The 57,096-nt window shown below is 55.6% G+C and carries 53 protein-coding genes (2 of these 53 only partly in view); 27 read left to right on the top strand and 26 right to left on the bottom strand.

Annotated elements, in window-relative coordinates; genetic code table 11:
- On the top strand, positions 1–1,423 hold the 3' portion of the coding sequence (gene tldD, locus G7090_RS21055) for a metalloprotease TldD (RefSeq protein ID WP_166184272.1). 23 nt of this gene lie to the left of the window's left edge; 1,423 of the gene's 1,446 nt are visible here — the last part of the coding sequence; its start codon lies off the left edge, out of view; its stop codon occupies positions 1,421–1,423.
- A gap of 37 nt (positions 1,424–1,460) precedes the next feature.
- Here the strand turns inward: tldD and aaeR are convergent, their stop codons facing one another.
- On the bottom strand, positions 1,461–2,384 hold the full coding sequence (gene aaeR / locus G7090_RS21050) for an HTH-type transcriptional activator AaeR (protein WP_106994867.1): 924 nt from the start codon (positions 2,382–2,384) through the stop codon (positions 1,461–1,463).
- Positions 2,385–2,561: 177 nt separating this feature from the next.
- Here aaeR and aaeX point away from each other — a divergent pair, with 177 nt between their 5' ends.
- The 5 genes from aaeX (at position 2,562) to G7090_RS21025 (ending at position 7,538) form a co-directional block, all read left to right on the top strand.
- Positions 2,562–2,765 carry a p-hydroxybenzoic acid efflux pump operon protein AaeX gene (gene aaeX / locus G7090_RS21045; RefSeq protein WP_032614553.1) on the top strand — a complete coding sequence of 68 codons (204 nt, stop codon included), beginning with the start codon at positions 2,562–2,564 and terminating at the stop codon, positions 2,763–2,765.
- A gap of 7 nt (positions 2,766–2,772) precedes the next feature.
- On the top strand, positions 2,773–3,705 hold the full coding sequence (gene aaeA, locus G7090_RS21040) for a p-hydroxybenzoic acid efflux pump subunit AaeA (RefSeq protein ID WP_106994897.1): 933 nt from the start codon (positions 2,773–2,775) through the stop codon (positions 3,703–3,705).
- A 5-nt stretch (positions 3,706–3,710) separates the two neighbouring features.
- Positions 3,711–5,678 (top strand): p-hydroxybenzoic acid efflux pump subunit AaeB, encoded by a 1,968-nt coding sequence (gene aaeB, locus G7090_RS21035; protein WP_106994866.1) that lies wholly within the window; start codon positions 3,711–3,713, stop codon positions 5,676–5,678.
- 87 nt (positions 5,679–5,765) lie between these two features.
- Positions 5,766–7,220 carry an NAD-dependent succinate-semialdehyde dehydrogenase gene (locus G7090_RS21030; protein ID WP_106994865.1) on the top strand — a complete coding sequence of 485 codons (1,455 nt, stop codon included), beginning with the start codon at positions 5,766–5,768 and terminating at the stop codon, positions 7,218–7,220.
- A gap of 45 nt (positions 7,221–7,265) precedes the next feature.
- A complete protein-coding gene (locus tag G7090_RS21025) occupies positions 7,266–7,538 on the top strand; it encodes a barstar family protein (RefSeq protein ID WP_166184270.1) in 273 nt (90 codons plus the stop codon).
- A 57-nt stretch (positions 7,539–7,595) separates the two neighbouring features.
- On the opposite strand, the gene yhcN (G7090_RS21020) is transcribed toward G7090_RS21025, so the two are convergent.
- The 3 genes from yhcN (G7090_RS21020) to argR form a co-directional block, all read right to left on the bottom strand.
- Positions 7,596–7,862, bottom strand: a complete 267-nt coding sequence (gene yhcN, locus G7090_RS21020; RefSeq protein ID WP_106994863.1) for a peroxide/acid stress response protein YhcN — start codon at positions 7,860–7,862, stop codon at positions 7,596–7,598.
- Between the two features lie 113 nt (positions 7,863–7,975).
- A complete protein-coding gene (yhcN, locus tag G7090_RS21015; protein WP_106994862.1) occupies positions 7,976–8,239 on the bottom strand; it encodes a peroxide/acid stress response protein YhcN in 264 nt (87 codons plus the stop codon).
- 376 nt (positions 8,240–8,615) lie between these two features.
- On the bottom strand, positions 8,616–9,086 hold the full coding sequence (gene argR, locus G7090_RS21010; RefSeq protein ID WP_032614540.1) for a transcriptional regulator ArgR: 471 nt from the start codon (positions 9,084–9,086) through the stop codon (positions 8,616–8,618).
- A 404-nt stretch (positions 9,087–9,490) separates the two neighbouring features.
- Between argR and mdh the strand changes: the two genes are divergently transcribed.
- The gene (gene mdh, locus G7090_RS21005) at positions 9,491–10,429 is read left to right on the top strand and encodes a malate dehydrogenase (protein ID WP_032614538.1); all 939 of its coding nucleotides are present in this window, start codon (positions 9,491–9,493) and stop codon (positions 10,427–10,429) included.
- A gap of 68 nt (positions 10,430–10,497) precedes the next feature.
- On the opposite strand, the gene degS is transcribed toward mdh, so the two are convergent.
- From degS to zapG, 3 genes are all read right to left on the bottom strand, one after another.
- Entirely contained in the window at positions 10,498–11,565 is a 1,068-nt protein-coding gene (degS, locus tag G7090_RS21000; protein WP_106994860.1) for an outer membrane-stress sensor serine endopeptidase DegS, read from the bottom strand.
- An 88-nt stretch (positions 11,566–11,653) separates the two neighbouring features.
- On the bottom strand, positions 11,654–13,018 hold the full coding sequence (gene degQ, locus G7090_RS20995) for a serine endoprotease DegQ (protein WP_106994859.1): 1,365 nt from the start codon (positions 13,016–13,018) through the stop codon (positions 11,654–11,656).
- 170 nt (positions 13,019–13,188) lie between these two features.
- The gene (gene zapG / locus G7090_RS20990; RefSeq protein ID WP_166184268.1) at positions 13,189–13,587 is read right to left on the bottom strand and encodes a Z-ring associated protein ZapG; all 399 of its coding nucleotides are present in this window, start codon (positions 13,585–13,587) and stop codon (positions 13,189–13,191) included.
- Positions 13,588–13,777: 190 nt separating this feature from the next.
- On the opposite strand from zapG, the gene zapE reads away from it, so the two are divergent.
- The 10 genes from zapE to G7090_RS20940 all read left to right on the top strand — a co-directional run bounded on the left by zapE (position 13,778) and on the right by G7090_RS20940 (position 23,204).
- On the top strand, positions 13,778–14,902 hold the full coding sequence (gene zapE, locus G7090_RS20985; protein WP_166184266.1) for a cell division protein ZapE: 1,125 nt from the start codon (positions 13,778–13,780) through the stop codon (positions 14,900–14,902).
- Between the two features lie 338 nt (positions 14,903–15,240).
- A complete protein-coding gene (gene rplM / locus G7090_RS20980) occupies positions 15,241–15,669 on the top strand; it encodes a 50S ribosomal protein L13 (protein WP_024551131.1) in 429 nt (142 codons plus the stop codon).
- Between the two features lie 15 nt (positions 15,670–15,684).
- Entirely contained in the window at positions 15,685–16,077 is a 393-nt protein-coding gene (gene rpsI / locus G7090_RS20975; RefSeq protein ID WP_003025138.1) for a 30S ribosomal protein S9, read from the top strand.
- Positions 16,078–16,389: 312 nt separating this feature from the next.
- Positions 16,390–17,028, top strand: a complete 639-nt coding sequence (sspA, locus tag G7090_RS20970) for a stringent starvation protein SspA (protein ID WP_059307097.1) — start codon at positions 16,390–16,392, stop codon at positions 17,026–17,028.
- Between the two features lie 5 nt (positions 17,029–17,033).
- Positions 17,034–17,519, top strand: coding sequence for a ClpXP protease specificity-enhancing factor (sspB, locus tag G7090_RS20965; RefSeq protein ID WP_106994896.1), 486 nt, complete (start codon positions 17,034–17,036; stop codon positions 17,517–17,519).
- A gap of 484 nt (positions 17,520–18,003) precedes the next feature.
- Positions 18,004–18,717 carry a DUF1120 domain-containing protein gene (locus tag G7090_RS20960; protein ID WP_166184263.1) on the top strand — a complete coding sequence of 238 codons (714 nt, stop codon included), beginning with the start codon at positions 18,004–18,006 and terminating at the stop codon, positions 18,715–18,717.
- A gap of 194 nt (positions 18,718–18,911) precedes the next feature.
- On the top strand, positions 18,912–19,583 hold the full coding sequence (locus tag G7090_RS20955) for a fimbria/pilus chaperone family protein (protein ID WP_166184261.1): 672 nt from the start codon (positions 18,912–18,914) through the stop codon (positions 19,581–19,583).
- A 20-nt stretch (positions 19,584–19,603) separates the two neighbouring features.
- Positions 19,604–21,979, top strand: coding sequence for a fimbrial biogenesis usher protein (locus tag G7090_RS20950; protein ID WP_166184259.1), 2,376 nt, complete (start codon positions 19,604–19,606; stop codon positions 21,977–21,979).
- A complete protein-coding gene (locus G7090_RS20945; protein ID WP_166184257.1) occupies positions 21,976–22,506 on the top strand; it encodes a hypothetical protein in 531 nt (176 codons plus the stop codon). The genes G7090_RS20950 and G7090_RS20945 overlap by 4 nt, the downstream gene beginning before the upstream one ends.
- The gene (locus G7090_RS20940) at positions 22,503–23,204 is read left to right on the top strand and encodes a DUF1120 domain-containing protein (protein WP_242685347.1); all 702 of its coding nucleotides are present in this window, start codon (positions 22,503–22,505) and stop codon (positions 23,202–23,204) included. The genes G7090_RS20945 and G7090_RS20940 overlap by 4 nt, the downstream gene beginning before the upstream one ends.
- 37 nt (positions 23,205–23,241) lie before the next feature.
- On the opposite strand, the gene G7090_RS20935 is transcribed toward G7090_RS20940, so the two are convergent.
- Both G7090_RS20935 and gltB read right to left on the bottom strand, forming a co-directional pair.
- Positions 23,242–24,660 carry a glutamate synthase small subunit gene (locus G7090_RS20935; RefSeq protein ID WP_106994854.1) on the bottom strand — a complete coding sequence of 473 codons (1,419 nt, stop codon included), beginning with the start codon at positions 24,658–24,660 and terminating at the stop codon, positions 23,242–23,244.
- A 9-nt stretch (positions 24,661–24,669) separates the two neighbouring features.
- Positions 24,670–29,130: a glutamate synthase large subunit gene (gene gltB / locus G7090_RS20930; protein ID WP_166184255.1), complete on the bottom strand. Its 4,461-nt coding sequence runs from the start codon at positions 29,128–29,130 to the stop codon at positions 24,670–24,672.
- A 683-nt stretch (positions 29,131–29,813) separates the two neighbouring features.
- On the opposite strand from gltB, the gene G7090_RS20925 reads away from it, so the two are divergent.
- On the top strand, positions 29,814–30,755 hold the full coding sequence (locus G7090_RS20925) for a TIGR01212 family radical SAM protein (RefSeq protein WP_166185491.1): 942 nt from the start codon (positions 29,814–29,816) through the stop codon (positions 30,753–30,755).
- Here the strand turns inward: G7090_RS20925 and G7090_RS20920 are convergent.
- Positions 30,735–32,237, bottom strand: coding sequence for a helicase HerA-like C-terminal domain-containing protein (locus G7090_RS20920; RefSeq protein WP_166184253.1), 1,503 nt, complete (start codon positions 32,235–32,237; stop codon positions 30,735–30,737). The genes G7090_RS20925 and G7090_RS20920 overlap by 21 nt on opposite strands.
- Positions 32,238–32,374: 137 nt before the next feature.
- Between G7090_RS20920 and G7090_RS20915 the strand changes: the two genes are divergently transcribed.
- Complete coding sequence (locus G7090_RS20915; protein ID WP_166184251.1) at positions 32,375–34,012, top strand: dihydroxyacetone kinase subunit DhaK; 1,638 nt, start codon at positions 32,375–32,377, stop codon at positions 34,010–34,012.
- 158 nt (positions 34,013–34,170) lie between these two features.
- Here the strand turns inward: G7090_RS20915 and G7090_RS20910 are convergent, their stop codons facing one another.
- The 5 genes from G7090_RS20910 to pepA all read right to left on the bottom strand — a co-directional run bounded on the left by G7090_RS20910 (position 34,171) and on the right by pepA (position 40,719).
- A complete protein-coding gene (locus tag G7090_RS20910) occupies positions 34,171–35,190 on the bottom strand; it encodes an NAD(P)-dependent alcohol dehydrogenase (protein ID WP_166184249.1) in 1,020 nt (339 codons plus the stop codon).
- 82 nt (positions 35,191–35,272) lie between these two features.
- On the bottom strand, positions 35,273–35,788 hold the full coding sequence (locus G7090_RS20905) for a GNAT family N-acetyltransferase (protein ID WP_371811735.1): 516 nt from the start codon (positions 35,786–35,788) through the stop codon (positions 35,273–35,275).
- Positions 35,788–38,643: a valine--tRNA ligase gene (locus tag G7090_RS20900; RefSeq protein ID WP_166184244.1), complete on the bottom strand. Its 2,856-nt coding sequence runs from the start codon at positions 38,641–38,643 to the stop codon at positions 35,788–35,790. Before G7090_RS20900 ends, G7090_RS20905 begins: the two co-directional genes overlap by 1 nt.
- Positions 38,643–39,086, bottom strand: a complete 444-nt coding sequence (gene holC / locus G7090_RS20895; protein ID WP_106994847.1) for a DNA polymerase III subunit chi — start codon at positions 39,084–39,086, stop codon at positions 38,643–38,645. Before holC ends, G7090_RS20900 begins: the two co-directional genes overlap by 1 nt.
- A 121-nt stretch (positions 39,087–39,207) precedes the next feature.
- Positions 39,208–40,719 (bottom strand): leucyl aminopeptidase, encoded by a 1,512-nt coding sequence (gene pepA, locus G7090_RS20890; protein WP_106994846.1) that lies wholly within the window; start codon positions 40,717–40,719, stop codon positions 39,208–39,210.
- 266 nt (positions 40,720–40,985) lie between these two features.
- Between pepA and lptF the strand changes: the two genes are divergently transcribed.
- The 5 genes from lptF to mtgA all read left to right on the top strand — a co-directional run bounded on the left by lptF (position 40,986) and on the right by mtgA (position 47,241).
- Positions 40,986–42,086 carry an LPS export ABC transporter permease LptF gene (lptF, locus tag G7090_RS20885; protein WP_106994845.1) on the top strand — a complete coding sequence of 367 codons (1,101 nt, stop codon included), beginning with the start codon at positions 40,986–40,988 and terminating at the stop codon, positions 42,084–42,086.
- A complete protein-coding gene (gene lptG / locus G7090_RS20880; protein WP_166184242.1) occupies positions 42,086–43,168 on the top strand; it encodes an LPS export ABC transporter permease LptG in 1,083 nt (360 codons plus the stop codon). The genes lptF and lptG overlap by 1 nt, the downstream gene beginning before the upstream one ends.
- A 134-nt stretch (positions 43,169–43,302) precedes the next feature.
- Positions 43,303–45,636, top strand: a complete 2,334-nt coding sequence (gene arcB, locus G7090_RS20875) for an aerobic respiration two-component sensor histidine kinase ArcB (protein ID WP_166184240.1) — start codon at positions 43,303–43,305, stop codon at positions 45,634–45,636.
- Positions 45,637–45,865: 229 nt separating this feature from the next.
- Positions 45,866–46,519 (top strand): isoprenoid biosynthesis glyoxalase ElbB, encoded by a 654-nt coding sequence (gene elbB, locus G7090_RS20870; RefSeq protein WP_166184238.1) that lies wholly within the window; start codon positions 45,866–45,868, stop codon positions 46,517–46,519.
- Positions 46,516–47,241, top strand: coding sequence for a monofunctional biosynthetic peptidoglycan transglycosylase (gene mtgA / locus G7090_RS20865; protein ID WP_371811733.1), 726 nt, complete (start codon positions 46,516–46,518; stop codon positions 47,239–47,241). The genes elbB and mtgA overlap by 4 nt, the downstream gene beginning before the upstream one ends.
- On the opposite strand, the gene npr is transcribed toward mtgA, so the two are convergent.
- The 11 genes from npr to G7090_RS20810 form a co-directional block, all read right to left on the bottom strand.
- Complete coding sequence (gene npr, locus G7090_RS20860) at positions 47,238–47,510, bottom strand: PTS phosphocarrier protein NPr (RefSeq protein WP_047058971.1); 273 nt, start codon at positions 47,508–47,510, stop codon at positions 47,238–47,240. The two genes, mtgA and npr, sit on opposite strands and share 4 nt — an antisense overlap.
- Complete coding sequence (rapZ, locus tag G7090_RS20855; RefSeq protein ID WP_106994840.1) at positions 47,507–48,361, bottom strand: RNase adapter RapZ; 855 nt, start codon at positions 48,359–48,361, stop codon at positions 47,507–47,509. Before rapZ ends, npr begins: the two co-directional genes overlap by 4 nt.
- Before the next feature lie 45 nt (positions 48,362–48,406).
- A complete protein-coding gene (gene ptsN, locus G7090_RS20850) occupies positions 48,407–48,898 on the bottom strand; it encodes a PTS IIA-like nitrogen regulatory protein PtsN (protein WP_039031625.1) in 492 nt (163 codons plus the stop codon).
- Positions 48,899–48,980: 82 nt separating this feature from the next.
- Positions 48,981–49,268 carry a ribosome hibernation promoting factor gene (gene hpf / locus G7090_RS20845; protein WP_106994839.1) on the bottom strand — a complete coding sequence of 96 codons (288 nt, stop codon included), beginning with the start codon at positions 49,266–49,268 and terminating at the stop codon, positions 48,981–48,983.
- 22 nt (positions 49,269–49,290) lie between these two features.
- A complete protein-coding gene (rpoN, locus tag G7090_RS20840) occupies positions 49,291–50,724 on the bottom strand; it encodes an RNA polymerase factor sigma-54 (protein ID WP_106994838.1) in 1,434 nt (477 codons plus the stop codon).
- A 47-nt stretch (positions 50,725–50,771) separates the two neighbouring features.
- The gene (gene lptB / locus G7090_RS20835; RefSeq protein WP_106994837.1) at positions 50,772–51,497 is read right to left on the bottom strand and encodes an LPS export ABC transporter ATP-binding protein; all 726 of its coding nucleotides are present in this window, start codon (positions 51,495–51,497) and stop codon (positions 50,772–50,774) included.
- A 6-nt stretch (positions 51,498–51,503) separates the two neighbouring features.
- Positions 51,504–52,058 (bottom strand): lipopolysaccharide ABC transporter substrate-binding protein LptA, encoded by a 555-nt coding sequence (lptA, locus tag G7090_RS20830; RefSeq protein WP_106994836.1) that lies wholly within the window; start codon positions 52,056–52,058, stop codon positions 51,504–51,506.
- On the bottom strand, positions 52,027–52,602 hold the full coding sequence (gene lptC, locus G7090_RS20825) for an LPS export ABC transporter periplasmic protein LptC (protein ID WP_106994835.1): 576 nt from the start codon (positions 52,600–52,602) through the stop codon (positions 52,027–52,029). Before lptC ends, lptA begins: the two co-directional genes overlap by 32 nt.
- Complete coding sequence (gene kdsC, locus G7090_RS20820) at positions 52,599–53,165, bottom strand: 3-deoxy-manno-octulosonate-8-phosphatase KdsC (protein ID WP_106994894.1); 567 nt, start codon at positions 53,163–53,165, stop codon at positions 52,599–52,601. The genes lptC and kdsC overlap by 4 nt, the downstream gene beginning before the upstream one ends.
- Positions 53,166–53,179: 14 nt before the next feature.
- Positions 53,180–54,166: an arabinose-5-phosphate isomerase KdsD gene (gene kdsD, locus G7090_RS20815; protein ID WP_166184236.1), complete on the bottom strand. Its 987-nt coding sequence runs from the start codon at positions 54,164–54,166 to the stop codon at positions 53,180–53,182.
- A 13-nt stretch (positions 54,167–54,179) separates the two neighbouring features.
- Positions 54,180–55,157, bottom strand: a complete 978-nt coding sequence (locus G7090_RS20810; protein ID WP_166184233.1) for a calcium/sodium antiporter — start codon at positions 55,155–55,157, stop codon at positions 54,180–54,182.
- Between the two features lie 229 nt (positions 55,158–55,386).
- Between G7090_RS20810 and mlaF the strand changes: the two genes are divergently transcribed.
- The 3 genes in view from mlaF to mlaD are tightly spaced (at most 7 nt apart) and all read left to right on the top strand, a layout consistent with a single transcriptional unit that may run on beyond the window.
- The gene (mlaF, locus tag G7090_RS20805) at positions 55,387–56,199 is read left to right on the top strand and encodes a phospholipid ABC transporter ATP-binding protein MlaF (RefSeq protein ID WP_106994832.1); all 813 of its coding nucleotides are present in this window, start codon (positions 55,387–55,389) and stop codon (positions 56,197–56,199) included.
- Between the two features lie 7 nt (positions 56,200–56,206).
- The gene (gene mlaE, locus G7090_RS20800) at positions 56,207–56,989 is read left to right on the top strand and encodes a lipid asymmetry maintenance ABC transporter permease subunit MlaE (RefSeq protein WP_106994831.1); all 783 of its coding nucleotides are present in this window, start codon (positions 56,207–56,209) and stop codon (positions 56,987–56,989) included.
- A 4-nt stretch (positions 56,990–56,993) separates the two neighbouring features.
- Positions 56,994–57,096: the beginning of an outer membrane lipid asymmetry maintenance protein MlaD gene (gene mlaD, locus G7090_RS20795; protein ID WP_106994830.1), read on the top strand. 458 nt of this gene lie beyond the right edge of the window; only the first 103 of its 561 coding nucleotides appear in the window; it begins with the start codon at positions 56,994–56,996; the stop codon falls past the right edge of the window.

Below are 57,096 nucleotides of genomic sequence, written 5' to 3'. Positions count from 1 at the left end.
ACATCTGCTGGCAGCGAACGGCCTGAGCCATCAGGACCTGTTTTCCATTCTTGGTCAACTGACCGAACGTCGTCTCGACTACGGCGATCTCTACTTTCAGTCGAGCTATCACGAATCCTGGGTTTTAGAAGACAGCATCATCAAAGATGGCTCGTATAACATCGACCAGGGCGTTGGTGTCCGCGCCGTTAGCGGTGAGAAAACCGGTTTTGCTTATGCGGATCAGATTAGCCTGACTGCCCTGCAGCAGAGCGCGCAGGCGGCACGTACTATCGTGCGCGACAGCGGTGATGGTCGCGTCAAAACCCTGGGCGAAGTGCAGCACTCTGCGCTCTACACCAGCGTCGATCCGCTGCAAAGCATGAGCCGCGAAGAGAAGCTGGATATCCTGCGCCGGGTGGACAAAGTAGCCCGTGCGGAAGATAAGCGCGTGCAGGAAGTCTCTGCCAGCCTGAGCGGCGTGTATGAGCTGATTCTGGTGGCGGCAACCGACGGCACCCTGGCCGCCGACGTGCGTCCGCTGGTCCGTCTTTCCGTCAGCGTGCTGGTGGAAGAGGACGGCAAACGCGAGCGCGGCTCCAGCGGCGGCGGCGGTCGTTTTGGTTACGAATGGTTCCTCGGCCTGGAAGCGGGCGAAGTGCGCGCGGATGCCTGGGCGAAAGAGGCGGTGCGAATGGCGCTGGTCAACCTTTCTGCCGTGGCGGCGCCTGCGGGTACCCTGCCGGTGGTGCTGGGCGCAGGCTGGCCTGGCGTGCTGCTGCACGAAGCGGTGGGTCACGGTCTGGAAGGCGATTTCAACCGTCGTGGCACCTCGGTCTTCAGCGGCCATATGGGCGAGCTGGTGGCCTCTGAACTCTGCACCGTAGTCGATGACGGCACCATGTCCGATCGTCGTGGCTCGGTCTCTATTGACGATGAAGGAACGCCGGGTCAGTACAATGTGCTGATTGAGAACGGGATCCTGAAAGGCTACATGCAGGACAAACTGAATGCGCGCCTGATGGGCGTGGCCCCAACCGGCAACGGCCGTCGCGAGTCCTACGCGCATCTGCCGATGCCGCGTATGACCAACACCTATATGCTGGCGGGTAAATCCACGCCGCAGGAAATTATTGAGTCGGTGGAATACGGCATCTACGCGCCAAACTTCGGCGGCGGCCAGGTGGATATCACCTCCGGCAAATTTGTCTTCTCGACCTCAGAAGCCTATCTGATCGAGAAGGGCAAAGTGACCAAAGCGGTGAAAGGCGCGACCCTGATTGGCTCCGGCATCGAAGCGATGCAGCAGATCTCGATGGTCGGTAACGATCTGAAGCTGGATAACGGCGTTGGTGTCTGCGGTAAAGAGGGCCAGAGCCTGCCGGTCGGTGTCGGCCAGCCGACCCTGAAGGTAGATAACCTCACCGTCGGCGGTACCGCATAATTCCCCTTCCGAAATACCCTCTCCCTGGGGGAGAGGGTTATTCCTTTCTTCCCCGCATCTCCTGAAACAGCGCCGCCACCTGCACGAAATAATCCGTCAGATAGTTAATGCACACCTGCACCTTCAGCGGCAGTTTGTCCTTTTCGGTATAGACCGCATACACCGGGCGCGGATCCGACTGATAGCGCGGGAAGAGGATCTCCAGCTCGCCGCTGTTGATCTCATTGATCACCCACATCAGCGGGACGTAAGCGATCCCGGCCCCGGCCACCAGCCAGCGGGAGATGGTCATCGGATCGTTGGTGACAAAGCGGCCCTGCGGCAGCAGTTTTGTCGAAAGTCCTTCGGGGGCAATCAGCTCAAATTCATTGTCCGGGCGCACGCTGTACTCCAGCCAGGCGTGATTGCTGAGATCTGCCGGTTTCTCCGGGATCCCCGCTTTGGCGAGGTACTTTTTCGCCGCGCACACCACCATCGGCATACTGCCCAGGCGGCGGGAGAAGAGGCTGGAATCCTGCAAGGCCCCGACGCGGATCACCAGATCCAGTCCATCGGCAATCAGATCCGGGGCGGGAATGCCGGTGACCAGATTAACCGTCAGCCCCGGATACTCCTGCAACATCTCGGCGGTCATTCCCGCCAGGACATTTTGTGCCATAGTTGAAGAGCACCCGATACGCAACGTGCCGATAGGGGTGTTGTTGAAAGCGTAAAGCTGCTCGTGTACCGACTGGGCCTCATACAGCATCCGCCGACAGCCCTGATAGTAGATTTTGCCGGCTTCGGTCAGGCCCAGGCTACGGGTGCTGCGGTTAAGCAGCTTCACCTGGAGGTCATCTTCCAGTTTGGCGACGGTCTGACTGATTGACGAGACGCTCATCTGTAGTTGCCTGGCTGCGGCGGTAAAGGAGCCCAGCTCAACGACTTTGGCAAAAACCGACATCCGTTTTAGACGTTCCATTATTCACTCTGGCTTAAAAGTGATTTAGATCACATATGATAGATAACAGCATAACAGTTACGCTAATATATTATTTATACATTATAGCTACGCCACTCTCGCCCGGCTTTTCTTGCCCCTTCTGCGGTGCCGTATGCTGAATAATTCTTTCGCCTGCTCGCTCTAATCAAGGTCAACATGAGTCTGTTTCCCGTTATCGTGGTGTTCGGATTATCGTTCCCCCCGATTTTCTTCGAACTGCTTTTATCACTGGCGATTTTTTGGCTGGTGCGAAAGGTGCTGGCTCCTACCGGGATCTATGATTTCGTCTGGCACCCTGCATTGTTCAATTCCGCGCTGTATTGCTGCCTGTTCTATCTGGTATCGCGACTGTTTGTTTGAGGTAGATGTGAAAACGCTAACAAGAAAAATCTCCCGTACCGCCATTACTCTGGCACTGGTTCTCCTCGCGTTCATCGCTATTTTTCGCGCGTGGGTTTACTACACCGAATCACCCTGGACGCGCGATGCACGCTTTAGCGCCGACATCGTCGCCATTGCTCCGGATGTCGCGGGGCTCATCACTGCCGTCAATGTGCATGACAACCAGCTGGTGAAAAAGGATCAGGTGCTGTTTACCGTTGATCAGCCGCGCTACCAGAAAGCGCTGGAAGAAGCGGAAGCCGATGTTGCCTACTACAAGGCACTGGCTGCGGAAAAACGCCGTGAGGCGGGGCGCCGTAATCAGCTCGGCGTGCAGGCGATGTCCCGCGAGGAGATCGACCAGTCTAACAACGTGCTGCAAACCGTGCTGCATCAGATGGCGAAGGCCGAGGCCACGCGGGATCTGGCAAAGCTCGATCTTGAGCGTACCGTGATCCGCGCCCCGTCCGACGGCTGGGTGACTAACCTCAACGTCTATACCGGCGAGTTTATTACCCGCGGCTCTACCGCCGTGGCGCTGGTCAAACAGCACTCCTTCTATGTGCTCGCCTATATGGAAGAGACCAAGCTGGAAAACGTCCGTCCTGGCTATCGGGTAGAAATCACCCCCCTGGGCAGCAACCGTGTCCTGAAAGGGACGGTCGACAGCGTGGCGGCAGGGGTGACCAACTCCAGCGCCACCCGCGACAGCAAAGGGATGGCGACCGTTGACTCCAATCTGGAGTGGGTGCGTCTGGCGCAGCGCGTACCGGTACGTATTCGACTCGACGATCAGCAGGGCAACCTGTGGCCGGCGGGTACCACCGCCACCGTCGTCATCACCGGCGAGAAAGACCGTGACGCCCGCGATGATTCGTTGTTCCGCAAAATTGCCCATCGCCTGCGCGAGTTCGGTTAATCGCCATGGGCATCTTCTCCATCGCCAACCAGCACCTGCGCTTCGCGGTTAAGCTCGCCTTCGCCATCGTGCTGGCACTGTTCATCGGCTTTCACTTTCAGCTTGAAACTCCCCGCTGGGCGGTACTGACGGCAGCGATTGTTGCCGCAGGCCCGGCGTTTGCGGCGGGGGGGGAACCTTACTCCGGCGCCATCCGCTACCGTGGGATGCTGCGTATTGTCGGCACCTTTATCGGCTGCATCGCCGCCCTGACCATCGTCATCCTGATGATCCGTACCCCGCTGCTGATGCTAATGGTGTGCTGTATCTGGGCCGGTTTTTGCACCTGGATCTCCTCCCTGGTGCGGGTGGAAAACTCCTACGCCTGGGGGCTCTCCGGCTATACCGCCCTGATCATTATCATCACCATCGAGACCAATCCGCTGTTGACGCCGCAGTTTGCCGTGGAGCGCTGCAGTGAGATTGTGATGGGGATTGTCTGTGCGATCGTGGCGGATCTCTTGTTCTCTCCCCGCTCCATTAAGCAGGAGGTCGATCGCGAGCTGGACGCGCTGATCGTTGCCCAGTACCAGCTGATGCAGCTGTGCATTAAGCATGGCGACAGTGAAGAGGTCGATAACGCCTGGAGTGCGCTGGTGCGTCGTACCACCGCTCTGGAAGGGATGCGCAGCAACCTTAATATGGAGTCGTCGCGCTGGTCACGGGCAAACCGCCGCCTGAAGGCGCTGAATACCGTCTCCTTAACGCTGATCACCCAGGCCTGTGAAACCTATCTGATCCAGAATACCCGCCCCGAGGCGATCACTGAGACCTTCCGGGAACAGTTTGCCGTCCCCGTCGAGACGGTCCAGGATGTGCATAAACAGCTCAAACGCATGCGGCGAGTTATCGCCTGGACCGGCGAGCGTGATACTCCGATCACCATCTATACCTGGGTTGGCGCGGCGACGCGCTACCTGCTGCTCAAACGTGGCGTGATCGGCAATACTAAGATCAGCGCCACCGAAGAGGAAGTCCTGCAGGGCGAGGTGGTGGTCAAAGCCGAGTCGGCGGAACGTCACCACGCGATGGTCAACTTCTGGCGCACCACGCTTGCCTGCATGCTCGGGACGCTATTCTGGCTGTGGACCGGCTGGACCTCCGGCAGCGGTGCGATGGTGATGATCGCCGTGGTCACCTCGCTGGCGATGCGTCTGCCCAATCCGCGGATGGTGGCGCTCGATTTTCTGTACGGCACCCTGGCAGCGCTCCCGCTGGGCGCCTTCTATTTCCTGGTGGTTCTGCCCTCGACCCAGCAAAGTATGCTGCTGCTCTGTATCAGCCTTGCAGTGATGGCTTTCTTTATTGGTATAGAAGTGCAGAAGCGCCGCCTGGGCTCGCTCGGGGCGCTGGCCAGTACCATCAATATTCTGGTGCTGGATAACCCGATGACGTTCCACTTCAGCCAGTTCCTCGACAGCGCGCTGGGGCAGATTGTCGGTTGTTTCCTCGCGATGATGGTCATTCTGCTGGTACGTGATAACTCCCAGGCCCGTACCGGGCGCGTGCTGCTGAACCAGTTTGTCTCCGCAGCCGTTTCAGCGATGACCACCAACACCGCCCGGCGCAAGGAGAACCATCTCCCCGCGCTCTATCAGCAGCTGTTTTTACTGCTGAACAAATTTCCGGGCGATATCGCGAAATTCCGCCTGGCTCTGACCCTGATCATCGCTCACCAGCGTCTGCGCAACGCACCGGTACCGATCAATGACGATCTCTCTGCGTTCCATCGCCAGCTGCGACGCACTGCCGATCACGTCATGTCGGCCTCCAGCGACGATAAGCGGCGACGCTACTTTGCCCAGCTGCTGGCGGAGCTGGACATCTATCAGGAAAAACTGCGCATCTGGGAGGCACCGCGACAGGTGACCGAACCGGTGCAGCGGCTGGTGGGGATGTTGCATCGCTACCAGAATGCCCTGACCGACAGCTGATCCTCCTGAAAACCGACGCCGTAAGCGTCGGTTTTTTTGTGACTATACTTATTCGGGCAAGTACTTAAACCCCGAATGGGAGGATACATGACTACCCAGGCTCTTCAGGACAGTGCGCTATTTCAGACAGGATATTTGGTCGATGGCGTATGGAAAACGCTCGATACCACATTCGATGTCGTTAACCCGGCCACTGGCGAGGTGATTGCCAGCGTGGCCAAAGCGGGCACCAAAGAGACCGAAGAGGCTATCGCCGCCGCGAGCCGTGCTTTCCCGGCGTGGCGTGCCAGAACCGCAAAAGAACGCTCGGCCATCCTCTATCGCTGGTATGAACTCATCATTGAGAACAAGCAGTGGCTTGGACAACTGATGACCACCGAGCAGGGTAAACCGCTGAAAGAGGCGGAGGGCGAGGTCGAGTATGCGGCCAGCTTTATTCAGTGGTTCGCCGAGCAGGCCAAACGCGCCAACGGTGAAATCATTCCCCCTGTGAAACCCGGCTCCCGCATTCTGGCCACCCGCGAACCCATTGGTGTGGTGGCGGCAATCACGCCGTGGAATTTCCCGATGGCGATGCTGACCCGCAAGCTCGGCCCGGCGCTGGCCGCAGGCTGTACCGGGGTGATCAAGCCAGCTAACAATACGCCGCTCAGCGCCTTTGCCCTGCTGACCCTGGCCAAAAAAGCAGGCGTCCCGGATGGCGTACTCAACGCGGTGGCGGGCAGTACCTCCGAGATCAGCGATGCGATCATGGCCAGTCATGAGGTGCGCAAAATCTCCTTTACCGGCTCGACGGCGGTCGGCAAAACGCTGGTACGCAATGCCGCCGAGACCATGAAAAAAGTCTCGATGGAGCTGGGCGGGAATGCGCCCTATATCGTCTTTGACGATGCCGATATCGATGCCGCGGTGAAAGGCGCTATTGCCAACAAATTCCGTAATGCCGGCCAGGTGTGCGTCAGCGTCAACCGTTTCTATATTCAGGAGTCGGTATATGACGCCTTTGTCAGCCAGCTCGCCGCCGCCGTAAACGACTTAAAAGTGGGGAACGGCCTGGAGGAGGGCACCGTAGTCGGGCCGCTGATTGAACCTGCCGCCGTGGACAAAGTGCGCGAGCATGTTGAGGACGCGGTCGCCAAAGGGGCGACGGTACTGGCAGGCGGCAAGGCGCACGAGCTGGGCGGCAACTTCTGGCAGCCAACGGTGTTGGGCGATTGTCATGAAGGCATGATGCTCGCCAGCGAAGAGACCTTTGGACCCGTTGCGGCCTGCTTCCGTTTTACCTCCGAAGAGGAGGTGATTCAGCGCGCCAATAATACGCCGTTTGGTCTGGCCGCCTATTTCTACACTCAGAATCTGCAGCGGGTATTCCGCGTCTCACAGGCCATTGAGAGCGGGATGATCGGGGTTAACGAATGTGCGGTCTCCACCGAACTGGGGCCATTTGGCGGGGTAAAAGAGTCAGGGCTGGGCCGTGAAGGGTCAGTATTGGGACTGGAGGAGTTCCTGGAAGTGAAAACCCTGCATATCGGGGGATTATAATCGACAGGGCGGCAGCAGCCGCCCGCCTGGACGGGGTGGCGGGAAATGAATATCTATACGTTTGATTTTGATGAAATCGACAGTCAGGAAGACTTTTATCGTGAGTTTTCACGAACCTTTGGCATAAAACGGGAGAGCGTGACGGACCTGGATTCTCTGTGGGAGATTGTCACCGGTAACCAGCTGCCGCTGCCGCTTGAAATTGAGTTTACCCATTTACCGGAAAAACTGCGCAGGCGCTTCGGGGCACTGATCCTGCTGTTTGATGAAGCGGAAGAGGAGCTGGAAGGGCAGATTCGCTTTAACGTTCGTCCGTAAAAGGCAAAAAAAGCCCCTGCGAGGCAGGGGCAAGTCGTAGTTCAATACGACGAGGGTTTATTTGTACAGCTCGGCCGTGGCATGCCAGTGGTCGCCTGTATTCATCTCGGTAATGCGATAGCTGCTGGCGCCCGCTTTTTCAGCTTTTGCGGCCAGGGCCTGACGGATATCCATTGGAGAACCGGCAACTTCAGTCACGCCTACGCTACCCATTGATTGCAGGTTTTGTGCTTGCTCCGCGGTAACCTGGTGCACAGCTGCGCTGGCACCGAATGAGAGAACGGAAGCTAAACCAAGGGTGGCGATGATTAATTTAGTGTTCATAGTCTTTACTCCTTACAGGGCACGTTCAACGGCAAGAAGGGTTGTGCTGCTATTTTTATGCCTGGTGTCGTTGAACTGAGATAACGGGTAGTTCGGGTTATGCGCGGTACGTCTTATTTGTACAGCTCAGCAGTAGCATGCCAGTGGTCACCGGTACGCGCTTCGATCACGCGGTAGGAGGAGGCACCCTGTTCCTGCGCTTTTTTGTTCAGCATCTGGTTCATGTCCATCGGAGAAGTACCGATTGCACCAACAGAAACAGTACCGATAGATTCGCGGGACTGGGCCTGATCGGCATTAATTGAATCGGCGGCAAAGGCACCGAAAGACAGGACAGACAGAACGCTTAGAGTGGCTACGGTTGTTTTGATTTTCATGATTCTTTTCCTCGTCATATTCTTTACTGGGGTCTTCGTTTCGTGACCCTCATCACAAAATCAAGTATACACTAATAACGGCAAAAATTAATACCATGCTAATTGTTTCTCGTGAAATTACGTATTAAGCAAATGATGTTTTATAACTGAAGAGAATAAAAAAGCGGGAGTCAGACGCGTGCCAGAGGCTTATTTTCAGAAAAATCAGTTAGATAGTAGAATTTGATTATTCGTGCGGTCGTGAAAGTATCATCCACTATATGAATGAATTGAAGTGGAAAAACGCACTATTTGTTAAATCGCAGATAACAGATTGTAAGGCAAAACGAGGCGGGAGCCGAAGATTCCCCGCTGCGCCAGGCAGCAGGGAAGAAGATCAGAGTTCCTGTTCGAACAGCACCAGAATGGCTTCGTAGAGGTCTTTCACCGAGAAACCATTAGCCGGGGTGGTGAAGATAGTATCGTCGCCGGCGATAGTGCCGAGAATACCTTCTGCTTTGCCGAGCGAGTCGAGCAGACGCGCAATCAGCTGGGCAGCGCCCGGGCTGGTGTGGATCACCACTACCGCATCGTTATAGTCGATATCCAGCACCAGATTCTTCAGCGGGCTCGAGGTGGTCGGTACGCCCAGTTCAGCAGGCAGACAGTAAACCATCTCCATTTTGGCGTTGCGGGTACGTACCGCGCCAAATTTGGTTAACATGCGGGAGACTTTCGACTGGTTGATATTTTCGAAGCCTTCTTCCTGTAAGGCCTGAACGATCTCACCCTGAGAACTAAACTTTTCTTCTTTAAGCAGCGCTTTGAACGCCTTAACCAATTCTTCTTGTTTAGAAGAGATTCGCATAAATCACCCGAAATATAGCGGTAGAAACAACATTATTATGCACATGGATGAATTTTTATGCAAACTATCTGCCCAGTCTTAGGCTGAAATAATGTTATGAAAGGGAGTGATTTTATCAAATTTCGTTATCAAGGAACATGCCTGCGTCACGCCTCGCAAATAAGCTTAAAAGTAAATTAAATGTTATCAAATTGATGTTGTTTTGGTGGCTGGCGAGGGTGTATTGTAACCCCCTCTTGATTCGTTGCTTAGTTATCGCATAACGCCTGATAGCCTTCCGGCAGAAGCGAAAAGCGCGTGACCGCTAATTCTCAAACCATGAAGATTGTAATTATTGATCTGCTGAATTAAGGTCGCCGCGACGGAGTAACAGAAAGTTAGCTCACCATAATAAGGAGTTTAGGATGAAAGTCGCAGTCCTCGGCGCTGCTGGCGGTATCGGCCAGGCGCTTGCCCTACTACTGAAAACTCAGCTGCCTGCAGGCTCAGAACTCTCTCTGTACGACATTGCCCCGGTAACCCCTGGTGTGGCGGTTGACCTGAGTCACATCCCGACGGCTGTCAAAATCAAAGGCTTCTCCGGTGAAGATGCGCGCCCGGCGCTCGAAGGCGCAGACGTTGTGCTGATCTCCGCAGGCGTGGCGCGTAAGCCAGGCATGGATCGTTCCGATCTGTTCAACGTGAATGCCGGTATCGTTAAGAACCTGATTCAGCAGGTCGCGACAACCTGTCCGAAAGCCTGCATCGGGATCATCACTAACCCGGTTAACACCACTGTTGCTATCGCAGCAGAAGTGCTGAAAAAAGCGGGCGTGTATGACAAGAACAAACTGTTTGGCGTGACCACGCTGGACATCATCCGCTCCAACACCTTTGTAGCGGAACTGAAAGGCAAGCAGCCAACCGAGCTGGAAGTGCCGGTTATCGGCGGCCACTCTGGCGTGACCATTCTGCCACTGCTGTCCCAGATCCCAGGCGTCAGCTTCACCGAGCAGGAAGTGGCTGACCTGACCAAACGTATCCAGAACGCTGGCACCGAAGTGGTGGAAGCGAAGGCGGGTGGCGGCTCTGCAACCCTCTCTATGGGTCAGGCGGCAGCACGTTTCGGTCTCTCTCTGGTGCGCGCCCTGCAGGGCGAGCAAGGCGTGGTGGAATGTGCGTACGTTGAAGGCGACGGCGAGCATGCACGCTTCTTCTCTCAGCCGCTGCTGCTGGGCAAAAACGGTATCGAAGAGCGTAAATCTATCGGCACCCTGAGCGCGTTCGAGCAGCAGGCGATGGCCGGCATGCTGGACACCTTGAAGAACGATATCGTTCTGGGCGAAGAGTTCGTTAACAAGTAAGCGACGCACTTCCCGTCAGGGCAATAAAAAACCGGAGCACTGACTCCGGTTTTTTTATGTCTGCTGACTTAGTTGGTGGCCGGGTATTCCTGAATGGTCACCTGCAGGGTCAGCTTCTTATCATCCCGCATCACTTCCACCGGAATGATGGAGCCAGGCCTGATCTCAGCCACCTGATCCATGGTCTCGAGGGCTGACAAGGCCGGTTTACCGTTCACCGAGACGATAACGTCATTAACCTTAATGCCAGCTTCCGCCGCCGGGCCGCCAGGAGTGACTTCGTTAACCACAATCCCCTGAATCTGATCGATGCCGCCACCCTGAGTATGCAGCGGAGCAATCTCACGCCCGCCAATGCCAATGTAGCCACGGATCACCCGTCCATCGCGAATGAGCTTATCCATAATCTTGTTGGCCAGCTGGAACGGGATGGCGAAGCCAATGCCTTCGGGCGTTTCCCCGTCGTTGCTCTTATCAAACGAGAGGGTATTGATGCCCATCAGCTCGCCCAGCGAGTTCACCAGCGCGCCGCCGGAGTTGCCGTGGTTGATAGAGGCGTCCGTCTGCAGGAAGTTCTGCCGCCCGGAGGGGTTCAGGCCGATACGCCCCGTCGCGCTGATAATCCCCTGGGTGATGGTCTGCCCGAGGTTGTAGGGGTTACCGATCGCCAGCACCACGTCACCGATATGCGGGGTACGTTTACGGTTGATAGGGATGATGGGCAGGCCGCCCGTGGCATTAATTTTGAGGACCGCCAGATCCGTCAGGCTGTCAGAACCTACCAGCAGGGCCTCAAAGACGCGACCGTCCTGCAGCGCAACGATGATCTGATCGGCATCGTTGATCACATGTTTGTTGGTAATGATGTAGCCGCGTTCATCCATGATCACCCCGGAGCCCAGGGTACGGATCTCCAGCTGATTATGGCTGGTGCTGTTCAGGCCGCGGTTATAGACGTTAACCACCGCAGGCGCGGCGCGGCGTACTGCCTGATTGTAACTGGCAGGTGTTTCATCTGCGCTGTCAAATTGCGGCGCAGCCAGCTGATTAAACTGACGTAAAGAGGGCATCGCGACCAGTAACAGGCCACCTACAACCAGGCCGATGGCGACCGAACGAATGAGCTTTAAAACCATGATACGGGCGTCGTTAAGGGAAGATCGCAAGCAGCATAGCATGACTTATCCGGACATCACACGTGGTGATGTCCGGACGCGTACAGGCTTAACGCAGCAGAATATAGAGTGTGTCGTTACCGCGCACGATCTGCAGGGCGATAACGGTCGGTTTGCCTTCCAGCACTTTGCGCATTTCGGCGATGGACTGCACACGAACGCGGTTCACCCCGATGATCACGTCATTCTCATGCAGACCGGCCTGGGCTGCAGGGCTGCTCTTCTCGACGCTGTCGAGGGTGATGCCTTTAGTGCCGTCTTTCAACTGCCCGTCGCTTAAGGTCGCCCCTTGCAGTGCCGGGGCAATCATCTCTGCGCTGGCGGATGATGAGGTGCTTTTATCCAGCGTGACCTGCAGATCCAGCGGCTTGCCGTCACGCAGAATGCCGAGCTTAACCGTGGCACCCGGCTCCGTGGTAGCGATGCGCGAACGCAGTTCGGCAAAGCTGCTTAACGGTTTGTCATTCAGGCTGACGATCACGTCCCCGGATTTGACCCCCGCTTTTGCCGAGCCGGAATTCGGTAACACTTCGCTGACGAAGGCGCCGCGCTGCACGTTCAGGTTGAACGCTTTGGCAATATCCGCGCTCATTTCCGTGCCTTTGATGCCCAGCAGCCCACGTTTGACTTCGCCAAACTCAATCAGCTGCTGTGCCAGAGTGCGGGCCATATTGCTGGGGATGGCAAAACCGATCCCGACGCTGCCGCCGCCAGGCGCCAGAATGGCGGTGTTAATGCCGATCAGCTCCCCGTTCAGGTTCAGCAGGGCGCCGCCGGAGTTACCGCGGTTAATGGAGGCGTCAGTCTGGATAAAGTTTTCCAGCCCTTCGAGGTTCAGGCCACTGCGACCCAGGGCAGAAACGATGCCGGAGGTGGCCGTCTGGCCGAGGCCGAAGGGGTTACCGACCGCGACGGCGAAATCCCCGACGCGTAACTTATCGGAATCCGCGATGGCGATCTGCGTCAGACCGGTTGGGTTCTGTAACTGCAGCAGGGCGATATCACTCTGATCGTCCCCGCCAATCAGTTTGGCCTCGAACTCGCGACCATCGTTCATCTGGACGCTGATTTTATCGGCATGGCTGATAACGTGGTTATTGGTCAGGACATAGCCTTTCGCGGCATCGATCACCACGCCGGAGCCGAGACCCTCAAAAGGCTGAGCCTGGTCAGGGGCCTCATCGCCAAAATACTTTTTCAGCTCCTCCGGGATGCGCTGACTTTGCACGGCGGTGCCTTCAACCTGCACGCTGACGACAGCAGGCAGGACTTTTTCCAGCATCGGGGCAAGGCTCGGGAGCGCCGCCTGGCCCGGAACCTGCGAGGGGATTGCGGCCGCCGCCGGATATGATGCCGACAGCGATAATCCGATACTCAATGCTAACGCGCTCAACAGCTGATTTTTTTTGTTCATTTATGCTGGCTCTCGCAACCTGGAATGGAGGAATAACGGCCCAAAAACAGTCTGATGTTATTGAATTTTAAAACGCTGGACAATGAGGTGTTTGACTAAATAATAGCTGGGGTCGGGAAGAAAGGACGGGCGCAAGGGCTGCGCCCGTAAAATTTATTTGTGATGTGCGATTAATCGCGCTTTGCGCCACCGCGCAGCAGGCCGGATGCGCCTTCGGAGTAGTCACGTGGCATCTGTACAGGCGCCTGATCGTTACCGGCTTCGGACTCCGCCAGACGGTTGCGGAACGGATTGTTCTCCGCGCTCATCTCCGGCAGCAGGCTGCTGGAGCTTTTCGCCATGTGCTGATAAAGCTTGCGGTAATCATGGGCCATGTTGTCCAGCAGCTCGGCGCTCTGGGCAAAGTGGCTTACCAGCTCTTCGCGATACTCATCCAGCTCAGCTCTGTTCTTTTCCAGTTCGTACTGTAACGCCTGTTGCTGGCGCAATTTACGATTTCCAAAACGCATGGCCACGGCGCCAATAGCGATGCCGACGACTAAACCAATTAGCGCATATTCCCAGGTCATGAACTTCTCCCGTTGTCTTGTGGTTCCGTAGGGTGTTGGCTCGGCTTCATGCCTGTGCCTGATTATGCCACTATAACCGCTATTTCCTTAGAAGTGGAATCCCACCGCATCATCGCGTACTGTAGAACGGCCTTTTTTTCGCCAACTGAGCAGGCTGGCGGGTATTAATTGAAGGAATAACAATAAGATTATGCAAAGCCTTTCCCCGACATCGCGTTACCAACAGGCCCTGAATGAGGGCTCCCACCAGCCAGATGATGTACAGCGTGAAGCGGTAAATCGTCTGGACAGTATCTGGCAGTCATTGACCACCCAGCCGACCGGGACCGCACCTGCGGCAGGACTCAAGGCTGCGTTTGGACGGCTGCTGGGTAAGAAAGCGCCGCAGAGCGTCACGCCGGTACGCGGTTTATATATGTGGGGAGGGGTAGGGCGCGGTAAAACCTGGCTGATGGATCTGTTTTACCAGAGCCTGCCGGGAACGCGTAAGCAGCGTCTGCATTTTCACCGCTTTATGCTGCGGGTGCATGAAGAGCTGACCGCCCTGCAGGGGCAAAGCGATCCGCTGGATATCGTTGCCGAACGCTTTAAAGCCGAAACCGACGTGCTGTGCTTTGATGAGTTTTTTGTGTCAGATATTACCGACGCCATGCTGCTGGGTGGGTTGATGAAAGCGCTGTTTGCCCGGGGCATTACGCTGGTGGCAACCTCCAACATCCCACCGGATGAGCTGTACCGTAACGGTCTGCAACGCGCTCGCTTCCTGCCCGCTATCGATGCGATAAAAGCGCATTGCGACATCATGAATGTCGATGCTGGCGTCGACTATCGTCTGCGGACGCTGACTCAGGCTCATCTGTGGATTTCGCCGTTGAACGACGATACGCAAAGGCAGATGGACAAACTGTGGCTGGCGCTGGCCGGGGCCGGGCGTGATAACGCAGCCGTGCTGGAGGTGAATCATCGCCCGCTACAAACCCTGGGCACCGTCAATCAAACCCTCGCCGTGTCGTTTGCGACCCTGTGTGTCGATGCCCGCAGCCAGCACGACTATATTGCGCTCTCACGCCTGTTCCATACGGTGATGCTGTTTGATGTTCCGGTGATGACCACGCTGATGGAGAGCGAAGCCCGACGCTTTATCGCGCTGGTCGATGAGTTTTACGAACGCCACGTCAAGCTGGTGGTGAGCGCCGCTGTGCCTTTATATGACATCTATCAGGGGGAGCGGCTGAAGTTTGAGTTCCAGCGCTGCCTGTCGCGCCTGCAGGAGATGCAGAGCGAAGAGTACCTGAAGCGCGAGCACATGCCATAATAAATGCCACCCTCTCCCCGTGGGAGAGGGGCTGGGGGTGAGGGCACCAGACCGCACTGTTCACCGTAAGAGAGAGGCCAGGGGTGAGGGCACCAGACCGCACTTTCCTCACCCCGGAAAAACCCGCGTCAAATCACAATTAGGGGTCGACCTTTACCCCTGACTTCTCTATAATCTTGCGACCCCACGTTACAAGAAGGTTTTTTTCCCAAAACTTTCTCTGCGCCGGCATAGGCTATTCGAAGGGGTAGGTTTGCTGGACAATGTCGTGTGAACCTCAACTACTAAACGTTTGGGTGTTCACCAACGTGTAACTTATTTATTTGGGTAAGCTTTTAATGAAAACTTTTACAGCTAAACCAGAAACCGTAAAACGCGACTGGTATGTTGTTGACGCGACCGGTAAAACTCTGGGCCGTCTGGCTACCGAACTGGCTCGTCGCCTGCGCGGTAAGCACAAAGCGGAATACACTCCGCACGTAGATACTGGTGATTACATCATCGTTCTGAACGCTGACAAAGTTGCTGTAACCGGCAACAAGCGTACTGACAAAGTGTACTATCACCACACCGGCCACATCGGCGGTATTAAACAAGCGACCTTTGAAGAGATGATTGCCCGCCGTCCTGAGCGTGTGATTGAAATCGCGGTTAAAGGCATGCTGCCAAAAGGCCCGCTGGGTCGTGCTATGTACCGTAAACTGAAAGTTTACGCAGGTAACGAGCACAACCACGCGGCACAGCAACCGCAAGTTCTTGACATCTAATCGGGATTATAGGCAATGGCTGAAAATCAATACTACGGCACTGGTCGCCGCAAAAGCTCCGCCGCTCGCGTGTTCATCAAACCGGGCAGTGGTAAAATCGTAATCAACCAACGTTCTCTGGAACAGTACTTCGGTCGTGAAACTGCCCGCATGGTAGTTCGTCAGCCGCTGGAACTGGTCGACATGGTTGAGAAACTGGATCTGTACATCACTGTTAAAGGTGGTGGTATCTCTGGTCAGGCTGGTGCGATCCGTCACGGTATCACCCGCGCTCTGATGGAGTACGACGAGTCCCTGCGTGGCGAACTGCGTAAAGCAGGCTTCGTTACTCGTGATGCTCGTCAGGTTGAACGTAAGAAAGTCGGTCTGCGTAAAGCACGTCGTCGTCCACAGTTCTCCAAACGTTAATTGGTTTCTGCTTCGGCAGACAACAATTGGCGAAAAACCCGCTTCGGCGGGTTTTTTTATGGGTAACGCCTAGGTTATCCACATTCAGACGTCCTTTCTGCCCTCTTTTTCCGCATTTCCAGAATCGCCTCACCACAAAGGCCGCAAAATCTGGTAAACTATCATCCACTTTTCTGTCCAGATAACGGTGAATGCTCGATTTTTGTTCTCTTTTTGAACAAGAGGAGAAATTCTCAGGGATGGACAACAAAACATCTGGCTAGCCTGTATGGCTGGTAGCAGTAAAAATTCTGAATATACCTGGAGGTTTTCATGGCTGTCGCTGCCAACAAACGTTCGGTAATGACGCTGTTTTCTGGTCCTACTGACATTTATAGCCATCAGGTTCGTATCGTGCTGGCCGAGAAGGGTGTCAGTTTTGAGATCGAGCATGTGGAAAAGGATAACCCGCCTCAGGATCTTATCGATCTCAATCCAAGCCAGAGCGTACCAACGCTGGTGGATCGTGAGCTGACCCTGTGGGAATCCCGTATCATTATGGAATACCTGGATGAGCGTTTCCCTCATCCGCCACTGATGCCGGTCTACCCGGTTGCACGTGGTGAAAGCCGCCTGTACATGCAGCGTATCGAGAAAGACTGGTATACGCTGATGAACGTTATTGTGAACGGTTCCTCTTCAGAAGCCGATGCTGCACGTAAACAGCTGCGTGAAGAGCTGCTGGCGATTGCACCGGTATTCGGTCAGCGTCCGTTCTTCCTGAGCGACGAATTCAGTCTGGTCGATTGCTACCTGGCTCCGCTGCTGTGGCGTCTGCCGATTCTGGGCGTCGAATTTAGCGGCCCGGGTGCGAAAGAGCTGAAAGGCTACATGACGCGTGTCTTCGAGCGCGACTCTTTCCTGGCTTCACTGACAGAAGCTGAACGTGAAATGCGTCTCGGCCGGGGTTAATGATTGTGGAAATGTCACAGCTGTCTCCACGCCGTCCGTATCTGCTGCGCGCCTTCTATGAATGGCTGCTGGATAACCAGCTCACGCCGCACCTGGTTGTGGATGTGACGTTGCCGGGCGTGCAGGTTCCTATGGAATATGCACGTGACGGTCAAATCGTATTGAACATTGCCCCGCGAGCTGTGGGTGGTCTGGAGCTGGCGAACGATGAAGTTCGCTTCAATGCCCGCTTCGGTGGTGTGCCGCGCCAGGTCTCTGTGCCGCTGGCTGCCGTACTGGCCATCTATGCCCGTGAAAACGGCGCAGGCACCATGTTCGAGCCGGAAGCGGCATACGATGAAGAAGGTGCCACGCTGAATGATGAAAACGGCGGAACCGAAAGCGAAACGGTCATGTCGATCATCGACGGGGATAAACCGGATCACGATGATGATCCTGATGATACACCACCTCCGCGTGGCGGCCGTCCGGCACTGCGCGTTGTGAAATAAAAAAAGGGCCTCAGGCCCTTTTTTTATGTCCAATGATCGCTCCATCTACGAGTTATCATAGTTACTCATACAATATTAAAATACAAAATGTTGATGACATATAAAACATCTATCAATACTGGGCTGCAATATATTACCGGGGGTAACCAGTTTTTGGTTTCTGGTAGCAACATATATTAGTGCTGTGATTGGTTTTTTCAGACGGTATCAATAGTCTTATTCCTTATATACGTATAAGCAAAAGATAAAAAATGAAGTACATGATTATCATAACTTCCTGTGTATAAATGGAAGGAATGTTTTGGTCTATGTTAATAGATGTTGTAGTGAACTTAAATGATATATTTAAGGCTTTCTTGTATGCTTACGGTCACTATTTATTACAAATAGTCTGTGGATATATCTATTCACTGCACACCTCATTATTTTGTAGGGACATACTCAACAACGTCCATTGTTGATTAGTAATATTTAAGGAAAAGTGATGACCGTATTTAAGAAAACATTATCTGCGCTGGGCGTATGTGCTGCGCTGCTGGTATCTGCTCAGGCAATTGCTGCTAATGAAGCAACATTAAAAGTCACCGGTACCATCGTACCTGCCGCTTGTACCCCAGCTCTGAGCAATGGCGGTGAAGTTGCTTTTGGTTCGATTGCTGCTTCTACAATCAATAACGCTCCAGCGGGAAATGGTCTTGTTCAACTGGGTTCGAAGGATATTACCTTCACAATCTCCTGTGAAGCGGCTGCGTCGGTTGGTTTTAAAATGATCGATAACCGCAGCAGCTCTGCTGTAGCACTGTCTGCCAGCAATTATATTGTTTCTCCATTCTCTGGCGGCACGGCTGCTAACCAAAGCTATGTAGGCTTTGGTCTGGGTCTGGCACCAAATAATGCCAAAATCGGCGCTTATAGTGTCTCCATCGATGGTGGAAATGTTACTGCGGATGGCCTTTCAACGGCCACCGTCATCTCGGATGATGAAGGCAGAACCTGGCGTACAGCGGGTAATGCTCTCCAGGTTGCTGATAATGCGCGGATCGTAACTGTCGCGAATACCGGTAGCTCTACACCTAAACTGTTCACCGATGCATCGTTTCCTCTGAAAATTTCCGCCGGTGTCCAGACTGCCTCTATTCTGGGTTCTGACGAAATTGAATTCGATGGTAATGCAACGCTGAGCCTCGTCTATCTCTAACAGACATTAATATAAATGCGTGCGGCGTAAGATACGCTAAAGTACAACCAGACGTCGCACCGCATTTTAAATGCTATTATCTTTATTTTAAATTTATACGTTCGAGGTAAGATTATTTTTATCTTACTCTAAAGGTTTTTCTTTATCTCCGGGAATTAATTTAAATTTTCATTGTTATATTTACTGAGAGTTTTATGAAAAGCAGCGTTATTATTTCCCTGTTGTTTTTTTCGGTACAGGCTTTCGCCACTGGGATGGTACCAGAAACGTCCGTATTACTGGTTGATGCTATGAAAGGTGAAGCCAGCATGAATATTACCAATACGGATTCAAAGCCCGCTCTGTTATACACCAATATTGTTGATCTCCCTGAAAGCAATAAATCTGTTCGTCTGATTGTTTCTCAGCCTGTCGTACGCGTTGAAGCCGGGGCCGTGCAACGAATGCGTTTTCTTCTGCAAATGGAAAAGCCGCTAATGCAAGAGGAACTGAAACGGGTCACCTTTGAGGGCATTCCACCGAAAGAAAAAGGTAAGGAGAGGCTGGCTGTTACCATTCGTCAGGATTTACCGGTGATTATTCATCCCGCAGGGCTGGCGGAGGATATCGCCCCATGGAAGCACCTGCAGTGGCAAAAAAAGGGTAACTTCCTGATAGTTAACAATCCATCAAATTATGTCGTTCGGATGACGACAGGGTTTAAATCATTGCCCTCGGGCCAGCAAGGCCGACTGAAAAACACGTATTTACTCCCACACACCAGCATGACGGTCCCTTTACCGGATAAAGCTGATACGCAGATCGAATTCTATCCAGCCAGTCGTTACGGATATAAAGGCGAGCGTCATATCGCACCATTACAATAAACGGTGTAAGAGAAACAAGGATGTTTAAAAGAACGCTGCTCATGTGTGCAGTCAGTTTACTTTGTTCGCGCCAGGGAAAGGCTGCTGACATTGAAACCGGCGCCATCGAATTTGATACTGAAACGTTAAAATCGCTGGGCATTGATCCTGGAGTATCTGAGTACTTTGCGCATAAATCACGCTTTATGCCCGGAGCAGCTCCAGTGACCATGAAGGTCAACGGCCTGGAGAAAGGACACTTTGTAGCGAAAATTCAGCAGGATGGGGAGATCTGCTTCGATCGAGCATTGATGGAGCATGCGAGCATACGAGTGCCAGATGATTACCATGATGGCTGCTACGATTACCTTAAGTCCCATCCGGAAGCGGTGATAAATCTTCTGCCGGGGCAGGAGTTAATTGAATTAATTGTTCCTCCGGGCGAAATAACCCGTCAGCACATGTTCGCATCTGACTTTGCGATGGATGGCACGGCTGCGGTACTGAATTATTCAGCTATGTCTTCCCGCAGTGAATACAGGGGCGGCAGGAGCAACTATTCTCAGGCTCAGCTGGATGGAGGAATAAATACCGCGGGCTGGTTACTTCGAACTCATCAGTTGTTAAGTCAATCGCAGGGGCGGTTTAATAGTGAAAACAGCCAGACATGGATGCAGCGGACCTTTGTAGATTTGCATACCACCGCCAGGATGGGCGAAGTGAGTATGAATAACACCTTGCTGGAAGGTACCGGTTTATACGGTATCGCATTCTCACCAGAAAACAGTCTGGGATCGTCGGAAAGTCCGGTTAACGTCAGCGGGATTGCCAATACGTCACAAGCTCGTGTTGAAGTTCGTCAGCAGGGCATCCTGGTCTATTCGACGCTGGTACCCGTTGGTCCCTTTACGCTAACCGATGTTTCACTGCGTAACTACACCAGCGATCTCAACGTAACGGTTATCGAAACCGACGGCAGCCAGCACAGTGTCGTACTTCCTGCTTCTCTCTATTTGCAACGGATGAGAAACCCTGCCGGGCTCTTTTTATCTATTGGTCGGGTCAGTGATGATTACAGCGATAAACCCCTGGTAGCGAGTGCTTCTGGCGGGTGGCGGCTGCTTCCGGGCAGCAATGCCAACGTGGGTATGATTCTGGCTGAAGAATTTCTGGCAGCCGGGCTTGGTATCGATACCTCACCAACGGCGGCAACCCTGCTGAGCCTGAAAATGAACCAGTCCTTCGATAAAAAACATACCCGTCAGGGACAGAGTTATCGTGCGGAAGCCAGTATTGTGTCGCAGTTGGGGATTAGTGTGACAGCGGCATCAACCTGGTATTCGTCGGGCTATCAGGAATTTTCACAATTCATCGATAAAGATTTCGCAGCGGCAAAACAGCATGAGTACTCTGTCGGGCTGCAGTGGCAAACCAACAAAATCGGCACGATTAGCACCAGCTTCTATGAGACCAAAAACCGCAATCGCAACGGAAAATCACGATACTTCACCGCCGGCTGGGGGAAAGATATTCTCTCTGCTTATGTTTCTGCTAACTGGCAGCACCAGCTGAGCAAGGATAGCGACGGAAAAACGGACGATCTCTTCTATCTCAATATCAGCTTCCCGCTCGGTAAAAGCAGTGTGAATTCCTATGCCCGGCGTGAGGGCAACACTTCCCGTTTTGGCTCGACGATTACCGGTAATATCTCTGACGATAATCTTTATTCGTTGGGCGCTGAGGCGGGCCAGCAGGAGGATGACAGAAGTGTCAGCGCCGGCCTGAGCAGTAATCTGCACTATTCGCAGGTGATGCTGAATGCCAACCTGGCCGGAGAGAACCGTCGCAACTACTCCGGCTCATTGCAGGGCGGTATCGTGGCTCATGCGAATGGAGTGACGTTCTCGCCGTTACCGGTACGCGAAACCTTCGGGGTTGTCTCACTGGATAAGGATGTTGCCGGGGTAAAAATTGATACCCCGCAGGGGCCGGTATGGACGGATTATCGCGGCTATGCCGTACTGCCCTCACTCAACGCGTGGCGCCAGTCTCGCATAGAGATAGGTACCGAAACCTTGCCTAAAAATATGGATGTCGGCAATGGCATACGGGTACTTAAACAGGGACGTGGTTCCGTGGGCAAGGTGCAGTTTACGGCGATCGCCCAGCGTCGCGTTCTGCTGGAAGTGAGTACCAGTGATGGCAAAAAATTGCCGAAAAATCTCGCTATTACCGACGAGCGCGGTAATTACCTTACCACGTCTGTCGACGAGGGAGTGGTGTTCCTGAACGACGCCACTGCCAGTCAGATTCTGGTCGCCCAGAAGGCGCCTGATCATTGTCGCATTGTCTTGACGCTGCCTGAAAAAGTACAGAGTGATGTCTTCTATGAAACGGCAAAGGGAGTATGCCAATGAGATCCTTTCTGTTGTTTGCTGTGCTGTTCGCCGTGCCGGTCCTGAGTTGGGCCGATTGCCAGCTCATCGCCAGCCAGCAAAAGATGACCTACAGCCGGTTAAGTGCTGCCGAACGGCAGCAGGCCAACGCACAATTCATCACGCTACCGGAAAAGCAGATCCAGGTGCAGGCGGTCTGTAGCGAACCGCAGCGCATCCGCCTGTTTGTGGGCAGTGATTTATCGCGAAACGGCACGTTTTCATTGGGCAGCGAAGGGGAGATGCAGATCATCGCCTTAAACGCACATGTTGATGATCGGCCGGTTCAACTTGCAACGGTACAGATGAATGACGCTATCCCCCGTACGGGTGGCAGTCAACAGCTTAACGTTGTACTGAATCAGGGGCTGGCGTTTATCACGGGTGAAGAGGTCCGTGGCAAAACGGCCTCGGTTACTTTCTCGGTTGTTTCGCGGATAAAGCCGGGAACCATTACCGACAGAACGACCTGGCGCGGCAACCTGAACATAAAACTGGATGTGCAATGATGCGAGCGGTTTACCTGTTTCTTACGGCCTTGATGGCCAGCTCTGCGCTGGCGCAGGACAGCGTCAGTATCGACATTGATATCACCGCCGATGCTGCCGCCTGCACGCCGACCCTGAGCAATAACGGAGTAGCGGATTTTAATTCCCGCAGCATCGGCAGTTTATCGGCCCACGCCTTTACCCAACTGGGGACACGGGATCTGACCTTAACCCTTACCTGTGAATCCTCCACGGCAGTCGCTATCACCGCGCGCGATAACCGGGCCGCCTCGATGATCTACGGTATCGATGATAAAGGTCAGCAGGGGGCGCGTTTTCAGATCAACGGCGGGCAGTATATTTCTGACAAAGAACGCCTTTTTGGTCTTGGCATGACCGCAGAAAATCACCCTATCGGCAGCTACGCTGTCCAGATCGATAGTGCTGGCGTGACGGCAACGGAGGGCGATCGCAGCGTGGCGGTGGATATAGCCGGGGCGGCAAATCTGGAGGGGCCATGGATGAAAACCGATCTGTTACCGCTCCCTGCGAGCCAGGATTACTTTTACACCTTTGTGCAGAGGGGAACATTGAGCCCGCAGCCGGTCAGCTCCGCAACGATCCCGTTGCAGATCAGCGCCACGGTGGCGAATCAGTTGAGCAGTAGCCAGACAATTAAGTTAGACGGTGAAGCGGTGATCAGCCTCGTCTATCTGTAATGGCGGATCGGCGAGGGGGCTCGCCGATCCGGGAGGATCAAACTTCGAGGAAGTTCATAATGCCGTCTGCCGCTTTACGGCCTTCGGCAATGGCGGTCACTACCAGGTCAGAACCGCGAACGATATCACCACCGGCGAAGATTTTCGGGTTGCTGGTCTGGAAGGCGTTTTCGCTGCCTTCCGGGGCGATGATGCGGCCCTGAGAGTCCAGCTCGACGCTGTGCTTCGCCAGCCACTCCATGCTGTGAGGACGGAAACCAAACGCCATCACTACCGCATCGGCCGGGATCACATACTCGGAACCGGCAACGATCTCCGCACGACGACGGCCTTTGGCATCCGGGGCGCCCATTTCGGTACGCGCCATCTTCACGCCGCTGACCTTGCCGTTGGCATTCACTTCAATACCCAGAGGCTGGATATTGAACTGGAACTCGACGCCCTCTTCACGCGCGTTTTTCACTTCGCGTTTTGATCCCGGCATGTTCTCTTCGTCACGACGATAGGCGCAGATCACGTGCGTCGCATTCTGACGAATGGAGGTGCGCACGCAGTCCATCGCGGTATCACCGCCGCCAAGCACGACCACGCGTTTGCCTTCCATGCTGACGTAGGGCTCAGCGGCGGTTTCGCCGTAACCCATCATCTGCTTGGTGTTGGCAATCAGGAACGGCAGGGCATCGAATACGCCGTTAGCATCTTCGTTTTCCAGTCCGCCACGCATCGACTGATAGGTGCCGACGCCCAGGAATACGGCGTCGTAATCTTTCAGCAGATCGTCGAGCTGCACGTCACGGCCCACTTCGGTATTGAGTTTGAACTCAATGCCCATGCCGGTGAAGATGTCACGGCGACGGGTCATCACCTCTTTTTCCAGCTTGAAGGCCGGAATACCGAAGGTCAGCAGACCGCCGATCTCCGGATGACGGTCAAACACCACCGCTTTCACGCCGTTACGGGTCAGGACGTCGGCACAGGCCAGGCCTGCCGGACCTGCGCCGATGATCGCCACGCGTTTGTCAGTCTGACGCACGCCGGTCATATCCGGGCGCCAGCCCATCTCGAACGCTTTATCGTTGATATAGCGTTCTATGTTGCCGATGGTCACCGCACCGAACTCGTCGTTGAGGGTACAGGAACCTTCACACAGACGGTCCTGCGGACACACGCGGCCGCACACTTCCGGCAGGGTGTTGGTCTGGTGAGACAGTTCGGCGGCCTCGAAAATACGCCCTTCGTTGGCCAGCTTCAGCCAGTTCGGGATGTAGTTATGCACCGGGCATTTCCACTCGCAATACGGGTTACCGCAGGACAGGCAGCGGTCTGCCTGAGCTTTGGCCTGGCCTTCGGAAAACGGCTCGTAAATTTCAACAAATTCAATTTTACGGATCTTCAGCGGCTTCTTCGGCGGATCCACACGCTGCAGGTCGATAAACTGGTAAACATTCTGGCTCATCTGAATTCCTTACTGCGCCTGCACACGCAGCTCTGCTGCGCTACGACTACGGTGACCCAACAGGGCTTTAACATCGCTGGACTTCGGTTTAACCAGCGCGAATTTCGCAGAGAACGCCGGCCAGTTCGCCAGGATCTCTTCGCCGCGCACGGAACCGGTATGGTGCACATGCTCGGTGATCAAGCCACGCAGGTGCTCCTCGTGGATCGCCAGGGATTCAACGTCCAGGATTTCCACCAGCTCCGGGTTCACGCGTTTGCGGAAGTCACCGCTTTCGTCCAGGACGTAGGCGAAACCACCGGTCATACCTGCCCCGAAGTTGACGCCGGTTTTGCCCAGCACGCAGACGATCCCGCCGGTCATGTATTCACAGCCGTTATCGCCGATACCTTCCACCACGGTGATGGCACCGGAGTTACGCACCGCGAAACGCTCACCTGCACGCCCCGCGGCAAACAGACGACCCCCGGTGGCACCGTACAGACAGGTGTTACCGATGATGCTGGCATCGCAGCTGCGGAAGGCCGAGCCGACCGGAGGACGCACCGCCAGCAGACCGCCCGCCATGCCTTTACCGACGTAGTCGTTGGCATCGCCCGTCAGGTACAGCTCAACGCCGCCGGCGTTCCAGACGCCGAAGCTCTGGCCCGCGGTGCCGCTGAAGTGAGCGGTGATCGGATCGGCAGCCAGACCCTGGTCGCCGTGGGTCTGCGCAATGTAGCCCGAGAGCGTTGCGCCGACTGAACGGTCGGTGTTGCGAATATCAAACCAGAAGGTTTTGCTCTGCTTCTCATCCACAAACGGCTTCGCCTGCTGCAACAGCTGGGCGTTCAGCACGCCATTGTCGAACGGCGGGTTGTTCTCGGTGCAGTACACCGCTTTGCCCGGATGCGGTTCAGCCGTTTCCAGCAGACGGGACAGCTTCAGGTTCTGCTGCTTAGCCGTGAATCCGTCCAGCTCTTTCAGCAGGTCGGTACGGCCAATCAGATCCACCAGACGCGTCACGCCCAGCTGCGCCATCAGCTCGCGGGTTTCGCGGGCGATGAAGTCAAAGTAATTGGTCACTTTGAACGGCAGGCCGTGATAGTGGTTCTTACGCAGCTTCTCGTCCTGGGTTGCAACACCGGTTGCGCAGTTGTTCAGGTGACAAATACGCAGGTATTTACAGCCCAGCGCCACCATCGGACCGGTACCGAAGCCAAAGCTCTCTGCACCGAGGATAGCCGCTTTGATGATGTCGAGGCCGGTTTTCAGACCGCCATCCACCTGCAGACGGATCTTATGACGCAGACCGTTCGCCACCAGCGCCTGCTGGGTTTCCACCAGGCCCAGCTCCCACGGACAGCCCGCATATTTCACGGAGGAGAGCGGGCTCGCCCCGGTGCCGCCATCGTAACCGGCGATGGTGATCAGATCCGCATAGGCTTTTGCCACGCCGGTGGCGATTGTGCCCACGCCCGGCTCGGAAACCAGTTTTACGGAGATCATCGCTTTCGGGTTGACCTGTTTCAGGTCGAAAATCAGCTGCGCCAGATCCTCGATAGAGTAGATATCGTGGTGCGGCGGCGGGGAGATCAGCGTCACGCCCGGTACCGAGTAGCGCAGTTTGGCGATATACGGGGTCACTTTGTCACCCGGTAACTGTCCGCCTTCGCCCGGTTTCGCACCCTGGGCAACTTTAATCTGGATTACGTCGGCGTTGACCAGGTACGCTGGGGTCACACCGAAGCGGCCGGAAGCGACCTGCTTGATGCGCGACACTTTGTTGGTGCCGTAGCGCGCCGGATCTTCACCGCCTTCGCCGGAGTTGGAGTTCCCGCCGATGCTGTTCATCGCTTCTGCCAGTGCCTCGTGGGCTTCCGGGCTCAGCGCGCCGATAGACATCGCGGCGGTATCAAAGCGTTTGAACAGTTCCGTGGCCGGTTCAACGTCGTTAATGCTTACAGCGGTATCGCCCGGGTTCACCGCCAGCAGATCGCGCAGCGTGGCCGCCGGACGGTTGTTCACCAGCTCGGCATACTGCTGATAATCGCTGTACTCGCCGCTCTGGACGGCCTGTTGCAGGGTACGCACCACGTCCGGGTTATAGGCGTGGTATTCACCGCCGTGGACATACTTCAGCTGTCCGCCCTGATCCAGTGGCTTACGAGCCAGCCAGGCGCGTTTGGAGAGGTTCAGCAGATCCTGCTGGAAGTCGCTAAAGCCCGCTCCGCCAATACGGCTGATCACGCCCTGGAAGCAGAGGTCGGCCACGTCGTCATGCAGACCGACAGCTTCGAACAGCTTCGAGCAGCGGTAAGAGGCGATGGTCGAGATGCCCATCTTGGACATGATCTTGTACAGGCCTTTATTGATGCCGTTACGGTAGTTCAGCATCACGGTACGGTAATCTTTGTCGATGGCCTGGCCGTCTACCAGCTTGGCCAGCGTTTCGTAGGCCAGGTACGGGTAGATCGCCGTCGCACCGAAGCCCAGCAGCACCGCGAAGTGGTGTGGGTCACGCGCGCTGGCGGTTTCCACAATGATGTTGGCGTCGCAGCGCAGGCTCTTATCGACCAGACGGGTCTGGATAGCACCGACGGCCATTGGTGCCGGAACCGGCAGGCGGTTCTTCGCAATGTTACGGTCGGACAGCACCAGCAGAACGGTGCCGTTACGCACCATCTGTTCCGCTTTGTCACACAGCGCATTCACCGTCTCTTCGAGGGTCGCTTCGGTCACGTCGAAGGTGATATCGAGCGTGTCGGCGCGGTAGTGCTCCTCTTGCAGAGTGGTGAGCTGTTTAAAATCGGAGTACAGCAGGATCGGCGACTTAAAGGTCAGACGGTGCGCCTGACCTTCGGCTTCGCAGAAGACGTTCATCTCACGACCGATGCTGGTGGCCAGCGACATTACGTGGGCTTCACGCAGCGGATCGATCGGCGGGTTGGTCACCTGCGCGAACTGCTGACGGAAGTAATCGTAAATGATACGCGGCTGGCTGGAGAGCACGGCAAACGGGGTATCATCACCCATGGAGCCGACCGCTTCCTGGCCGTTTTCGCCTAACACGCGGATAACCGAGTCCAGCTCTTCCGCGCTGTAGTTAAACTGTTTCTGGTAGCTGGCGAGGGTATCGTCATCCAGCTCGCGGCTGCCCACGTCCTGATCCGGCAGATCTTCAAACGGCACCAGACGGCGAACGTTTTTCTCCATCCACTCTTTGTACGGATGACGGCTTTTCAGATCGTTATCGGTTTCCGCGGAGTGCAGGATACGGCCACCGCGGGTGTCGATTACCATCAGCTCGCCAGGCCCTACGCGGCCTTTCTCAACCACTTCGTCAGGCTGGTAATCCCAGATCCCCACTTCAGAGGCGCAGGTGATCAGCTTGTCTTTGGTGATGACGTAGCGCGCCGGGCGCAGACCGTTACGGTCGAGGTTACAGGCGGCAAAGCGCCCGTCGGACATCACGATACCGGCAGGGCCATCCCACGGCTCCATGTGCATGGAGTTAAAGTCGAAGAAGGAACGCAGCTCAGGATCCATATCCGGGTTGTTCTGCCAGGCTGGCGGAACCAGCAGGCGCATGGCGCGGACGATATCCATCCCGCCGGCCAGCAGCAGTTCCAGCATGTTATCCATGGAACTGGAGTCAGAGCCGGTTTCGTTGACGAACGGCGCTGCATCGTGCAGATCCGGGATCAACGGGGTCTGGAATTTATAGGTACGGGCGCGTGCCCACTGGCGGTTACCGGTGATGGTGTTGATCTCGCCATTGTGCGCCAGATAGCGGAACGGCTGAGCCAGCGGCCAGCGTGGAACGGTGTTGGTGGAGAAGCGCTGGTGGAACAGGCAAATGGCCGATTCCAGACGCAGGTCCGCCAGGTCCAGGTAGAAGCGCGGCAGGTCAGCCGGCATACACAGACCTTTATAGATGTTCACCAGGTTCGAGAGGCTACAGACGTAGAACTCTTTATCTTCCTGGAGACGTTTTTCAATGCGGCGACGGGCGATAAACAGGCGGCGTTCCATATCACGTGGACGCCAGCCCGCAGGCGCGTTGACAAAGATTTGCTCGATACGAGGCAGCGAGGAGAGGGCGATTTCACCGAGTACCCCTTCGTTGGTGGGCACTTCGCGCCAGCCGACGATAGACAGGGTTTCGCGTTGAAGTTCTTCTTCGACGATGCGGCGCGATACGGCGGCTTTTTCCGCGTCCTGATTCAGGAACAGCATGCCGACAGCGTAGTTTTTGGCTAAACGCCAGCCGCGCTCTTCCGCTACGATGCGAAAGAAACGATCCGGTTTTTGCAGCAGCAGACCGCAACCGTCGCCGGTTTTACCATCCGCAAGGATAGCGCCACGGTGCTGCATACGGGCCAGTGCGTGTATAGCGGTACGCACTACCTTGTGGCTAGGTTCGCCTTCTATGTGGGCGATCAGGCCGAAACCACAGTTATCCTTCTCAAGGGATTTATCGTACAACATATCAGTGAACCTCCCCAGGCTCTTCGGGACTTCTCTCCGGACCGTGGCGCACAGGCACAGCAAGAGCGCGGCGACGGGGTTTGCGTTTCATACGCGTACCTCGCATTCGCCCTCTTAATATCCTTTTCGCACAGGTCAAACAAGTTTGAGGACTTGCTTCAGAGGGAATCTCAACTACTGCATAAATATGATGAGCAGGCTGCTCATCCAGAAAGCTTCCAGCGGATTTCCAACTTATCGGGAATCCGTACACAGGTCAAATGGCAATCTTATTTATACAAAAATGTGCTAAAGGAAGAGTATCAATCTGATTTTATTGGGTATTTGGCGAGATTCACATCCCGGTAACCTTGCTGTGGACGTTAGGGGAGTGTGATCTGACTCACTATATGAAAGCGGTATTAGAGCGGTAGCATGCTAAATAGTGCGATTTAAGCAGGATTTAATGCTGCTTATTAGTGGAGGCCCGCATGATGTCACTGTTTTTCAGCGCAGGCGATATAAATGAAAAAATCCTGCCGAACATAAGGAAAAGTAATTAGAAAGGCGATGAATGAAATTGCAATTATCCTGGGTATTTATGCAAAGGATAAAAGCACGCCGGGACGATTGATCCAGGTCATCGCCGTCGGAGGTGAAAAATGGCAGGCTTGTCCCCTTTCAATGGGGCGGTCTATCAGATTATGCAGTTACAGAAATTAGTCAATATGTTTGGTGGGGATCTTTCACGCCGCTACGGGCAGAAGGTCCATAAGCTGTCGCTCCACGGGGGATTTAGCTGCCCGAACCGCGACGGCACTATCGGGCGTGGCGGCTGTACCTTCTGTAATGTGGCCTCGTTTGCCGACGAAGCGCAGCAACACCAGTCCATCGCGACGCAGCTCGCACACCAGGCAACGCGGGTTAACCGGGCAAATCAGTATCTGGCCTATTTTCAGGCCTATACCAGCACATGGGCGGAAGTGCAGGTGCTGCGCTCCATGTATCAGCAGGCGGTGAGCCAGGCCAATATCGTCGGGCTCTGCGTCGGGACACGGCCTGACTGCGTGCCGGAGGCGGTGCTGGATCTGCTCAGCGAATACAAAGAGCAGGGGTATGAGATCTGGCTGGAGCTGGGATTGCAGACCGCCCACGATAAAACCCTGCACCGTATCAACCGCGGTCATGATTTTGCCTGCTATCAACGCACCACCCGGCTGGCACGCGAGCGTGGGTTGAAGGTCTGTACCCATCTGATTGTCGGCCTGCCGGGAGAAGAACAGCATCACGGCCTGGAAACGCTGCACCGCGTGGTAGAGACCGGCGTCGACGGCATCAAGCTGCACCCGCTGCATATCGTGACGGGCAGCATTATGGCTAAAGCCTGGGAAGCCGGGCGACTGAATGGCATTGAGCTGGACGACTACGTGGCGACGGCCGGAGAGATGATCCGCCACACGCCGCCGGAGGTGGTGTATCACCGCATCTCCGCCAGCGCCCGCCGTCCAACGCTGCTGGCACCGCTGTGGTGCGAGAACCGCTGGACGGGGATGGTGGAGCTGGATCGCTACCTGAACGAGCAGGGGGTTCAGGGCTCGGCGCTGGGAACGCCGTGGATGCCTGCGTTACCGTCGGCGTCCGCCTAATAAGCTGCCCAGCACACCGCGTACAATCTGATTCGTCACCTGACGCGCCGCGCTTTTCGCCATGGTTTGCACCACCCCGTCGCGTTTACCGCCGCGCGGGCCGGTGCTGCCAAACAGGATGTCCTTCAACCCGCCGAGGATCCCATCATCGACCTCAACGGACTGGCCCTTCGCGGCGGGGGCCTCCTGCTGCGCCGGGCTGGCCTGTACCCCTTTTTGCAGCATCTCGTACGCCGATTCTCTATCGACGTCGTCTTCGTATTTACCATAGACCGGGGAGTGGTTAATCAGCCCGTTACGCTCATCGTCACCGATCGGCCCCATCCGGGAATTAGGAGCGATCACCATCGCGCGCTCGACCACTGAGGGGCTGCCTTTGGCATCAAGAAAAGAGATCAGCGCCTCGCCGGTCCCCAGCGCCTGAATGGCCGCTTCGGTATCAAAGGCCGGGTTGGCGCGCATGGTCTGCGCTGCGGCTTTCACCGCCTTCTGATCTTTTGGCGTAAAGGCGCGCAGGGCGTGCTGGACACGGTTGCCCAGCTGGCCCAGCACGTTATCGGGAATATCGGCGGGGTTCTGCGAAACAAACCAGACACCCACACCTTTAGAGCGGATCAGGCGGATCACCTGTTCGATCTTATCCAGCAGCACCTGCGGGGCATCGCTGAACAGCAGATGGGCTTCGTCAAAGAAGAAGACCAGCTTCGGTTTTTCCAGGTCGCCCGCCTCCGGCAGTTGCTCAAAGAGATCAGAGAGCATCCACAGCAGGCTGGCGGCGTAGAGCTTTGGCATCTGGTAGAGCTTTTCCGCACTCAGAATATTGATGATGCCTTTGCCGTTGCTGTCGGTGCGCATCCAGTCTTTGATATCCAGCATAGGTTCGCCAAAGAAGTGTTCAGCACCCTGTTGCTCCAGCGTCAGCAATCCACGCTGGATAGCCCCCACGGAGGCGCTGCTGATATTGCCATACTGATTCTGGAAAGATTTGGCGTTATCCCCGATGTACTGCGTAATGGCCCGCAGATCTTTGAAATCGAGCAGCAGCAGCCCCTGATCGTCGGCAATGCGGAAGATGATGTTCAGCACGCCAGTCTGTACCTCGTTGAGGTCGAGCAGACGCGCCAGCAGCAGTGGGCCGAGATCGGAGACAGTGGCGCGCACCGGATGACCTTTCTCCCCGAAAATATCCCAGACCACCACCGGATTACCCTCTGGTTGCCAGTCGGTAACGCCGATGTTGTTCAGCCGTTCAAGGAGCTTTTCCGAGCCGACCCCTTCCCGGGCAACGCCGCTGAGATCGCCTTTAACATCGGCCATAAAAACCGGCACGCCAATACTCGAAAATGACTCGGCCAGCTTTTGCAGCGTCACGGTTTTACCCGTGCCGGTGGCACCGGTAATCAGGCCATGTCGGTTAGCCATTGCGGGCAGAAGAAATTGTTCGTTATCCCGCGTCCGGGCAATCAGCAGGGGTGTACTCATGGTCGGCTTCCTCGTTCAGTCCTGCGTGGAGTATAGGCAACCTGACGGTAAAAAGAGCGGGTCAATTTCTGACTTTGCGGCGCGATATCCAGCACGGACTATGCTTTTGCATACGATTCACAACATATTGGAAAGCTATGTCCAGATTCTTCTTTAATGACCGCAAACAGCTGGTTAATGACGCCATTGAAGGTATGCTCATCTCCGCCCCGCACGGCAATCTTGTCAAACTGGATAGCGATCCGGCGATCCGTGTGGTGGTGCGCGCCGACTGGGATAAAAGCCGCGTGGCGGTGATTTCCGGCGGCGGATCCGGTCATGAACCGGCGCATGCGGGGTTTGTGGGTAAAGGGATGCTGACCGCTGCCGTCTGCGGCGATCTGTTTGCTTCCCCGAGCGTAGAGGCGGTGCTGAATGCCATCGTGGCGGTGACCGGCGAGCAGGGCTGCCTGCTGATCGTCAAAAACTACACCGGGGATCGTCTCAACTTTGGCCTCGCGGCAGAAAAAGCCAAGCGCTTCGGGCTCAAAGTGGAGATGGTGATTGTGGCCGATGATATCGCTCTCCCGGATAACAATCAGCCGCGGGGCATTGCCGGAACCGCGCTGGTGCATAAAATTGCCGGGCATGCTGCCGAACAGGGGAAATCGCTGAGGGACGTGCGGGATATGGCCCTTCAGGCCTGCGATAATCTCTGGAGTCTGGGCGTGGCGATACAGACCTGCAATCTGCCGGGCAGCGACGATGAAGAGGGGCGCATCAGAAAAGGTCACGTCGAGCTGGGGCTGGGGATCCACGGTGAGCCAGGGGCGTCGGTGGTCGAGACGCAAAACAGCAGGGCGATTATCGATACGCTGGTGAAACCCTTGCTGGCGCAGGCAGGTGTTGGGCGGCTGGCGGTGCTGATCAATAACCTCGGCGGCGTCTCGGCGCTGGAGATGGCGCTGCTGACCAAAGAGCTGGCGCATTCGGCGCTGAAAGATCAGATCGCGTATTTGATTGGTCCGGCACCGCTGGTGAGTTCGCTGGACATGAAGGGCTTTTCCTTGTCCCTGTTGAAGCTAAACCCGAACTTTGAAGAGGCGCTCAACGCGCCGGTAGAGACGCTGGGCTGGCAAAAGCCGGTGGCCTTTGCGCCGCTGCGCTCGCTGGCACACACCCCGCTGCATGACAGCGAGGAATTTACCCCGTCAGCGAATGCGAACGTCGCGCAGTACCTCGCTGCGGCCACGGGTTGCTTAATCGCCCTGGAAAATCGTCTTAACGCCCTGGATGCAAAAGTGGGGGATGGCGATACAGGGTCGACCTTTGCGCAAGGTGCACGGGACATTGCGCAATGGCTGGAGGAGGAGCGCCTGCCGCTGAACGATCTGCCGCAGCTGCTGCTGGTGGTGGGCGAGCGGCTGGCGACGGTGATGGGAGGATCGAGCGGGGTATTGATGTCGATCTTCTTTACCGCCGCCGGACAGGCGCTGCGGAGCGGGAAAGCCTTGCCCGCTGCCTTGCTGACCGGGCTTGCGCAAATGAAACAGTATGGCGGGGCCGATCGCGGGGATCGCACCTTGATCGACGCGCTCCAGCCCGCGCTGGAAGCGTTTCAGACAGGGGATATTCAGGCTGCCGCCAGGGCTGCAAAAGAGGGGGCGGATGCCACGGCGAGTATGAGCAAAGCCGGAGCGGGGCGCTCATCCTATGTGAATAAAGAGAATCTTGACGGGGTAGCCGATCCTGGGGCGGTGGCAGTGGCTGAGGTATTTGCGGCCCTGGTGCGATAGTGGGAAATTGCCGGGTGGCGAGGTAAATGCAAAACGGTAACAACCGTTACCGTTTTTAATGTTTGCTCCCTCTCCCGGTGGGAGAGGGACGGGGTGAGGGCATCAGACCGCACCGCCCCGTAGGCCCGGTAAGCCTGGCACCACCGGGCAACAACAGCTTAAAAGTCTGCTTTCAGCACCACGCGATAACGAGCTTTGCCGTCACGGACGTGCTGGATAGCGTCGTTGATTTTCGACATCGGGTACATCTCGATGGTCGGCGCGACTTTGGTGCGACCGGCAAATTTCATCAGCTTACGCAGCTCATAAGGTGTGCCCGTTGCAGAACCCGACACGCTGCGATCGCCGCCAATCAGCGTGAACGCCGGAACAGGCAGTGGCTTCAGGACAGCACCCACGGTATGGAAATTACCGCCGTAGGCCAGCGCTTCAAAGTACGGCTGCCAGTCGAGATCGACGTTAACGGTGTTGATGATCAGATCAAACTGACCGGCCAGAGCTTTCAACAGCTCAGGGTCGCGGCTGTTCACCACCTTGTCAGCACCCATTGCCAGCACTTCCTGCTCTTTCGCCGGGTTGGAGCTGAACGCCGTTACTTCACAGCCCATCGCGTGCAGAAGCTTGATGGCAATATGGCCCAGGCCACCAATACCGATTACCCCCACGCGGCTGGTGGCGGTGATGTGGTGCATCAGCAGTGGTTTAAAGACCGTGATCCCGCCGCACAGCAGCGGACCGGCAGATTCGATATCCATCTGCTCAGGAAGAGGAATGACCCACTGCCAGTCGGCGCGCAGTTTGTCAGCGAAACCGCCGTTATTCAGAATGGTAGGGGTGGCGCCTTCCAGACAGTTAATCTGGTTGCCGCTGATACAGGCATCGCAGTGACCACAGCTGCGTGCGGTCCAGCCGATGCCCACGCGTTGGCCAATCTTCAGCCCTTTTTCCTGCGCGGCACTGCCGAGGGCCACCACGCGGCCAATCACTTCGTGCCCGGCAATCAGCGGGTATTGCGAAAAGCCCCATTCGTTATCGATCATCGACAAATCGGAATGGCAGATCCCGCAGTAATCAACCTGGACTTCAACGTCTTCTGCTTTCAGCTCGCCCGCATCGTATTCGTACAGCTCAAGTTCTGCACCCGCCTGCGGTGCGGCGTAGCTTTTTATCTTCGACATGATATTACCCCCTGATGGTGTGGAACTGAGAGTGTAGAGCATTCAGTTTACAGCCGCTTAACAGAAGGGGGCAGGAAAGGAATTATAACGTTTTCAACATTCGCACTTCGCAATCAACATGCCCGGTACATCCCAGCGGCTGGTCGATATGCTCAAAGCCGAGATGTTCGTACAGTCTGATGGCGTCGGTCAGAAAGGCGGTGGTTTCAAGATAGCAGCGTTTAAACCCCTGCGCGCGGGCATGATCCAGTGCCTGTAACGCCAGTTTTTTGGCTAAGCCTTGTCCACGGACGACGGGCAGGAAATACATTTTTTGCAGTTCGCAGATGTCCGGCTCGCTGCAGGAGAGCGGCGCAACGCCACCGCCACCCACAACCTGGCCATTCTGCTCCACCACCCAATAGGCATGCCCCGGCTGGCTGTACACCGCGTACAGTTCATCGAGATTGGGATCCGCAACGGTATAACCTTTATCGGCCGTCAGGCCGTACTCAGCAGATACCCGGCGGATAACGCCGGCGATTGCCGGGTTATCCGTGGCGGTGATACGGCGCAGATGCGCCGTTACAGAGGCATTTACATGCATAGCTTCACTCATCACAGCGCGCTAATGACAGCCTGTTGCTCGATCAGTTTCGCTTTAGCATCCGCGAAACCAACCAGACGCTCACGCTCTTTAGCGATAACCGCTTCCGGTGCGCGGGCGACAAAGCCTTCGTTAGACAGTTTGCTTTCGATCTTACCGATTTCAACTTCAACTTTAGCCACTTCTTTCGCCAGACGCGCCAGCTCAGCCTCTTTGTCAACCAGGCCAGCCATCGGGATCTGCAGCTCGGCGCCGTCGATGATTTTGGTCACGGAGACCGGACCTTTATCATCTGCCGGCAGCACGGTGATGCTCTCCAGACGTGCCATGGTCTGCAGGAAGGTGTTGTTCTCCGTCACGCGACGAACCGCCGCCTCGCTGCAACCACGCAGCAGCAGTGCCAGTGGTTTACCCGGGGAGATGTTCATCTCTGCACGGATGTTACGCACGGCAACGATCGCCTGCTTCAACCACTCGGTATCGGCAGCAGCAGCTTCATCAACCTGCGCAGCATCGAAGGCCGGGAACGGCTGCAGCATGATGGTATCGGCATTGATACCGGCAATCACCTTCACGCGCTGCCAGATGGTTTCGGTAATGAACGGGATGATCGGGTGCGCCAGGCGCAGCAGACCTTCCAGAACGGTAATCAGGGTGTTGCGCGTACCGCGCAGCTCCGCTTCAGATCCACCGTTCATCACCGGCTTGGTCAGCTCCAGGTACCAGTCACAGAACTGGTTCCAGGTGAACTCGTACAGAATGCCTGCCGCGATATCGAAGCGGTAGCTGTCCAGCGCCTCACGGAACGCTTTGGTGGTCTGGTTGAATTCCGCCAGGATCCAGCGGTCAGCCAGCGACAGAGTCATTTCGCCGCCGTTAAAGCCGCAATCCTGATCTTCGGTGTTCATCAGCACAAAGCGGCTGGCGTTCCACAGCTTGTTACAGAAGTTGCGGTAACCTTCCAGACGTTTCATGTCCCAGTTGATGTCGCGACCGGTTGAGGCCAGCGCCGCCAGGGTGAAACGCAGGGCGTCGGTACCGTGTGGCTCGATGCCGTCCGGGAACTGCTTCTCGGTGCGCTTGCGGATCTTCTCAGCCAGCTGCGGCTGCATCATGTTGCCGGTACGTTTCTCCAGCAGATCTTCCAGCGAGATACCGTCAACCATGTCCAGCGGGTCAATAACGTTACCCTTGGACTTGGACATCTTTTGACCTTCGTCGTCACGGATCAGACCGGTCATGTAGACGGTATGGAACGGAACCTGCGGCTTGCCGTCTTCATCTTTGATGAAGTGCATGGTCATCATGATCATGCGGGCGATCCAGAAGAAGATAATGTCGAAGCCGGAGACCATCACGCTGGTTGGGTGGAACTGACGCAGCGCATCGGTATTCTCTGGCCAGCCGAGGGTGGAGAAGGTCCACAGCGCGGAAGAGAACCAGGTATCCAGCACGTCTTCATCCTGACGCAGGGCGACGTCAGCGCTCAGCTTGTTTTCCTGACGCACTTCGTCTTCGGTGCGGCCCACGTAGACATTGCCTTCGTTGTCATACCACGCCGGGATGCGGTGACCCCACCACAGCTGACGGGAGATACACCAGTCCTGGATATCGCGCATCCAGGAGAAGTACATGTTTTCATACTGTTTTGGCACGAACTGGATGCTGCCGTTCTCAACCGCTTCAACAGCCGGTTTCGCCAGCACGTCGGCACGCACGTACCACTGGTCGGTCAGCATCGGTTCGATCACCACGCCGCCACGGTCGCCGTAAGGAACGGTCAGGTCGTGCGGTTTGATCTCTTCCAGCAGGCCCAGGGCGTCAACAGCGGCAACTACCGCTTTACGCGCGGCAAAACGCTCCAGATTCTGGAACTCAGCCGGGATATCGCTGGAATAGACGTCAGATTCTTCGCCTTTGGTGTCATACACTTCCGCGCTTTCGCGGATGTCGCCATCAAAGGTCAGGATGTTGATCATCGGCAGGGCGTGACGACGACCCACTTCATAGTCGTTAAAGTCGTGTGCCGGGGTGATCTTCACGCAGCCGGTGCCTTTTTCCATGTCGGCGTGTTCATCGCCCACAATCGGAATGCGGCGGTTTACCAGCGGCAGCACCACGAATTTACCGATCAGATCTTTGTAACGCGGATCTTCCGGGTTAACGGCCACGCCGGTATCGCCCAGCAGGGTTTCCGGACGGGTAGTGGCCACCACCAGGTAATCTTTACCGTCTGCGGTTTTGGCACCGTCGGCCAGCGGATAGCGGATATGCCACATGGAGCCTTTAGACTCGCGGTTTTCCACTTCCAGGTCAGAGATGGCGGTGCGCAGTTTTGGATCCCAGTTTACCAGGCGCTTGCCACGGTAGATCAGGTCTTCTTTATACAGACGGACGAACACTTCTTTAACGGCGTTGGACAGGCCTTCGTCCATGGTGAAGCGCTCGCGCTCCCAGTCCACGGAGTTGCCGAGACGGCGCATCTGACGGGTAATGGTGCCGCCGGATTCCGCTTTCCACTGCCAGATTTTGTCGATAAAGGCGTCGCGACCGTAGTCGTGGCGGGTTTTACCTTCTTCAGCGGCAATTTTACGTTCGACCACCATCTGGGTAGCAATACCCGCATGGTCAGTACCCGCCTGCCACAGGGTGTTTTTGCCCTGCATGCGCTGGTAACGGATCATGGTATCCATGATGGTCTGCTGGAAGGCATGCCCCATATGCAAACTGCCGGTGACGTTCGGCGGCGGGATCATGATGCAGAAGGACTCTTTGCTTTCGTCGCCGTTAGGCTTGAAATAGCCCTGCTGTTCCCAGTGCTCGTAAAGCGGCTGTTCGATATCGCGTGGGTTGTATGTCTTTTCCATTATTTCCAGGTTGCCGTATTCAGGTTAAAACCAGCCAGGCGGTACGCTTTATAGCGTTCGCGCGCCAGTTGTTTCAAAGAATCTTCGTGAGGGACAAAGTCTACCACTTCTGTGAAAGCGGTGGCAAAATCTGCAAAGCCGGTACGCAGGCTGATTAAAATATCCCGCGGGCTGCTGTTGCGTTTTTGCGGCCAGGCGATCTCCACCGGCGCGCCACCGCGCGGTCCTTCCCCCGCGAGATTATGCGGAACAAAACTTTCCGGCGGTCGTGCCCACAGGGCTTCATCCAGACGGATGGCCTGCTGCTCATCTTCACAGGCAATCAGCACGCGTTTTCCACCGCGCCAACGTTCTGCGGCAATCTCACACACCAGCTGTTCGACGGCGCTGAGGCCATCCTGTTGCGTGTCATTGTCCAGAAGATAGAACGTCGCGTTTTTCATATATGGGGCTTCTTGTTGTGGATTTAAATGCAAAGCCGGGTGGCGCTACGCTTACCCGGCCTACAAACGGCATTATCCCGTAGGCCCGGTAAGCGTAGCGCTACCGGGCATCAGACGGGAATTACTCTTCGCCGTTAAACCCGGCGCGGTTCAGCAGGAACTGCGACAGCAGGGCAACCGGGCGGCCGGTGGCGCCTTTGGCTTTACCGGAACGCCATGCAGTACCGGCGATGTCCAGGTGGGCCCAGTTGTATTTGCGGGTAAAGCGCGCCAGGAAGCAGGCTGCGGTGATGGCACCGCCAGGACGCCCACCGATGTTGGCCATATCTGCAAAGTTGGACTCCAGCTGCTCCTGGTACTCATCGGCCATCGGCAGACGCCATGCGCGGTCGCCCGCCTGTTCGGAAGCACCGATCAGCTCATGGGCCAGCGGGTTGTGGTTCGACATCAGGCCGGTGATGTGGTGACCCAGCGCAATCACGCAGGCACCGGTCAGGGTTGCCACGTCGATCACCGCTTCAGGCTCGAAGCGTTCTACGTAAGTCAGCACGTCGCACAGTACCAGACGGCCTTCGGCGTCGGTGTTCAGCACTTCAACGGTCTGGCCGGACATGGTAGTGAGCACGTCGCCCGGACGATAGGCGCGTCCGCCCGGCATGTTTTCACAGCCTGCCAGCACGCCGATCACGTTGATAGGCAACTGGAGTTCCGCCACCATACGCATCACACCGTAGACCGCCGCCGCACCGCACATGTCGTACTTCATCTCATCCATGCCTTCGGCCGGTTTGATGGAGATACCGCCGGAGTCGAAGGTCAGGCCTTTACCGACCAGCACAATCGGACGCACGTCTTCAGATGGGTTGCCCTTGTACTCGATGACCGACATCAGGGATTCATTTTGTGAACCGTTGCCGACGGCCAGGTAGGAGTGCATACCCAGCTCTTTCATCTGCTGTTCGCCAATCACGCGGGTGACCACATTTTTGCTGTAGGAGTCAGCCAACTGGCGCGCCTGGGAGGCAAGATAACCGGCGTTACAGATGTTTGGCGGCATGTTGCCCAGATCTTTCGCGGCTTTGATACCCGCAGCGATCGCCAGACCATGCTGAATGGCGCGCTCGCCGCTGGTCAGCTCACGACGAGTCGGAACGTTAAAGACCATTTTACGCAGCGGACGACGAGGTTCGCTTTTAGTGGTTTTCAGCTGATCGAAGCTGTAGAGGGTTTCTTTTGCGGTCTCAACCGCCTGGCGCACTTTCCAGTAGGTGTTGCGGCCTTTGACGTGCAGTTCGGTCAGGAAGCACACGGCCTCCATTGAGCCAGTATCATTCAGTGTATTAATCGTTTTCTGAATAACCTGTTTGTACTGGCGCTCATCCAGCTCGCGCTCTTTGCCACAGCCAATCAGCAGGATGCGCTCGGACAGTACGTTCGGCACATGATGCAGCAGCAGCGTCTGACCCGGTTTGCCTTCCAGCTCGCCACGGCGCAGCAGGGCGCTGATGTAGCCGTCGCTGATTTTATCGAGTTGTTCTGCGATCGGAGAGAGTCTGCGGGGTTCAAACACGCCGACGACGATGCAGGCACTCCGCTGTTTCTCCGGGCTACCGCTTTTTACACTGAACTCCATGAACTACGCTCCTGAATCTTAAAGACAACAGCGGCAGCTACGGATAGAATTGAAACCTTTCGTAACTCATGCCCGCTGTTGCGGTGACTTCGTGTTAATCTTACGTTATTACGGTTTCGACACGTCATAGTAACTACTGAAGCGCGAATCCGCCGGGTGTTCTAATCTTAGCGATGATTTCGACGACTCAAGAGAATAAATGACGTTTAAGCCATGAAACAAGCGATTTTCCTGCAAAGAGACGGGTTTTTACGGGCGTATTTAATGTGATAATCATAAGATATCTGGTGCGGGAGACGCTCAAAAGCCAGCTGGCGATACTCTTCATCCTGCTTCTGATCTTTTTCTGTCAGAAACTGGTGAGGATCCTCGGCGCGGCTGTCGACGGTGAAATTCCCACAAATCTGGTGCTTTCTCTGCTCGGGTTAGGCGTGCCTGAAATGGCGCAGCTTATCCTGCCATTAAGCCTTTTCCTCGGACTGCTGATGACGCTCGGTAAACTCTATACCGAAAGTGAAATCACCGTCATGCACGCATGTGGTCTGAGCAAAGCGGTACTGATTAAAGCTGCGATGGTCCTGGCGCTGTTTACCGGCATCGTGGCCGCGGTGAACGTGATGTGGGCCGGGCCTGTCTCCTCGCGACATCAGGACGAAGTGCTGGCTGAAGCGAAAGCGAACCCCGGCATGGCCGCACTGGCGCAGGGGCAGTTCCAGCAGGCAACCGACGGTAACTCCGTGCTGTTTATTGAAAGCGTGGATGGCAGCCGCTTTAACGACGTCTTCCTCGCGCAAATCCGTACCAAAGGTAATGCCCGTCCGTCCGTGGTGGTGGCCGATTCCGGTCAGCTCGCCCAGGATAAAAACGGTTCGCAGATCGTGACCCTGAACCAGGGCACTCGCTTTGAAGGCACGGCGATGCTGCGTGATTTCCGCATTACTGACTTCCAGAACTATCAGGCGATTATTGGTCATCAGACGGTGGCGCTGGATCCTACCGATACTGAGCAGATGAGCATGCGTACGCTTATCAACACCGATACCAATCGCGCCCGCGCGGAGCTGCACTGGCGACTGACTCTGGTATTCACCGTCTTTATGATGGCGTTGATGGTGGTGCCGCTCAGCGTGGTCAACCCACGTCAGGGCCGCGTGCTCTCCATGCTGCCCGCGATGCTGCTTTATCTGGTGTTCTTCCTGCTGCAGACCTCGATCAAATCGAATGGCGGTAAAGGAAAAATCGACCCGGTTATCTGGACCTGGGTGATTAACGGACTCTATCTGCTGTTGGCGGTCATCCTCAACCTGTGGGATACCGTGCCGATGCGCCGTGTACGAGCCCGGTTTACGCGTAAAGGAGCGGTGTAATGCAGGCGTTTGGCGTTCTTGACCGCTATATCGGTAAAACCATTTTTACCACCATCATGATGACGTTATTCATGCTGGTGTCGCTCTCCGGCATCATCAAGTTTGTCGACCAGCTGAAAAAGGCCGGGCAGGGGAGCTATGATGCGTTGGGGGCGGGTATGTATACCCTGCTCAGTATTCCGAAAGACGTGCAGATCTTCTTCCCGATGGCGGCGCTGTTAGGCGCTCTGCTGGGGCTGGGGATGCTGGCGCAGCGCAGTGAGCTGGTGGTGATGCAGGCGTCGGGCTTTACCCGTATGCAGGTTGCGCTGTCGGTGATGAAAACCGCGATCCCGCTGGTATTCCTGACCATGGCGATGGGTGAGTGGGTTGCGCCACAGGGCGAGCAGATGGCGCGTAACTATCGTGCGCAGATGATGTATGGCGGCTCGCTGCTCTCGACCCAGCAGGGGCTGTGGGCGAAAGACGGGAATAACTTTGTCTATATCGAACGCGTTACCGGCGAGAACACGCTCGGCGGCGTGAGCATCTACAGCTTTAACGATCAGCGTCGTCTGCAGGCAGTGCGTTATGCGACCTCTGCGACCTTCGATACGGAGAAAAAGGTCTGGCGTTTGTCCCAGGTGGATGAGTCAAACCTGCAGGATCCAAAACAGATTACCGGTTCGCAGACGGTCACTGGTACCTGGAAAACCAACCTGACCCCCGACAAGCTCGGCGTGGTGGCGCTGGATCCGGATGCGCTGTCCATCAGCGGCCTGCACAACTACGTGAAGTACCTGAAGTCGAGTGGCCAGGACGCCGGGCGTTATCAGCTCAACATGTGGAGCAAGATCTTCCAGCCGCTCTCCGTGGCGGTGATGATGCTGATGGCGCTGTCGTTTATCTTCGGCCCGCTGCGTAGCGTTCCGATGGGGGTACGTGTCGTGACCGGCATCAGCTTCGGTTTCGTCTTCTATGTCCTCGATCAGATTTTTGGTCCGCTGACCTTGGTTTACGGTATCCCGCCAGTTATTGGCGCGCTGCTGCCAAGCGCCTCCTTCTTCCTGATCAGCCTCTGGATGCTGTTGAAGCGCTCCTGACCCCTGACACCTCACCTCCTCCTTTCGGAGGTGAGGTGCATCCTCTGTTCTACCCCTCACTTTTTTGCACAACCTTCAACGTCTTGCCTGGAATTTGAGTATTATTGTGCGATGACGTCGTGAAGAGATCCCCTATGAAGCAAATTCGGTTACTGGCGCAATACTATGTCGATCTGATGATGAAGCTCGGCCTGGTCCGCTTCTCCCTGCTGCTGGCGCTGGCGCTGGTGGTGCTGGCGATTGTGGTGCAGATGGCCATTACCATGGTGCTGCACGGCCAGGTTGAGAGCATTGACCTCATTCGGTCTATTTTCTTCGGCCTGCTGATCACCCCTTGGGCGGTCTATTTCCTCTCGGTAGTGGTTGAACAGCTGGAGGAGTCCCGCCAGCGGCTGACCAGGGTAGTGGAAAAGCTGGAGGAGATGCGCGAACGCGATCTGAAGCTTAACGTGCAGCTGAAAGATAACATCGCTCAACTGAACCAGGAGATCTCAGATCGTGAGAAAGCCGAGGCCGAGCGCCAGACCACCCTGGAACAGCTGAAAATCGAAATGAAGGAGCGCGAGCAGACGCAGATCCAGCTTGAGCAGCAATCCTCATTCCTGCGCTCTTTCCTCGACGCCTCCCCGGATCTGGTCTTCTACCGCAATGAAGACAAAGAGTTTTCCGGCTGTAACCGGGCGATGGAGCTCCTGACCGGTAAAAGCGAAAAGCAGCTCGTCAGTCTGCGCCCCCAGGACGTCTACTCCCCCGAGGCGGCCGCCAAAGTTATCGAAACCGACGAGAAGGTGTTCCGTCATAACGTCTCCCTGACCTACGAGCAGTGGCTCGACTACCCGGACGGGCGCAAAGCCTGCTTCGAAATCCGCAAAGTGCCGTATTACGACCGGGTCGGGAAACGCCACGGGCTGATGGGTTTCGGGCGCGACATTACCGAGCGTAAGCGCTATCAGGATGCCCTCGAGCGCGCCAGCCGCGATAAAACCACCTTTATCTCTACCATCAGCCATGAGCTGCGTACCCCGCTCAACGGCATCGTGGGGTTAAGCCGCATTCTGCTCGATACCGACCTGACGGCAGAGCAGGAGAAATATCTGAAAACGATCCACGTTTCAGCGGTCACGCTCGGCAATATCTTCAACGATATTATCGATATGGATAAGATGGAGCGGCGCAAAGTCCAGCTGGATAACCAGCCGGTGGACTTCACCGGTTTCCTGGCCGATCTGGAAAACCTCTCCGGCCTGCAGGCACAGCAGAAAGGGCTACGCTTTGTGATGGAGCCAACGCTGCCGCTGCCGCACAAGGTGGTGACTGACGGCACGCGCCTGCGCCAGATCCTCTGGAACTTGATCAGCAATGCGGTCAAGTTTACCCAGAGCGGTCAGGTGGCAGTTCGCGTGCGTTACGGCGAAGGCGAGATGCTGCACTTCGAGGTGGAAGATTCCGGGATCGGGATTCCGCAGGAGGAGCAGGACAAGATCTTCGCCATGTATTATCAGGTTAAAGATAGCCAGGGAGGCAAGCCCGCTACCGGCACCGGCATTGGCCTGGCGGTATCGCGTCGCCTGGCGAAGAGCATGGGGGGCGACATTACGGTGAGCAGCAACCCTGGACACGGCTCGGTGTTTAAACTGAGCGTTCGTGCTCCGGCCGTGGCGGAAGAGGTCGAAGATACCTTTGCCCATGACGATATGCCGCTGCCTGCTCTGCACGTGCTGCTGGTGGAAGATATTGAACTGAACGTGATTGTGGCGCGCTCGGTGCTGGAGAAACTCGGCAGTAGCGTCGATGTCGCCATGACCGGCAAGGCCGCACTGGAGATGTTCACCCCGGGGGAATACGATCTGGTGCTGCTGGATATTCAGCTCCCGGACATGACCGGGCTGGACATCTCCCGTGAACTGACCAGCCGTTACGCCAGCGATGAGCTGCCGCCGCTGGTGGCGTTGACCGCCAACGTGCTGAAAGATAAAAAAGAGTACCTTGATGCCGGGATGGACGATGTACTGAGCAAACCGCTGGCGGTACCTGCCTTAACCGCCATGATTAAGAAGTACTGGGACACCAGTGACGAAGAGGAGAGCACCATGACGACGGTAGATACGGAAAAAGCGCAGTCTTTGCTGGATATCGAGATGCTGGAGCAGTACATCGATCTGGTGGGTCCGAAGTTGATCACTGACGGTGTAGCCATGTTCGAAAAAATGATGCCAGGCTATCTGAACGTGCTGGAGTCCAACCTGACGGCGCGGGATCAAAAAGGCGTTGTTGAAGAGGGCCATAAGATCAAAGGAGCCGCCGGCTCTATTGGTTTGCGTCATCTGCAGCAGCTAGGTAAGCAGATCCAGTCCCCGGATTTACCGGCGTGGGAAGATAACGTGGGTGAATGGGTTGAAGAGATGAAGCAGGAGTGGCAGAACGATGTGGCCGTCCTGAAAGCCTGGGTGGAGAGCAGAAAAAAATGACCCCGGCTAAACCGGGGTGCGCGAATACTGCGCCAACACCAGGGAAATCTTGGCTGCGCCTTAATAAGTTGTTTTTAGGATAATGGCGTAGCCGGAAAATTCAGGCCGCACGCAGTTAAGATAGCAAATCTTAAATACTTTGTTACATGAATCAGTTAAATGTGTGAAGCACACCGTATTAATCAGAATTTTTAATGTGCATGTAACATTTTTCGAGAGGGATCGCAGGATGAAAAAGGTCGGCGTAGTACTGAGCGGGTGCGGTGTTTACGATGGTTCTGAAATACATGAAGCGGTTCTGACGCTGCTGGCGCTGGCGCGCAACGGTGCAGAAGCGGTCTGTTTCGCACCAGACAAAACTCAGTCCGATGTCATCAACCACCTTACCGGTGAACCGCTGGCGGAAAGCCGAAATGTCCTGATTGAGGCGGCGCGCATCGCCCGCGGGCAGATCCGTCCGCTCAGTGAGGCCCATGCTGCCGAACTGGATGCGCTAATTGTGCCGGGCGGTTTTGGTGCCGCAAAAAACCTCAGTGATTTTGCCCACCAGGGCAGCGCCTGCCGGGTGGATAGCGATTTGAAAACCCTGGCGCTACAGATGCATGAGGCCGGTAAACCGCTGGGCTTTATCTGTATCGCCCCGGCGATGCTGCCAGCCATCTTTGATATCCCGCTGCGTCTGACTATCGGCACCGACATTGATACCGCTGAAGCCATCGAAGACATGGGCGGAGAGCATATTCCGTGTCCGGTAGACGATATTGTGGTCGACGAAGAGAACCGAATCGTGACCACCCCCGCGTATATGCTGGCGGAGAACATTGCCGAAGCTGCGACAGGTATTGAGAAGCTGGTCACCCGCGTGCTGGTGCTGACGGCATGAGATTGAAGCGTCCCCGATCCGGCTGGGTAAGACGGATCGTCATTCGTGTCCTGGTAGTGATGGCGGTCTTCTGGGGCGGCGGTATCGCCCTGTTCAGCTTCCTGCCGGTACCGTTTTCCGCGGTGATGATTGAACGTCAGTTGGGGAGCTGGCTGCGAGGCGATTTCAGCTATATCGCCCATTCTGATTGGGTGAGTATGGATGAGATCTCGCCGTGGATGGGGCTGGCCGTTATTGCCGCCGAGGATCAGAAATTCCCGGATCACTGGGGGTTTGATGTTGGGGCAATAGAAAAGGCGTTAGCGCACAACGAGCGTAATGAGAGCCGCATTCGCGGCGCATCAACCCTTTCTCAGCAAACGGCGAAAAACCTGTTTTTATGGGACGGACGCAGCTGGATGAGAAAAGGATTTGAAGCCGGACTGACGTTGGGCATCGAAACGGTGTGGAGTAAAAAACGCATCCTGACGGTATACCTGAATATCGCGGAGTTTGGCGAGGGGGTGTTTGGTGTCGAAGCTGCTGCCCAGCGCTATTTCCATAAACCCGCGAGCCGTCTGTCGGCATCCGAGGCCGCGCTGCTGGCCGCCGTGTTACCGAACCCCATCCGCTTTAAGGCCAGTGCGCCTTCAGGCTATGTACGCAACCGTCAGGCGTGGATCCTGCGCCAGATGCGGCAGTTAGGCGGGGAAGGGTTTATGCAGGCCAATAAGCTGCATTAATCCTCATCAAAGCCGGCGTTGAACAGCGCAATGACTGCTGCCAGCGCCTCTTCTTCCTGCGGGCCGGTAGCTTCGATTTCGATCTGTCGGCCCTTGGCGGAGTCGAGCATCAGCAGGGCAATTACGCTGTTGGCTTCGGCTTCGGTGCCCTCGTCATTACGCAGCAGAACCTCCGCGTCAAACCCTTGCATCAGTTCAAATAACTTCATCGCCGGGCGTGCATGCATGCCCAGCTTATTGGTGATCTCAACGGTCTGCTTTACGGTCATGTTTTGCGTTTTTCCAGCGTACGATGACGGGACTGCACGTTTTTGCCGCGCGAGCGGAAATAGTCAGCCAGTTGCTCAGCAATATAGACCGAACGGTGTTTGCCCCCGGTACAGCCAATCGCCACCGTCAGGTAGCTGCGATTGTTTGTCTCCAGCATCGGCAACCAGAGTTCAAGGTAGCTGCGCGTCTGATAGATAAAGTTATGCACTTCCGTATGCCTGTCAAGGAACGCGGCGACGGGTTTATCCAGGCCGGTCATCGGACGCAGCTTCGGATCCCAGTGCGGGTTCGGCAGGAAGCGCACGTCAAACACATAGTCTGCATCGATCGGAATACCGTGCTTAAAGCCGAAGGATTCAAACACCATCGTCAGCTCGCGCTCGCGTTTGCCCAGCAGGCGGGTACGCAGCATTTCCGCCAGTTCATGGACAGACATTTCGGAGGTATCAACGATCAGATCGGCGCGGGAACGCAGCGGCTCCAGCAGATCGCTCTCCTGGTCAATGGCGCTTTCCAGCGACAGATTTTTGCTGGAGAGCGGATGCAGACGACGGGTATCGCTGTAGCGACGGATCAGCGTGTTGCGATCGGCATCAAGGAACAGCAGCTGAGGTGAAAACGCCTCCGGCAAACTGCTCATCGCCTGCTCAAAGATCTCCGGGGATTCCGGCATGTTACGCACGTCGATGCTGACCGCGGCAGAAATCTGCCGATCGGCCAGTGATTTCGCCAGCTCGGGCAGCAACACTACCGGCAGGTTATCCACGCAGTAAAAGCCCATATCTTCCAGCGCTCGCAGGGCCACCGATTTTCCGGACCCTGAACGACCGCTGACGATCATCAGCACCATGTACCGTTTCTCCTCAGGACTACAGATGTCAACGCCATCACCCGATTACGCATCATCCTGATTGCCTTCCGTTTCCGTAATGATTTGATAAAGCTCCTCATCGCTCTGAGCCGCGCGCAAACGGCGACAGATGGTTTTATCCGCCAGGCGTTTGGCCACCAGCGAGAGGGTGTGCAAATGTGTTTTGGTCTGATCCGCTGGCACCAGCAGGGCAAACAGCAAATCGACAGGCTGGTTATCAATAGCATCAAAGGCGATAGGTGTTTCCAGCTGAACAAACACCCCTACAGCACGCAGGGTATCCTCTTCAAGTTTGCCATGGGGAATGGCGATGCCGTTGCCGATGCCGGTACTGCCCATTTTTTCACGGGTCAGAATCGCTTCAAATACCACTTGTGGCGGCAGGCTCAGCTGTTTTGCGGCCAGTTCACTGATGATCTCCAGCGCACGTTTTTTGCTCTGGCAGTGGACGGCACTGCGGGTACATTCCTGATTAAGGACACTGCTCAGTTGTAGAGTTGAATCGTTATTCATCATAATTTCACCTAAGCGCTAACTGTACAAAGGGCCCGTTGTGTTTCACAACAGGCCAACCTGCACCCGTTAACTGCCCGGACAATTAGTGTTGTTTCAGTTTATCTTTATGTTTGTTTAGCTGTCGGGCGAGCTTGTCAATCAAGCCGTCGATAGCCGCGTACATGTCTTGTCCTTCCGCACTGGCATGAATTTCGCCTCCGTTGACATGCAGGGTTGCATCCGAGATATGAGTCACTTTTTCCACTTTTAACACAATGTAGACCTGATTGATCCTCTCGAAGTACTGCTCAAGCTTGGCGAATTTTGTATTCACAAATTCACGCAGGGCCTCAGTAATTTCGACGTTGTGTCCAGTGATGTTGAGCTGCATAGTGTCTTCCTTATCGGTTGTGTCAGACCAGTTGTTTACGCTGGTTTGACGGCGGAATGGATAAAGACTCTCGATACTTCGCAACAGTACGGCGTGCCACCATGATACCTTGATCGGACAGCATGGTGGTTAACTTACTGTCGCTCAGTGGTTTCGCGGGGTTTTCCGCGGCGATCAATTTTTTCACCAGCGCCCGAATGGCCGTCGACGAGGCTTCGCCGCCGCCTTCGGTATTGACGTGGCTGGAGAAAAAATACTTAAGCTCAAAAATACCGCGCGGACTGTGCAGATACTTCTGCGTCGTCACGCGGGAAATCGTCGATTCATGCATCTCGACGGCCTGGGCGATATCGGCCAGCACCATCGGCTTCATAAATTCTTCACCCTGCTCAAAAAACGCCTGCTGTTGTTCGACGATGCAGCGGCTGACGCGCAGCAGGGTGTCATTGCGGCTCTCGAGGCTTTTGATCAGCCAGCGTGCCTCCTGCAGATTGCTGCGGATAAACTGATTATCCGAATCATTGCGCGAGCTGGTGCACATCGAGGCGTAGTGCTGATTGATTTGCAGACGCGGGATGCTGTCGGAATTCAGTTCCACAACCCACAGGCCGTTATGCTTGCGCACCAGCACATCGGGAATAACGTACTCGGGCTCGCTGGTCTGGATAGACTGCCCCGGACGTGGATCCAGCGACTGAATCAGATTAACCGCTTCTTTCAGGATCTCTTCTTTCAGGCGCGTTACGCGCATCAATGAGCGGAAGTCGTGGTTGGCCAGCAGATCCAGATGCTCGCTAACGATCAGGCGAGCCTCTTCCAGCCACGGCGTCTCTTTAACGAACTGCGAAAGCTGAATCAGCAGGCAGTCACGTAAATCGCGTGCTGCGACGCCGACCGGATCGAAACGCTGAACACGCTTCAGAACCGCTTCGACCTCTTCAAGATCGATCTCATCATCACCGATGCTTTCCAGAATATCGTCCAGCGACACGGTCAAATAGCCGGTCTCATCGACGGCATCGACAATGGAGGTAGCGATGGCGCGATCGGTATCGGAAAACGGCGTGAGCTCCACCTGCCACATCAGGTAATCCTGCAGCGATTGGGTGGTCTCGCCCTGATACACCGGTAATTCATCATCCTGGTAGTCTGCGCGCGTGCCGGATGGCGTGCCGGCGGTGTAGATCTCATCCCAGCTGGCATCCAGAGGAAGCTCGTCAGGCATCTCTTTTTGCTCCAGCGCATCAACGCTGTCGAGATTTTCGGTGTCCTGAGTTTGCTGAGTTTCTACCTCGTCGTGAAGATCGGTTTGCTCAAGCAGGGGATTGCTGTCCAGCGCTTGCTGGAGCTCCTGCTGGAGTTCTAGCGTCGACAGCTGCAACAGACGAATGGCCTGTTGGAGCTGCGGCGTCATTGCCAGCTGTTGGCTGAGCCTTAATTGCAAACCTTGCTTCATGTTCAGAGCATTTTTCTCCGTTTACGCGAGACTGTACTTCTACCCTATCAGAGTCTGAAGTCTTCCCCAAGATACACGCGCTTAACATGATCGTCTTCGAGGATCTGCTGCGGTGTGCCGTGGGCAATCAGATGGCCCTGGCTGACGATGTAAGCCCGCTCACAGACCGCCAGCGTCTCACGCACGTTATGGTCGGTGATAAGCACGCCCAGACCACTGTCGCGCAGATGCTCAATAATTCGTTTAATATCAATAACCGAAATCGGGTCGACGCCCGCAAAAGGTTCATCAAGCAGAATAAATTTCGGGTTGGCTGCCAGCGCGCGGGCAATTTCCACACGGCGACGTTCACCACCGGAGAGCGCCTGGCCCATGTTGTCGCGCAGATGTTCGATATGGAACTCTTCCATCAGCTCGTTGGCGCGATCCTGACGCTGCTCGGAGGTCAAATCGTCACGGATCTGCAGCACCGCCATCAGGTTGTCGAAGACGCTCAGACGGCGAAAGATCGACGCTTCCTGTGGCAGGTAACCGATACCGCGACGCGCACGTGCATGAAGCGGCAGCAGGCTGATATCTTCGTCATCGATGATGATGTTACCCGCGTCGCGCGGCACAATCCCTACCACCATGTAAAAGGTAGTGGTTTTACCCGCACCGTTAGGACCCAACAGGCCGACAATTTCGCCGGAGTTGACGGTCAAACTGACATCTTCCACTACGCGACGGCCCTTGTAGGCTTTGGCGAGATTCTTTGCAGTTAATGTTGCCATAACGAATTAGTTACTCTTTTTCTGTGCCGGGGCCTGAGTGTTGTTTTTGTCCTGCAGCTGCGATGGAACCAGGACGGTGGTTACGCGTTTGCCTTTTTCACTGAAGGCCTGCATTTTTTGCTCTTTCACCAGATAGGTGATCTTGTCGCCCTTGATGTTGCTGTCGAGCTGCTCCAGGAAGGCATTGCCGGTCAGCACCACGAAGTCTTTCGCCAGCTCGTAGTGCATCTGGGAGGCACGGCCTTTCACCGGCTTACCGTTGTCCTGCATCTGGTAGAAGGTGGCCGGGTTGCCGTAGCCATCGATAATCTCTTTACCGTCTTCCCCGCCAGGACGCGTCACCACCACCTTGTCGGCGTTGATTTTGATGGTGCCCTGGGTCACGACCACATTGCCGGTAAAGGTCACCACGTTGCCCTGCATATCGAGCGACTGCGTATCGGATTCGATATGAATCGGCTGCTCGGTATCACCCGTTACAGCAAGCGCAGGCAGGCTGACGGCCAGCAGCGCGCTGGCAATAACAAATTTAAGGCTGAGTTTGTTTGCTTGGAATTTCATAGGAGGTTCTAACCTTTTCAATCAGCTCTGCGTTCTTGCTGCGTAAGTTCCCGCGCATTCTCAGACCGCTGGAATTAAATGTGGTGCCGTATAACGTAACCAGATCCTGCGACGTGACATCCTGCGTCACAAGGTTAATCTGTGCGTTATCGGTTGTGATTTTGCGCAGCTGTGAGTCTGCGGTCAGCGCATTCACCTCAACATGACCATACAGATAAAGCATACGGTCATTCGTCAGTTTTGCCCGGTCTGATTTAATCGACCAGGTCGGCACTTTATTGGTATCAAACGTGGTCATCACCGGTTGGGTAAACCAGGAGACGCCCTGTTCGGAAAAATACTCAACATGCTGAGCGATAAGGCGATAATTCAAAGCCCCTTCCGGGCTGTACACCACGGTATCGCTATGATCGCTTTTGTATGTTGGATCGTTAGTATTGACCGCCGGCGCTTGTTCGTCGTCCTTGTCAGCGAGATTCACGCCAATCAGTACCAGTGCTACCAGCGAAAGCAGAATAATAACCCAACGTCTGGTTTTACTCATATCGATTGCCCTTTGGCCTCATCAAGCTTACCTTGCGCCAGCAGCAGCAGGTCGCAGACTTCTCTTACTGCGCCGCGGCCACCGTTGATACGGGTGACATAGTCAGCGCGCGGGATCAAAAGCGGATGGGCATCAGCCACAGCGACGCTCAAACCCACTTCTGCCATCACTGGCCAGTCAATCAGATCGTCTCCGACGTAGGCGACGTTTTCCGGGGCGATGGCCAGTTTACCAAGTAAGTCCCTGAAAGCGACCATCTTATCGGATTGTCCCTGATAGAGATGGGTAATGCCCAGCGTTTCGCAGCGATCTTCTACTAGTTTAGCCTTACGCCCGGTGATGATGGCAACTTCTATGCCAGACGTGAGCGCACAGCGAATGCCGTAACCATCACGGACGTTGAAGGCCTTCAGCTCTTCGCCATTGTTGCCCATATAAATCAGGCCGTCAGACAGCACGCCATCGACATCCAGAATCAGCAGGCGAATGTTTTCGGCCTGCGACATCATCTGCGCACTGACCGGGCCGTAACAGGTTGCAAGGGATGCACCCGCATTAATCATTGTCTTATCCTTCATTACACTACGCCTGCGCGCAGCAGATCATGCATATGTACCACACCCAGCAACTGGTCGCCATCAGCAACCATGACGGAGGTGATATGGCGGAACTGCATCAGGTTTAATACTTCGACAGCAAGCAGGCCGGGACGCACCCGAATCCCCCCGGGGGTCATCACATCGGCGATACCCAGCTTACGAACATCTACACCCATATCGAACACGCGGCGCAGATCCCCATCGGTGAAAATCCCGTCAATTTTCATCTGATCATCGCAGATGACGGTCATGCCGAGGTTTTTACGGGTGATTTCCAGCAGCGCATCGCGCAGGGAGGCGTCTTTACTAACGCGTGGAATTTCATCCCCGGTATGCATGATGTCATTCACCCGCAGCAGCAATTTACGTCCCAGCGCACCACCCGGATGGGAGAGGGCGAAATCTTCGGCGGTAAAGCCGCGGGCTTCGAGCAGGGCGACGGCCAGTGCATCTCCCATTACCAGCGCAGCGGTGGTGCTGGAGGTTGGTGCCAGCCCCAGCGGGCAGGCCTCTTTTGGCACTTTGACGCACAGATGGATATCTGCGGCGCGCGCCATGCTGCTCTCAGGACGGCTGGTGATACAGATAAGGGGAACGTGGAGCCGCTTCAGCACCGGGATCAGGGCCAGGATCTCATTCGATTCACCCGAGTTGGATAACGCGATGACGATATCCTGCGCTGAGACCATGCCGAGGTCACCGTGCGCCGCTTCACCGGGATGAACGAAAAAGGCGGTTGTGCCGGTACTGGCGAAGGTGGCCGCCATTTTACGACCAATGTGCCCGGATTTACCCATTCCCATCACCACGACTTTGCCGGTGCAGTGGAAAATTTTCTCACACGCGAGGCTAAAATCCTGATTAATGTATTGATCTAACTGCGCCAGACCTTCACGTTCTATCTCCAGAACTTCTTTTCCTGCTTTCTGAAAGTCAAAACCCGGCTGCAATTCTATTTGCGACATAATGCGTTTCCGTTTACCCAGAGAGAAGAGGCGAGAGCCAGTACAGCATCGCCATCCATATGATAAATCCCACCGTCAGCAGCGCGCCAGCGCCCTGACCAATCTGCCTTTTACGCCGCCAGCAGAGCAGGGCGAAGATAGCGCTGACTAACACCATCACCCCGTAATCCCGGCTGAACGCCAGCGGATTAAAGGCGCCGGGAGCAATCAGGGCTGGCAGACCCAGCACAATGGCAATATTGAAAATATTGGAACCGATGATATTACCAATCGCTATGTCATCTTCGCCTTTACGCGCGCCGGCAATCGCCGTGGCCAGCTCGGGGAGACTGGTGCCAATGGCAATCACCGTCAGGCCGATGGTTAATTCGCTCATGGCGAAGTAGTTGGCCAGCACCGTCGCATTATCAACGATCATCTGCGTCGCCATCGGCATGATGATTAACGCCACGCCCAGCCAGAGCAGCGCGACGGGCAAATTTCCCTCACGCGGTAGCTCTGCAACCTGCTCAAGGGTCAGGGTGTCATTGCCCTGCTTTTCTGCCGCCCGGGCCAGCTTAACAATATAAAACAGCCAGATGACCGCCAGTGCCAGCAGGAAAATGCCATCGCTAAGCGTTAACTGCCCGTCATATAACACATAACCGGCCAGCAGACTGACAATTAACATTAGCGGTAATTCGCGTCGCAGAACATCAGAATGCACGCGAAATGGATGGAGCAGTGCGGCAAGTCCCAGGATGAGCAAAATGTTGACAATGTTGGAGCCAATGGCTGTTCCCACGGCGAGATCAACCTGATCGTGCAGCGAGGCGGCGACAGAGACGATAATCTCCGGCAGGGAGGTACCCACGCTGACCACCGTCATCCCAATAATCAGGGGGGGAACACCTAATAAACGACACAGAATTGATGCGGAGAACACCAGACGGTCGGCACTGTAGACCACCAAAAGTAAACCAATTATTAACAGTGCCGTTGCAAGAAGCATCAAAAGTCCTTTCTTCAGGTATACTCGCCGGTCCACCGAGAAAAAATCTCTGCCGCTGCATACTGTCTGTAGACGTAACGTATTCCTAATTTTGACTTTATGCGTTGTAAAAGTAAAACAAATGCCAGCTTTCGCTTACCTGCAGAGGTAATATTCTGTAAAAATGTTGGGTTTGCGGCGAAATCAGGCATCAAGCTGATCCTGAACCGGCAATAGAAAGGAAATGTACATGAGCCTGAATGGAGCGAATATAGTCGATGTCCGTGGCGTCAGCTTCACGCGCAGCAGCCGGGTCATTTTTGACAACATCTCTCTCACCGTGCCTCGCGGTAAAATCACCGCCATCATGGGCCCGTCCGGCATTGGTAAAACGACGTTATTGCGCCTGATTGGTGGGCAGATCCCGCCGAGCCAGGGCGAGATCCTCTTTGACGGCGAAAATATCCCGGCGATGTCTCGCTCGCGCCTCTATACCGTACGTAAACGCATGAGCATGCTTTTTCAGTCCGGCGCGCTTTTTACTGACATGAACGTCTTCGATAATGTCGCTTATCCGCTGCGTGAGCATACGCATCTGCCGCCGGAACTGTTGAAAAGTACCGTCATGATGAAGCTCGAGGCTGTCGGCCTGCGTGGCGCAGCCAAACTGATGCCTTCTGAACTCTCCGGCGGGATGGCCCGTCGTGCAGCCCTGGCGCGCGCGATCGCGCTGGAACCCGATCTGATCATGTTCGATGAGCCGTTCGTCGGCCAGGATCCCATCACCATGGGCGTGTTGGTCAAACTGATCTCTGAACTGAACAGCGCCCTGGGCGTGACCTGTATTGTGGTCACCCATGACGTACCCGAAGTGCTGAGCATTGCCGATTACGCCTATATCGTGGCGGATAAAAAAATTGTGGCGCACGGTAGCGCACAAGCATTACAGAGTAACTGCGATGCCCGCGTCCGTCAGTTCCTCGACGGTATTGCAGATGGCCCCGTGCCGTTCCGTTATCCGGCGGGCGATTATCATAAAGATTTATTGGGAATAGGGAGTTAAGCCACTCATGCTGTTAAATGCGTTGGCCGCTCTTGGACACCGTGGCATAAAAACCATCAGGACGTTCGGGCGTGCCGGGTTGATGTTATTCAATGCGCTGGTCGGGAAACCGGAATTCCGCAAACATGCCCCTCTGCTGGTTCGCCAGCTGTACAATGTCGGCGTGCTGTCGATGCTCATTATCATCGTTTCCGGTGTCTTCATCGGGATGGTGCTGGGGCTGCAGGGGTATCTGGTCCTCACCACCTACAGTGCGGAAACCAGCCTCGGTATGCTGGTGGCGCTCTCCCTGCTGCGTGAGCTGGGGCCGGTGGTTGCTGCACTGCTGTTCGCCGGGCGTGCCGGGTCGGCGCTGACGGCAGAAATTGGCCTGATGCGTGCCACCGAGCAGCTCTCCAGTATGGAGATGATGGCGGTGGATCCGCTGCGTCGGGTGATCGCGCCGCGCTTCTGGGCGGGCATGATCTCCTTGCCGTTGCTGACTATCCTGTTTGTTGCGGTGGGGATCTGGGGCGGATCGATGGTTGGCGTACAGTGGAAAGGAATTGATGCCGGTTTCTTCTGGTCGGCGATGCAGAGCGCCGTTGATTGGCGTCTGGATCTGGTTAACTGCCTGATTAAAAGCGCGGTATTTGCCATAACGATCACCTGGATTGCGTTGTTCAATGGCTACGATGCCATCCCGACGTCTGCCGGTATCAGCCGGGCAACCACCCGCACTGTTGTGCATTCGTCGCTGGCCATACTGGCTCTGGATTTTGTGCTCACCGCACTGATGTTTGGGAAATGAGTTCATGCAAACGAAAAAAGTAGAAATTTGGGTAGGTGTATTTGTTTTGCTGGCACTGCTGGCCGCACTGTTTTTAAGCTTCAAAGTGGCAGATGTCACGACGATCC

The sequence above is a fragment of the Leclercia sp. 29361 genome, assembly GCF_011290365.1.
Classification (GTDB): domain Bacteria; phylum Pseudomonadota; class Gammaproteobacteria; order Enterobacterales; family Enterobacteriaceae; genus Enterobacter; species Enterobacter tamurae.
This window is presented reverse-complemented; position numbering and strand designations above follow the sequence as displayed.

Excerpts from the sequence above, each read along its gene's own strand:
- aaeR (WP_106994867.1), bottom strand. The coding sequence starts at position 2,384 with ATGGAACGTCTAAAACGGATGTCGGTTTTTGCCAAAGTCGTTGAGCTG.
- aaeX (WP_032614553.1), top strand. The coding sequence starts at position 2,562 with ATGAGTCTGTTTCCCGTTATCGTGGTGTTCGGATTATCGTTCCCCCCG.
- aaeB (WP_106994866.1), top strand. The coding sequence starts at position 3,711 with ATGGGCATCTTCTCCATCGCCAACCAGCACCTGCGCTTCGCGGTTAAG.
- G7090_RS21030 (WP_106994865.1), top strand. The coding sequence starts at position 5,766 with ATGACTACCCAGGCTCTTCAGGACAGTGCGCTATTTCAGACAGGATAT.
- G7090_RS21025 (WP_166184270.1), top strand. The coding sequence starts at position 7,266 with ATGAATATCTATACGTTTGATTTTGATGAAATCGACAGTCAGGAAGAC.
- yhcN (WP_106994863.1), bottom strand. The coding sequence starts at position 7,862 with ATGAACACTAAATTAATCATCGCCACCCTTGGTTTAGCTTCCGTTCTC.
- yhcN (WP_106994862.1), bottom strand. The coding sequence starts at position 8,239 with ATGAAAATCAAAACAACCGTAGCCACTCTAAGCGTTCTGTCTGTCCTG.
- argR (WP_032614540.1), bottom strand. The coding sequence starts at position 9,086 with ATGCGAATCTCTTCTAAACAAGAAGAATTGGTTAAGGCGTTCAAAGCG.
- mdh (WP_032614538.1), top strand. The coding sequence starts at position 9,491 with ATGAAAGTCGCAGTCCTCGGCGCTGCTGGCGGTATCGGCCAGGCGCTT.
- degS (WP_106994860.1), bottom strand. The coding sequence starts at position 11,565 with ATGGTTTTAAAGCTCATTCGTTCGGTCGCCATCGGCCTGGTTGTAGGT.
- degQ (WP_106994859.1), bottom strand. The coding sequence starts at position 13,018 with ATGAACAAAAAAAATCAGCTGTTGAGCGCGTTAGCATTGAGTATCGGA.
- zapG (WP_166184268.1), bottom strand. The coding sequence starts at position 13,587 with ATGACCTGGGAATATGCGCTAATTGGTTTAGTCGTCGGCATCGCTATT.
- zapE (WP_166184266.1), top strand. The coding sequence starts at position 13,778 with ATGCAAAGCCTTTCCCCGACATCGCGTTACCAACAGGCCCTGAATGAG.
- rplM (WP_024551131.1), top strand. The coding sequence starts at position 15,241 with ATGAAAACTTTTACAGCTAAACCAGAAACCGTAAAACGCGACTGGTAT.
- rpsI (WP_003025138.1), top strand. The coding sequence starts at position 15,685 with ATGGCTGAAAATCAATACTACGGCACTGGTCGCCGCAAAAGCTCCGCC.
- sspA (WP_059307097.1), top strand. The coding sequence starts at position 16,390 with ATGGCTGTCGCTGCCAACAAACGTTCGGTAATGACGCTGTTTTCTGGT.
- G7090_RS20960 (WP_166184263.1), top strand. The coding sequence starts at position 18,004 with ATGACCGTATTTAAGAAAACATTATCTGCGCTGGGCGTATGTGCTGCG.
- G7090_RS20955 (WP_166184261.1), top strand. The coding sequence starts at position 18,912 with ATGAAAAGCAGCGTTATTATTTCCCTGTTGTTTTTTTCGGTACAGGCT.
- G7090_RS20950 (WP_166184259.1), top strand. The coding sequence starts at position 19,604 with ATGTTTAAAAGAACGCTGCTCATGTGTGCAGTCAGTTTACTTTGTTCG.
- G7090_RS20945 (WP_166184257.1), top strand. The coding sequence starts at position 21,976 with ATGAGATCCTTTCTGTTGTTTGCTGTGCTGTTCGCCGTGCCGGTCCTG.
- G7090_RS20940 (WP_242685347.1), top strand. The coding sequence starts at position 22,503 with ATGATGCGAGCGGTTTACCTGTTTCTTACGGCCTTGATGGCCAGCTCT.
- G7090_RS20935 (WP_106994854.1), bottom strand. The coding sequence starts at position 24,660 with ATGAGCCAGAATGTTTACCAGTTTATCGACCTGCAGCGTGTGGATCCG.
- gltB (WP_166184255.1), bottom strand. The coding sequence starts at position 29,130 with ATGTTGTACGATAAATCCCTTGAGAAGGATAACTGTGGTTTCGGCCTG.
- G7090_RS20925 (WP_166185491.1), top strand. The coding sequence starts at position 29,814 with ATGCAGTTACAGAAATTAGTCAATATGTTTGGTGGGGATCTTTCACGC.
- G7090_RS20920 (WP_166184253.1), bottom strand. The coding sequence starts at position 32,237 with ATGAGTACACCCCTGCTGATTGCCCGGACGCGGGATAACGAACAATTT.
- G7090_RS20915 (WP_166184251.1), top strand. The coding sequence starts at position 32,375 with ATGTCCAGATTCTTCTTTAATGACCGCAAACAGCTGGTTAATGACGCC.
- G7090_RS20910 (WP_166184249.1), bottom strand. The coding sequence starts at position 35,190 with ATGTCGAAGATAAAAAGCTACGCCGCACCGCAGGCGGGTGCAGAACTT.
- G7090_RS20905 (WP_371811735.1), bottom strand. The coding sequence starts at position 35,788 with ATGAGTGAAGCTATGCATGTAAATGCCTCTGTAACGGCGCATCTGCGC.
- G7090_RS20900 (WP_166184244.1), bottom strand. The coding sequence starts at position 38,643 with ATGGAAAAGACATACAACCCACGCGATATCGAACAGCCGCTTTACGAG.
- holC (WP_106994847.1), bottom strand. The coding sequence starts at position 39,086 with ATGAAAAACGCGACGTTCTATCTTCTGGACAATGACACGCAACAGGAT.
- pepA (WP_106994846.1), bottom strand. The coding sequence starts at position 40,719 with ATGGAGTTCAGTGTAAAAAGCGGTAGCCCGGAGAAACAGCGGAGTGCC.
- lptG (WP_166184242.1), top strand. The coding sequence starts at position 42,086 with ATGCAGGCGTTTGGCGTTCTTGACCGCTATATCGGTAAAACCATTTTT.
- arcB (WP_166184240.1), top strand. The coding sequence starts at position 43,303 with ATGAAGCAAATTCGGTTACTGGCGCAATACTATGTCGATCTGATGATG.
- elbB (WP_166184238.1), top strand. The coding sequence starts at position 45,866 with ATGAAAAAGGTCGGCGTAGTACTGAGCGGGTGCGGTGTTTACGATGGT.
- mtgA (WP_371811733.1), top strand. The coding sequence starts at position 46,516 with ATGAGATTGAAGCGTCCCCGATCCGGCTGGGTAAGACGGATCGTCATT.
- npr (WP_047058971.1), bottom strand. The coding sequence starts at position 47,510 with ATGACCGTAAAGCAGACCGTTGAGATCACCAATAAGCTGGGCATGCAT.
- rapZ (WP_106994840.1), bottom strand. The coding sequence starts at position 48,361 with ATGGTGCTGATGATCGTCAGCGGTCGTTCAGGGTCCGGAAAATCGGTG.
- ptsN (WP_039031625.1), bottom strand. The coding sequence starts at position 48,898 with ATGATGAATAACGATTCAACTCTACAACTGAGCAGTGTCCTTAATCAG.
- hpf (WP_106994839.1), bottom strand. The coding sequence starts at position 49,268 with ATGCAGCTCAACATCACTGGACACAACGTCGAAATTACTGAGGCCCTG.
- rpoN (WP_106994838.1), bottom strand. The coding sequence starts at position 50,724 with ATGAAGCAAGGTTTGCAATTAAGGCTCAGCCAACAGCTGGCAATGACG.
- lptB (WP_106994837.1), bottom strand. The coding sequence starts at position 51,497 with ATGGCAACATTAACTGCAAAGAATCTCGCCAAAGCCTACAAGGGCCGT.
- lptA (WP_106994836.1), bottom strand. The coding sequence starts at position 52,058 with ATGAAATTCCAAGCAAACAAACTCAGCCTTAAATTTGTTATTGCCAGC.
- lptC (WP_106994835.1), bottom strand. The coding sequence starts at position 52,602 with ATGAGTAAAACCAGACGTTGGGTTATTATTCTGCTTTCGCTGGTAGCA.
- kdsC (WP_106994894.1), bottom strand. The coding sequence starts at position 53,165 with ATGATTAATGCGGGTGCATCCCTTGCAACCTGTTACGGCCCGGTCAGT.
- kdsD (WP_166184236.1), bottom strand. The coding sequence starts at position 54,166 with ATGTCGCAAATAGAATTGCAGCCGGGTTTTGACTTTCAGAAAGCAGGA.
- G7090_RS20810 (WP_166184233.1), bottom strand. The coding sequence starts at position 55,157 with ATGCTTCTTGCAACGGCACTGTTAATAATTGGTTTACTTTTGGTGGTC.
- mlaF (WP_106994832.1), top strand. The coding sequence starts at position 55,387 with ATGAGCCTGAATGGAGCGAATATAGTCGATGTCCGTGGCGTCAGCTTC.
- mlaE (WP_106994831.1), top strand. The coding sequence starts at position 56,207 with ATGCTGTTAAATGCGTTGGCCGCTCTTGGACACCGTGGCATAAAAACC.